At 33.2% G+C, this 56724-nt stretch carries 68 protein-coding genes, 1 tRNA gene and 1 pseudogene (1 of these 70 only partly in view); 37 read left to right on the top strand and 33 right to left on the bottom strand.

The genetic code is table 11. From position 1 onward, the window contains the following. The 20 genes and pseudogenes from ACE94K_RS05690 to ACE94K_RS05595 form a co-directional block, all read right to left on the bottom strand. Positions 1-4, bottom strand: partial view of a DUF4274 domain-containing protein gene (locus ACE94K_RS05690; RefSeq protein ID WP_378181189.1) — the beginning only. 554 nt of this gene lie to the left of the window's left edge; only the first 4 of its 558 coding nucleotides appear in the window; it begins with the start codon at positions 2-4; its stop codon lies off the left edge, out of view. Positions 5-121: 117 nt separating this feature from the next. Next, positions 122-409: a hypothetical protein gene (locus tag ACE94K_RS05685; protein WP_378181187.1), complete on the bottom strand. Its 288-nt coding sequence runs from the start codon at positions 407-409 to the stop codon at positions 122-124. 8 nt (positions 410-417) lie between these two features. Beyond that, a complete protein-coding gene (locus ACE94K_RS05680) occupies positions 418-828 on the bottom strand; it encodes a hypothetical protein (protein WP_378181184.1) in 411 nt (136 codons plus the stop codon). A 59-nt stretch (positions 829-887) separates the two neighbouring features. Further along, the gene (locus ACE94K_RS05675) at positions 888-1532 is read right to left on the bottom strand and encodes a hypothetical protein (protein WP_378181181.1); all 645 of its coding nucleotides are present in this window, start codon (positions 1530-1532) and stop codon (positions 888-890) included. A 1-nt stretch (position 1533) separates the two neighbouring features. Continuing rightward, positions 1534-1965, bottom strand: a complete 432-nt coding sequence (locus ACE94K_RS05670; protein ID WP_378181178.1) for a hypothetical protein — start codon at positions 1963-1965, stop codon at positions 1534-1536. A 1-nt stretch (position 1966) separates the two neighbouring features. Beyond that, a complete protein-coding gene (locus tag ACE94K_RS05665) occupies positions 1967-2455 on the bottom strand; it encodes a hypothetical protein (RefSeq protein ID WP_378181175.1) in 489 nt (162 codons plus the stop codon). A gap of 98 nt (positions 2456-2553) precedes the next feature. Next, entirely contained in the window at positions 2554-3339 is a 786-nt protein-coding gene (locus ACE94K_RS05660; RefSeq protein WP_378181172.1) for a hypothetical protein, read from the bottom strand. A gap of 30 nt (positions 3340-3369) precedes the next feature. After that, a complete protein-coding gene (locus ACE94K_RS05655; protein WP_378181169.1) occupies positions 3370-3813 on the bottom strand; it encodes a hypothetical protein in 444 nt (147 codons plus the stop codon). Between the two features lie 15 nt (positions 3814-3828). Then, complete coding sequence (locus tag ACE94K_RS05650; RefSeq protein ID WP_378181166.1) at positions 3829-4239, bottom strand: hypothetical protein; 411 nt, start codon at positions 4237-4239, stop codon at positions 3829-3831. A gap of 587 nt (positions 4240-4826) precedes the next feature. After that, positions 4827-5636, bottom strand: coding sequence for an IS3 family transposase (locus tag ACE94K_RS05645; protein ID WP_378181164.1), 810 nt, complete (start codon positions 5634-5636; stop codon positions 4827-4829). 20 nt (positions 5637-5656) lie between these two features. Then, positions 5657-5923, bottom strand: coding sequence for a transposase (locus tag ACE94K_RS05640; protein ID WP_378172586.1), 267 nt, complete (start codon positions 5921-5923; stop codon positions 5657-5659). Positions 5924-5956: 33 nt separating this feature from the next. Beyond that, on the bottom strand, positions 5957-6301 hold the full coding sequence (locus tag ACE94K_RS05635) for a hypothetical protein (RefSeq protein ID WP_378181161.1): 345 nt from the start codon (positions 6299-6301) through the stop codon (positions 5957-5959). Positions 6302-6341: 40 nt separating this feature from the next. Next, positions 6342-6653, bottom strand: a pseudogene (locus ACE94K_RS05630) (hypothetical protein); the annotation flags it as partial. 24 nt (positions 6654-6677) lie between these two features. Then, complete coding sequence (locus tag ACE94K_RS05625; RefSeq protein ID WP_378181158.1) at positions 6678-6932, bottom strand: hypothetical protein; 255 nt, start codon at positions 6930-6932, stop codon at positions 6678-6680. An 81-nt stretch (positions 6933-7013) separates the two neighbouring features. After that, complete coding sequence (locus ACE94K_RS05620; protein ID WP_378181155.1) at positions 7014-7553, bottom strand: hypothetical protein; 540 nt, start codon at positions 7551-7553, stop codon at positions 7014-7016. Positions 7554-7618: 65 nt separating this feature from the next. After that, positions 7619-8071: a DUF6210 family protein gene (locus ACE94K_RS05615; protein WP_378181153.1), complete on the bottom strand. Its 453-nt coding sequence runs from the start codon at positions 8069-8071 to the stop codon at positions 7619-7621. After that, complete coding sequence (locus ACE94K_RS05610; RefSeq protein WP_378181149.1) at positions 8065-8508, bottom strand: hypothetical protein; 444 nt, start codon at positions 8506-8508, stop codon at positions 8065-8067. The genes ACE94K_RS05615 and ACE94K_RS05610 overlap by 7 nt, the downstream gene beginning before the upstream one ends. Positions 8509-8600: 92 nt before the next feature. Then, positions 8601-9113 (bottom strand): DUF4274 domain-containing protein, encoded by a 513-nt coding sequence (locus ACE94K_RS05605; protein WP_378181146.1) that lies wholly within the window; start codon positions 9111-9113, stop codon positions 8601-8603. A gap of 191 nt (positions 9114-9304) precedes the next feature. Next, entirely contained in the window at positions 9305-9718 is a 414-nt protein-coding gene (locus ACE94K_RS05600) for a hypothetical protein (protein WP_378181143.1), read from the bottom strand. Positions 9719-10040: 322 nt separating this feature from the next. Beyond that, positions 10041-10319, bottom strand: a complete 279-nt coding sequence (locus ACE94K_RS05595; protein ID WP_378181140.1) for a hypothetical protein — start codon at positions 10317-10319, stop codon at positions 10041-10043. Positions 10320-10888: 569 nt separating this feature from the next. Here ACE94K_RS05595 and ACE94K_RS05590 point away from each other — a divergent pair. The 6 genes from ACE94K_RS05590 to ACE94K_RS05565 all read left to right on the top strand — a co-directional run bounded on the left by ACE94K_RS05590 (position 10889) and on the right by ACE94K_RS05565 (position 15673). After that, on the top strand, positions 10889-11362 hold the full coding sequence (locus tag ACE94K_RS05590; protein WP_378181137.1) for a hypothetical protein: 474 nt from the start codon (positions 10889-10891) through the stop codon (positions 11360-11362). Between the two features lie 86 nt (positions 11363-11448). Then, positions 11449-12465, top strand: a complete 1017-nt coding sequence (locus ACE94K_RS05585) for a hypothetical protein (protein ID WP_378181135.1) — start codon at positions 11449-11451, stop codon at positions 12463-12465. 50 nt (positions 12466-12515) lie between these two features. Then, positions 12516-13445, top strand: a complete 930-nt coding sequence (locus ACE94K_RS05580) for a hypothetical protein (RefSeq protein ID WP_378181132.1) — start codon at positions 12516-12518, stop codon at positions 13443-13445. Between the two features lie 65 nt (positions 13446-13510). After that, complete coding sequence (locus tag ACE94K_RS05575) at positions 13511-14422, top strand: hypothetical protein (RefSeq protein WP_378181129.1); 912 nt, start codon at positions 13511-13513, stop codon at positions 14420-14422. Positions 14423-14451: 29 nt separating this feature from the next. Continuing rightward, complete coding sequence (locus ACE94K_RS05570) at positions 14452-15075, top strand: hypothetical protein (RefSeq protein WP_378181126.1); 624 nt, start codon at positions 14452-14454, stop codon at positions 15073-15075. A gap of 211 nt (positions 15076-15286) precedes the next feature. After that, positions 15287-15673, top strand: a complete 387-nt coding sequence (locus ACE94K_RS05565) for a hypothetical protein (RefSeq protein ID WP_378181123.1) — start codon at positions 15287-15289, stop codon at positions 15671-15673. A 30-nt stretch (positions 15674-15703) separates the two neighbouring features. On the opposite strand, the gene ACE94K_RS05560 is transcribed toward ACE94K_RS05565, so the two are convergent. From ACE94K_RS05560 to ACE94K_RS05550, 3 genes are read right to left on the bottom strand one after another with little or no spacing between them, the layout of a single operon-like run. Next, positions 15704-16363: a hypothetical protein gene (locus ACE94K_RS05560; RefSeq protein WP_378181120.1), complete on the bottom strand. Its 660-nt coding sequence runs from the start codon at positions 16361-16363 to the stop codon at positions 15704-15706. Positions 16364-16386: 23 nt separating this feature from the next. Beyond that, positions 16387-16974: a hypothetical protein gene (locus tag ACE94K_RS05555; protein ID WP_378181117.1), complete on the bottom strand. Its 588-nt coding sequence runs from the start codon at positions 16972-16974 to the stop codon at positions 16387-16389. 22 nt (positions 16975-16996) lie between these two features. Then, on the bottom strand, positions 16997-17506 hold the full coding sequence (locus ACE94K_RS05550; protein ID WP_378181114.1) for a DKNYY domain-containing protein: 510 nt from the start codon (positions 17504-17506) through the stop codon (positions 16997-16999). A gap of 346 nt (positions 17507-17852) precedes the next feature. On the opposite strand from ACE94K_RS05550, the gene ACE94K_RS05545 reads away from it, so the two are divergent. The 3 genes from ACE94K_RS05545 (at position 17853) to ACE94K_RS05535 (ending at position 19566) form a co-directional block, all read left to right on the top strand. Beyond that, complete coding sequence (locus tag ACE94K_RS05545; RefSeq protein WP_378181111.1) at positions 17853-18353, top strand: hypothetical protein; 501 nt, start codon at positions 17853-17855, stop codon at positions 18351-18353. Between the two features lie 483 nt (positions 18354-18836). Next, complete coding sequence (locus ACE94K_RS05540; protein WP_378181109.1) at positions 18837-19031, top strand: hypothetical protein; 195 nt, start codon at positions 18837-18839, stop codon at positions 19029-19031. Further along, the gene (locus ACE94K_RS05535; RefSeq protein WP_378181106.1) at positions 19000-19566 is read left to right on the top strand and encodes an SOS response-associated peptidase; all 567 of its coding nucleotides are present in this window, start codon (positions 19000-19002) and stop codon (positions 19564-19566) included. Before ACE94K_RS05540 ends, ACE94K_RS05535 begins: the two co-directional genes overlap by 32 nt. A 403-nt stretch (positions 19567-19969) precedes the next feature. On the opposite strand, the gene ACE94K_RS05530 is transcribed toward ACE94K_RS05535, so the two are convergent. Further along, complete coding sequence (locus tag ACE94K_RS05530; RefSeq protein ID WP_378181103.1) at positions 19970-20893, bottom strand: hypothetical protein; 924 nt, start codon at positions 20891-20893, stop codon at positions 19970-19972. Between the two features lie 642 nt (positions 20894-21535). Between ACE94K_RS05530 and ACE94K_RS05525 the strand changes: the two genes are divergently transcribed. Both ACE94K_RS05525 and ACE94K_RS05520 read left to right on the top strand, forming a co-directional pair. After that, positions 21536-21874: a helix-turn-helix domain-containing protein gene (locus ACE94K_RS05525; RefSeq protein ID WP_106791161.1), complete on the top strand. Its 339-nt coding sequence runs from the start codon at positions 21536-21538 to the stop codon at positions 21872-21874. Further along, on the top strand, positions 21849-22439 hold the full coding sequence (locus ACE94K_RS05520; RefSeq protein ID WP_378181100.1) for an ImmA/IrrE family metallo-endopeptidase: 591 nt from the start codon (positions 21849-21851) through the stop codon (positions 22437-22439). Before ACE94K_RS05525 ends, ACE94K_RS05520 begins: the two co-directional genes overlap by 26 nt. Before the next feature lie 33 nt (positions 22440-22472). Here the strand turns inward: ACE94K_RS05520 and ACE94K_RS05515 are convergent, their stop codons facing one another. Beyond that, positions 22473-22661 (bottom strand): helix-turn-helix domain-containing protein, encoded by a 189-nt coding sequence (locus tag ACE94K_RS05515; protein WP_378184232.1) that lies wholly within the window; start codon positions 22659-22661, stop codon positions 22473-22475. A gap of 154 nt (positions 22662-22815) precedes the next feature. After that, positions 22816-23034 (bottom strand): recombinase family protein, encoded by a 219-nt coding sequence (locus tag ACE94K_RS05510; RefSeq protein ID WP_378181097.1) that lies wholly within the window; start codon positions 23032-23034, stop codon positions 22816-22818. Between the two features lie 179 nt (positions 23035-23213). Between ACE94K_RS05510 and ACE94K_RS05505 the strand changes: the two genes are divergently transcribed. Both ACE94K_RS05505 and ACE94K_RS05500 read left to right on the top strand, forming a co-directional pair. Further along, positions 23214-25091, top strand: a complete 1878-nt coding sequence (locus ACE94K_RS05505) for a hypothetical protein (RefSeq protein ID WP_378181094.1) — start codon at positions 23214-23216, stop codon at positions 25089-25091. After that, a complete protein-coding gene (locus ACE94K_RS05500) occupies positions 25078-25359 on the top strand; it encodes a hypothetical protein (RefSeq protein ID WP_378181091.1) in 282 nt (93 codons plus the stop codon). Before ACE94K_RS05505 ends, ACE94K_RS05500 begins: the two co-directional genes overlap by 14 nt. A 420-nt stretch (positions 25360-25779) precedes the next feature. Here ACE94K_RS05500 and ACE94K_RS05495 read toward each other — a convergent pair. Further along, positions 25780-25861, bottom strand: a tRNA-Leu gene (locus ACE94K_RS05495). A 156-nt stretch (positions 25862-26017) separates the two neighbouring features. On the opposite strand from ACE94K_RS05495, the gene ACE94K_RS05490 reads away from it, so the two are divergent. The 7 genes from ACE94K_RS05490 (at position 26018) to ACE94K_RS05460 (ending at position 30196) form a co-directional block, all read left to right on the top strand. Further along, positions 26018-26959 (top strand): ribose-phosphate pyrophosphokinase, encoded by a 942-nt coding sequence (locus ACE94K_RS05490; RefSeq protein ID WP_378181088.1) that lies wholly within the window; start codon positions 26018-26020, stop codon positions 26957-26959. 26 nt (positions 26960-26985) lie between these two features. After that, positions 26986-27612 (top strand): 50S ribosomal protein L25/general stress protein Ctc, encoded by a 627-nt coding sequence (locus tag ACE94K_RS05485; RefSeq protein ID WP_378181085.1) that lies wholly within the window; start codon positions 26986-26988, stop codon positions 27610-27612. A gap of 279 nt (positions 27613-27891) precedes the next feature. Continuing rightward, the gene (locus tag ACE94K_RS05480; protein WP_378181082.1) at positions 27892-28320 is read left to right on the top strand and encodes a TM2 domain-containing protein; all 429 of its coding nucleotides are present in this window, start codon (positions 27892-27894) and stop codon (positions 28318-28320) included. An 88-nt stretch (positions 28321-28408) separates the two neighbouring features. Next, positions 28409-28732, top strand: a complete 324-nt coding sequence (locus ACE94K_RS05475; protein ID WP_378181079.1) for an ArsR/SmtB family transcription factor — start codon at positions 28409-28411, stop codon at positions 28730-28732. A 32-nt stretch (positions 28733-28764) separates the two neighbouring features. After that, the gene (locus tag ACE94K_RS05470) at positions 28765-29250 is read left to right on the top strand and encodes a DUF6428 family protein (RefSeq protein WP_378181076.1); all 486 of its coding nucleotides are present in this window, start codon (positions 28765-28767) and stop codon (positions 29248-29250) included. After that, a complete protein-coding gene (locus ACE94K_RS05465; protein WP_378181073.1) occupies positions 29251-29748 on the top strand; it encodes a GNAT family N-acetyltransferase in 498 nt (165 codons plus the stop codon). A 19-nt stretch (positions 29749-29767) separates the two neighbouring features. Next, entirely contained in the window at positions 29768-30196 is a 429-nt protein-coding gene (locus tag ACE94K_RS05460) for an arsenate reductase ArsC (RefSeq protein WP_378181069.1), read from the top strand. A gap of 45 nt (positions 30197-30241) precedes the next feature. Here ACE94K_RS05460 and ACE94K_RS05455 read toward each other — a convergent pair whose 3' ends face one another. The 3 genes from ACE94K_RS05455 to ACE94K_RS05445 are packed head-to-tail and all read right to left on the bottom strand — an operon-like array spanning position 30242 to position 33864. After that, complete coding sequence (locus tag ACE94K_RS05455; protein ID WP_378181066.1) at positions 30242-32050, bottom strand: GNAT family N-acyltransferase; 1809 nt, start codon at positions 32048-32050, stop codon at positions 30242-30244. 53 nt (positions 32051-32103) lie between these two features. Continuing rightward, entirely contained in the window at positions 32104-33357 is a 1254-nt protein-coding gene (locus ACE94K_RS05450) for an aspartate kinase (RefSeq protein WP_378181064.1), read from the bottom strand. A gap of 27 nt (positions 33358-33384) precedes the next feature. After that, complete coding sequence (locus ACE94K_RS05445; RefSeq protein WP_378181061.1) at positions 33385-33864, bottom strand: GNAT family N-acetyltransferase; 480 nt, start codon at positions 33862-33864, stop codon at positions 33385-33387. 176 nt (positions 33865-34040) lie between these two features. On the opposite strand from ACE94K_RS05445, the gene fbp reads away from it, so the two are divergent. The 5 genes from fbp (at position 34041) to ACE94K_RS05420 (ending at position 38558) form a co-directional block, all read left to right on the top strand. Next, positions 34041-35051 carry a class 1 fructose-bisphosphatase gene (gene fbp / locus ACE94K_RS05440; protein ID WP_378181058.1) on the top strand — a complete coding sequence of 337 codons (1011 nt, stop codon included), beginning with the start codon at positions 34041-34043 and terminating at the stop codon, positions 35049-35051. 293 nt (positions 35052-35344) lie between these two features. Next, the gene (locus tag ACE94K_RS05435) at positions 35345-35698 is read left to right on the top strand and encodes a fructose 1,6-bisphosphatase (protein WP_378181056.1); all 354 of its coding nucleotides are present in this window, start codon (positions 35345-35347) and stop codon (positions 35696-35698) included. Positions 35699-35715: 17 nt separating this feature from the next. After that, entirely contained in the window at positions 35716-36540 is an 825-nt protein-coding gene (locus tag ACE94K_RS05430; RefSeq protein ID WP_378181053.1) for a cell envelope biogenesis protein OmpA, read from the top strand. Continuing rightward, on the top strand, positions 36527-37018 hold the full coding sequence (locus tag ACE94K_RS05425; RefSeq protein ID WP_378181051.1) for a Rab family GTPase: 492 nt from the start codon (positions 36527-36529) through the stop codon (positions 37016-37018). Before ACE94K_RS05430 ends, ACE94K_RS05425 begins: the two co-directional genes overlap by 14 nt. Positions 37019-37022: 4 nt before the next feature. Continuing rightward, positions 37023-38558, top strand: coding sequence for a hybrid sensor histidine kinase/response regulator (locus tag ACE94K_RS05420; protein ID WP_378181048.1), 1536 nt, complete (start codon positions 37023-37025; stop codon positions 38556-38558). 39 nt (positions 38559-38597) lie between these two features. On the opposite strand, the gene ACE94K_RS05415 is transcribed toward ACE94K_RS05420, so the two are convergent. Continuing rightward, positions 38598-39029, bottom strand: coding sequence for a TerB family tellurite resistance protein (locus ACE94K_RS05415; RefSeq protein ID WP_378184230.1), 432 nt, complete (start codon positions 39027-39029; stop codon positions 38598-38600). Between the two features lie 220 nt (positions 39030-39249). On the opposite strand from ACE94K_RS05415, the gene ACE94K_RS05410 reads away from it, so the two are divergent. The 9 genes from ACE94K_RS05410 to ACE94K_RS05370 all read left to right on the top strand — a co-directional run bounded on the left by ACE94K_RS05410 (position 39250) and on the right by ACE94K_RS05370 (position 48187). Further along, the gene (locus ACE94K_RS05410; RefSeq protein ID WP_378181046.1) at positions 39250-40281 is read left to right on the top strand and encodes a ligase-associated DNA damage response exonuclease; all 1032 of its coding nucleotides are present in this window, start codon (positions 39250-39252) and stop codon (positions 40279-40281) included. Then, positions 40278-41894 (top strand): ATP-dependent DNA ligase, encoded by a 1617-nt coding sequence (locus ACE94K_RS05405; RefSeq protein WP_378181043.1) that lies wholly within the window; start codon positions 40278-40280, stop codon positions 41892-41894. Before ACE94K_RS05410 ends, ACE94K_RS05405 begins: the two co-directional genes overlap by 4 nt. Positions 41895-41973: 79 nt before the next feature. Then, on the top strand, positions 41974-42339 hold the full coding sequence (locus ACE94K_RS05400) for an endonuclease domain-containing protein (RefSeq protein WP_378181040.1): 366 nt from the start codon (positions 41974-41976) through the stop codon (positions 42337-42339). A 178-nt stretch (positions 42340-42517) separates the two neighbouring features. Continuing rightward, positions 42518-44980: a ligase-associated DNA damage response DEXH box helicase gene (locus ACE94K_RS05395; RefSeq protein WP_378181037.1), complete on the top strand. Its 2463-nt coding sequence runs from the start codon at positions 42518-42520 to the stop codon at positions 44978-44980. A 34-nt stretch (positions 44981-45014) separates the two neighbouring features. Beyond that, positions 45015-45248 carry a hypothetical protein gene (locus ACE94K_RS05390; protein WP_378181034.1) on the top strand — a complete coding sequence of 78 codons (234 nt, stop codon included), beginning with the start codon at positions 45015-45017 and terminating at the stop codon, positions 45246-45248. After that, on the top strand, positions 45233-45526 hold the full coding sequence (locus ACE94K_RS05385) for a type II toxin-antitoxin system RelE/ParE family toxin (RefSeq protein WP_378181031.1): 294 nt from the start codon (positions 45233-45235) through the stop codon (positions 45524-45526). Before ACE94K_RS05390 ends, ACE94K_RS05385 begins: the two co-directional genes overlap by 16 nt. A gap of 2 nt (positions 45527-45528) precedes the next feature. Beyond that, complete coding sequence (gene pdeM / locus ACE94K_RS05380) at positions 45529-46167, top strand: ligase-associated DNA damage response endonuclease PdeM (protein ID WP_378181028.1); 639 nt, start codon at positions 45529-45531, stop codon at positions 46165-46167. Positions 46168-46176: 9 nt separating this feature from the next. Then, on the top strand, positions 46177-47322 hold the full coding sequence (locus ACE94K_RS05375; protein WP_378181026.1) for an aminotransferase class V-fold PLP-dependent enzyme: 1146 nt from the start codon (positions 46177-46179) through the stop codon (positions 47320-47322). A gap of 70 nt (positions 47323-47392) precedes the next feature. After that, positions 47393-48187, top strand: coding sequence for a tryptophan-rich sensory protein (locus ACE94K_RS05370; RefSeq protein ID WP_378181023.1), 795 nt, complete (start codon positions 47393-47395; stop codon positions 48185-48187). Positions 48188-48193: 6 nt separating this feature from the next. On the opposite strand, the gene ACE94K_RS05365 is transcribed toward ACE94K_RS05370, so the two are convergent. Continuing rightward, a complete protein-coding gene (locus ACE94K_RS05365; protein ID WP_378181020.1) occupies positions 48194-49543 on the bottom strand; it encodes a dihydrolipoyl dehydrogenase family protein in 1350 nt (449 codons plus the stop codon). Positions 49544-49700: 157 nt separating this feature from the next. Between ACE94K_RS05365 and mfd the strand changes: the two genes are divergently transcribed. From mfd to ACE94K_RS05350, 3 genes are all read left to right on the top strand, one after another. Further along, positions 49701-53063 carry a transcription-repair coupling factor gene (gene mfd / locus ACE94K_RS05360; RefSeq protein ID WP_378181017.1) on the top strand — a complete coding sequence of 1121 codons (3363 nt, stop codon included), beginning with the start codon at positions 49701-49703 and terminating at the stop codon, positions 53061-53063. A 200-nt stretch (positions 53064-53263) separates the two neighbouring features. After that, entirely contained in the window at positions 53264-54106 is an 843-nt protein-coding gene (locus ACE94K_RS05355) for a helix-turn-helix domain-containing protein (protein WP_378181014.1), read from the top strand. A gap of 87 nt (positions 54107-54193) precedes the next feature. After that, on the top strand, positions 54194-55387 hold the full coding sequence (locus ACE94K_RS05350; protein WP_378181011.1) for a serine hydrolase domain-containing protein: 1194 nt from the start codon (positions 54194-54196) through the stop codon (positions 55385-55387). 374 nt (positions 55388-55761) lie between these two features. On the opposite strand, the gene ACE94K_RS05345 is transcribed toward ACE94K_RS05350, so the two are convergent. After that, a complete protein-coding gene (locus ACE94K_RS05345) occupies positions 55762-56682 on the bottom strand; it encodes an SMP-30/gluconolactonase/LRE family protein (protein WP_378181008.1) in 921 nt (306 codons plus the stop codon). Positions 56683-56724 lie beyond the last annotated feature (42 nt).

Below are 56724 nucleotides of genomic sequence, written 5' to 3'. Positions count from 1 at the left end.
TCATCTTTTATAATCTTGCTTTTAGTATTTTAATTTCCTCCTGGTGTTCAAGCAAATGAATGGGCCATTTTAAAAGATTAAGAGGTCTTTACATGTTACAAAGTGTTCCTTTGAAAAAAATTTAGCCATAAGGAATCTTCTCTTTCTCGTCTAAAAAATGTTTGATTAAGATCATGGCTACTGCAGTGCCAAATAAATCGTCTTTCTTTTCTTTCACATAGACGAAGTGGTAGTCTGCTTCTGCAAAAATGCGTTTGATGAGTTCATCATTTTTGGCCTTTACAGCTTGATAAAACAAGCCATCGATTTCTATCCAAAGTAGCATTGGGTTATCAATAGTATCAAACAAGGAACAATACTCAAGAAGTTCGGGTAGGTGTTGTTTTGTATGTGTTTTCCAATTGTACATTTGGTTTTTTAATGACTTTTGTTGGTTTCTCTATCATCTTTAAAATTAACGCCTAGTTTGTTTTCTTTCACTAGTTCAGTGTACTTATCATCAAGTTCATCGATTTGGAAAAAATTATCCATTTTCAAACCAAAATTTTCAAAAATCCATCGTTCAATAGTCTCAAAATCTCCTTTTATGTGTTTGTTTTCTTCCTCGTCCAATTCGTTGACAGTTTTAAATTCCCATACATTATTAAATCCTACATTGCCTTCATCAAAACTTCTAACCAAACTCACTGTAATAAGGTCATTACTCTTTTCAAGTTTTAGCCAATCAAATGTTCTTTGTTCAAAATAAAACCCAACTTTTACAAAACTGGCTAGTTTTTTCCCTAATTTTAGGTGCAATGCTATTTTGTTTTGAGGTACATATTCCATTTATCTTTTATTGATTTTAAAATTATTGAGCTTATGCTTTTGATTTCTATAATTCGTTTCTATTCCCATATTCTTTTTTGTAAGTTATCATTGTAATAGTGTGTTATTATACTCCACTCTTTGTTGTCTACCCATAATGCATCAGTAATCTCTTCAAGTCGTACAATGCACTGTTCATAATTATGGCAGTACTGTTCTCTTTCGGTTTTTGAGTATTGTAAAAGTTTTGGATGCTCTATTTTTCTACGTGGATTTTCAATAAAATTGAGGATATCTATATAGTCCTTATCGTTCAAATTAAAGATTGTCCCTTCGGGAAAAGCATCAACAGTACGATTAAAAGCTTCGACAGCGGTGCCCCATCCCAAATCTTCAAAGGCATCGGGAATAAAAGGGATAAGTTGTGGTGTATTGCCAAAAACCCCTACTGCCCAACCTCCACTTTGCGCACAACCTATGGCTTGATAGGCGACGTAAAGATGAAATGCAGCATCATTCATATGCGCTCTCACTTCCGTAAGTGATTGGTTTCTATACTTTTTCCACACCAAGTCAGACATGATAAACAAGGCTTTTTGATATGACGATGAAAAGTGATTGTTTAGCTCTGTTTGGAAGTCGTTGTTACCTTCAACATGCTTCAGAATCGTTTCCAGGCTCGGATTTTCGGGTAATGCATTATTTTTTGGACTGTTTTGTTTCATTTTAAGTTATTCCTTTAGGCAATTCAATAATTTCAAGATACCTCAATGCATCCTTTATTTCATAGGGTTTTTGAGTTGTTTCCGGTTGCCAGCCGTTTTCCAAAAAATAGTTAATTAATGTTGCGATTACACCGGGGCGATTGAGGTTGATCATTACGGGCATTGTTTCCGGTGCTTCATCCTTTTTTAGCAGCCAAACCACGCCATCATCAGGATATCCGACACACCATTTTTCTTTTTCTACATCTTTCTTGAAACTCGCATTGTCTTCTTCTCTGAAAAATAGTCGTAAAGGCGATTTTTTACATCCTTCTAGATAAATCGTTACTTTTTCGACACATGTTGAGTGCTCAAAAGTGGCTAAGTGATGATGTTCCCTTTTCCATAGATAAGTGTTGTTATTCACTTTTATTTTTCGCAGACTATGTTTCATTTCATTTTATTTCTAACCACTTTATTTCATATTCCTGTTCATATAATCTTTTAGATTTAGTCATGGTATCTTTAAAATTTGAAATACCAACTTCTCCTTTATAAATGTTGAGTTCTGGTGTCTTGCTTTGCTTTACCCGTTCTTGTATTTTTGATAGTAAAGCAGATTTATTTTGGTCTTCTTCAGTCACGCAATTTGTATAATCCAACTCAAAAAGATGAGTAGCATGATAACTATACAGATTGCAGGTTTCATTCACAATGATTTCATAATTAGCAGTGTAAATTCCTAATGGAGCTCCTGCAATACGAAGCGCGTCAGATTTTTGATTCACATTTACAATTACCTTAACTACCATTTTGGCGCATTCGCTATCAGAGCGTCCTTCGCATATTGATGGATAATTGCTCCTGACGTTTTCTTCCAGAATACTATCGACTTCTTCAAAGTTGTAGATGTTATTCATATTTTTGTTTGTGGTGTTATTCATTTATTGACTTTTCATCGAAAAGCTAGTGGTACTTAGTATTGCTAGAAATAAGTATTTACAGATTTCATATTTTAGATTCATACGATTTATTTTTTAGGTTACTGCACAAACAAACAACCATACTCTCCCATAGAAGTTTCCTTACCGGAAGCGAGTTCGTAGATAAAGGCTTCGCCTAACTCATAGTAAGCACTTTCTATTTTTAATAACTCTGGGCAAATAGTATCCAGTTTTACTTCTTTCTCTGAACTGTGCCAAATTTTTAATGATTTTTGGTCAGGTGAGACTTGGTAACCTTCTCCGGCAGAACCAAAGTGTCTTACAATTTGATTCCTGATGTTAATTGTGGCTGCATCAATATCGCCATCACTAGGAAAGGTTACTATGGCATAATCTTGCAAAAGCTGATCCATTTCAGATGGTTCTTCATATTCAGGATCCATGTCCTTATGTTTTTTGGTAAACACAGTGTCTTTTAAGTGAAGTACAAGTGTGCTATCCAGCTTTTTTGGTTTTAGAAAAACGAAATAATCGGTTGACATTAAATCATTGTAGTTTTTTTCTAAAACCCCATAATCAAAGGATGTTTTTGTATGAAATGAATATCTGACACTATCCTTTTTTGATTCGTAGTAAACATATTCCGGATGGTCATCGCTCCTAAAATACTTTGTTTTATATAACCTTACACCGTCAATACTATTGGATGAAGTTGCTGAGCTGATTGGCTCTTCTCTAGTAGTATTTTGAGCATTTGTTGTTTGCGGTTTGATCTGTTCTGGATTTTCCTCCGGTATTTGTTCATTAGAGGTAGCCTTTGGGTTGTTATTGCAAGCCACCAAAAAGAATAGGAAAAATAATATTAGCGATGCTTTGTTATTCATATTTTTTATAGTACTTGTGACAAAAATCATTTAATCTAATATTTCAAAAACAATAGGCGCATTAGGGATCTGTCTTAAAATCAACTGTTTGTCAGTTTTCTTTAGTGTTACCACCCGTTTGCTCACCCAAAACCTGCTTGTATTCATTTTACTGTTTTTGGATTTTACATTTTCCACTGTTAAGTTGTTGGAGTAATACTTTTTTACCCATCGTCTCATTTTTGAATATAATTGCTCTGCGCTTTTAGCCGCCTCGTATTGCAAACCAAAACCATGGGTAGCGATAGAGATCCTTCCTGACAATAACTGGTTGTCTACTTTTTTACTTCTTAAAAATTGAATGGGGCAATCGCAGACATAAAAGAACCATTGCCATTCACTTTCTTTATCAATTCTATCTACAAAATTGGTAAATAATGAGACAAATTCTTCTTCGTCTGCTTGGATCATAAAAAATTGTAATTCGCTTCTCATTGATTTTTGCGTGCATCAAAGATTTTCTTCTAATAATTTCTGAACTGCTTTTGCACGATCAGGACTTTGATTGAGATTTGTAGTGGGTTTGTGATCTAAAACTAAGGTTTTATTTTCAAAAGAACACCACTTACTTGCCAACGATATTCCATTTTCATTTTTTATAATGACCTTGTCTAAACTTTCTGCAATAGCATCTTTCCCCATTTCATCTGTTGTGATTTGTTCTAAAGCTATTTTTAAGGGTTCAAAATACACCTGTGGCCAGCATTCCTCATATAAATGACTGCTTCCGTCGATGGCTAACGATTTCCAATCAACTTCAATTTCTAGGGTCTTGTTCGCCGCCGTATTAATTTCCTCCTGTAATTTTGGAAATGTTTTTTCTTCAAATTCTTTTACAATTCTTCTTTCTGCTAATCCCATTTTTTTAATGATTACTACTGTTAAACAAAGATTTCTACTCGTTATATCTCTTCATCCTTTATTAGTCCCAATTCAACTATTTTTAAGGCAAAACCCTGCATGATTAAATAAAGCTAGATACACTAACCTTGTCATGTTAAGCTTCCTCGGAAGGTGAACAAGAGCTCGCAAATTGTAAGACAAAAACATTTCGACAGGCTCAGTGTGACACCAGAGTTTAGAATTAAAATACATTAATTTATGCACTGGATAAAACTTTATTGGATGTCTCATACTGACAACACAAAATTTTTAACTTAACTACATACTAATAAGACTTCATAAAAATTCAGATGATTTTAAAAACGAATTTTGGTGAAATTATAAAATTGATAACAATTTAGACGACAATTTATGTCGGTAGAGGTTCCAATTTATAAGTTGGGGCTTATCATTTGCATGCTTTTATGATTTTTGAGAATACACACTGTTGAAAAAACTTAATACTATAGATTTGATACATTTTAAAAATTCATCTCATAAGAAGTGTAAACTTATAAATCTTTAGACAGTTTATAATTTAAAAAATTTTATTATCCATCCCATTGTTAGCTTAAGCTAACAATGGGATGTTTTGGTTTTCCATATTCCTTGGGGCTTTTTCCACCTAAGGATTCATGTGGATGATTATCATTGTAATCTTGGATCATTTTATCTGCTATCACTTGAAATTGCGTTAAACTATCGAATATGTAAGCATCTAATACATCTTCTCTAAATGTCCTATTAAATCTCTCTATATAGCCATTTTGCATTGGTTTTCCTGGTTCTGAATATACACGTATGATGTTTTTCTTCTTACACCAAGTTTTATATTGGTTAGAAGTGAATTCAGGTCCATTATCTGTTCGGATATATTTTGGCTTTCCATAATATTCTATTAATTCTTCTAAATATCTTATTACTTGCTCAGAGGGAAAGCTTATACTTCCTTGACTAAGTAAACATTCTCGATTATGATCATCTATCACATTCAAAATTCTAAAAGCTCTTCTATCCGATAAACTGTCACTCATAAAATCCATACTCCAGATTTCATTAACTGTTTTAGGCTGATATAACGGCTTTCTCTGTTCTATTGGTAACTTCTTGCGCTTTTTGGATCTTCGAACTAATCCTTGCTTGCGATATACCCTTAACATCCTACCTCTTGACCATTTACAGCCTTCTCGTCTACTTCTTTTAAAGTAATAATCAAAACCTCTATTGGGCTTCTTTTCTACTAATTCATTCAATTTCTCTATAATCTCAGTATCATTCAATTTACTTTGATAATAATACGAAGAACGACTATATCCTACGATACTTGATATTCGCTTCAAGCCCACACTATAGTTAGTCCTGAGAAATTCTATCACTTTCTTTTTAACGGAAGGCTCTACCACTTTTTTGACAGTACATCTTTTGCCATTTGTAAATCTAAGGATACGTCTGCATACATCCTTTTTAACCTCAAATTCTCGGCCTCTAACTCTTTTAAACGCTTCAAATGACTTACTTCCATCCCGCCATACTTCTTGCGCCAATTGTAAAATGTACCCTTGTTAATACTTAACTCTCTACTGATCTCCTCTACAGAACGACCAGCTTCATTCTCTTTTAATGCCTTGATGATTTGGCTCTCAGTAAATTTTGATTTCTTCATTACAGTTTAAATTTAGTGAATTTTTAAACTGTCTTAATTTTTAATAAGGGTACACCTAATATCCTTCCATAAAATCACGTCACCTTGTTTTTCCAAACGAAACGATATAACGCCACAATAATCAGAACCACAGTGACATCTGTAAAGCACGATTCGGTCGGTTCCAAACTGGTTTGTGGGGTTACTATTTCCTAAAAACCGGGAAACCGCATTTGTATTGATTTGTTTTCTATTGTAGTCGGGAAATTTGGTAGTGTCAACTTCAAATGTATCCAAATCAACATCACAATAGGCCATATCGAATCGATCGATTCCAAGCTTTTTGCTTAGCTGTTGCTGATTCACAAAAATGTCAAAAGCTGTTTTATGCGCATTCATTTTAATCGCTTTTATTTCAAAGGACTGATTATCTTTCACATTACATTTTATCTATTAATTTGTGTAATTTGTCTTGCAAGGGTACTCTTTCTATCCATTTTCTTGCTGAAATACCGTGATTATTTACCTGATCCAAGTTTGCTTTGCGATGCAAAAGTTCTTTTATAATCTCAAACCGTAATTGATTGACTTCTTTTTGTTCTTCTCGCCAAGTTAGTCCATACTCCCGAATTGCTATATATATTGGGCTATTTCCATTTTTTTCATCAATAATATTTACATCTGGGTTTCCTCTTTTTATTAAAATTAAACTCACTTCCGAAAGATCGTGATAAGCAATGGCAATATGTAGAGCATTATATCCCTTATTGTTTTTTTAATTGACATCCGCTTTTAGGTCCATTAAATAGTTAATGATACCTATCTGTTCTTTGGAGCCACAAAACAGAGGAGAACAGTTAACTGCGTTCATAAGAATGGAGTTAAGGTTTGAAGCATCTAAATATTCATTTATCTCAATTTTATCGCTTTCAATTAATTGGACTACTTTCTGTTTATCAGGTTCATAAAGCGCGCTTTGAAGTTGGCTCCAGAAGTTTTTCTCCGACATATGAGATGTAAGTGTATTCATTGACACAGAGTTTTTAGTTTGCTATAAAATTCGTTTTAAGCAGTGCATCATAGGCAATCTTAAAGATAGTACGAATTCAAGTTAACCTCTATTTTTCTTATCTATTTTGGACAGCCAATTTGCTACACCGGTATAATTAGTGATCATCAAATATCCAATCAAAATACTAAGTATTGCAGTGAAAAACTGAAAATAATCTGCTTTTCCGTAAACAAAAGTTTCGATTCCTGCACCGACTTCTTTTTTAGAAATCAGATTCTTGAAAAGAAAGAAGCAATGATTTAGAAACAAGGGAAAATTATCAATGATAAGTAGGCCTGCAATTACAATAATGGCTGTCTTAAGGATAGTGATTTCCTTTATGTTTCCAAAATCAATTCGATTTTCATCGAATCCCTTATCTAATTTAAGTATATTGACAATTTTTTCAGCGCCAAAAATCAACACGATTAACAGGGCAACTGTTATTACTACTACCCCTAATGCCAAAATTATAGACCCGAATTCAGATGAATTTATAGCATATCCAATATACGTTGGCAATAAACTAAAAATAGCTATGGTTGCAGAATACAGTGCAAATAATTTAATAATAATCTTAAAGAAATCTTTGATTGTCATTGTTTGTTAAGAATTTAGAGTTGTTTTATCATTTCTATATCGAGTGATCCATTGCGGTAACCATTTTAATCACTATTGGACCAAGTTAATACTCCTTTTAGAGGAAATGCTTCAAATCCTTTAATCAGGTCTAATTTTTTGGTTTGTTTTATCTTTATCCAAATCCACGCTTCGTGAGATTCCTGTAAATGATTTACATCAATCTCTACACATTCAATGAGCTTTGATTTCGATAAAATAATGTTTATGCGATAAACATCCTCCATGTCAATACCCTGTACAGCACCAGTCCCTCGATATTTTGATCCTTTGAAGTATTTGCTCAATTCGATTTCAGGACTAAAGAATTCTAATGTATCCTCGGCATAATCGTTACGCAATGGAACGTATACCCCTTCAATTTTTGGATGTAAACATGCTGTCCCACCAGTTTGATTAGAAATCATTACTCCGGTTGGAAATTCTATGATGATGCCCAATCCTACTGAATCATGTATGGTTATTTCAGGTTTTAGCAAGCTGTTTTTCTTTTATGTACTAGTTGGGTTAATTTATCCAATGTCTCTCTATCTATCTTTTCCCAGTCATAGTCGTTAAACTCAAATGTGTTAAACTTTTTTAAAGTTTGATACATAGGTAAGACTATCGACTCAAAACATCCAGATATTTTATGCACTTCTTTTTGTTTTACACTAGAATCATCGCTTGCTGAAATAGATAAATCTATGGCTTCGCCATTAGGAACAAATTCAAAAAGATAATACCCAGGTTCCAGAAAACAGTACATCTTTGATTCAAGTCCTTTCAGAACGAAAATTAAACATTCGCATAATAAATTCGTCGGGATTTTAGGCACATCAGAAGCATCAAAATTCAACTTAAATCCCTCATGTTTCAATGCCACCGGGAGCCATCCGTGTTCCGGATTGCCAAAATCTAAGGTTATTTTTTTCATTCTTTTTTACGTTGCTAATCAATCTTCATATGTAAGTTTCAAATAGTTATTTCAAAATGAATCCCGTATATAATTCAGACTTAATGTTAACATCATTTAAAATTGCTATCGAAAAGTTCGTCCAACAAAATATCCAACTCTGGCGGGCATTCTTCTCTAGAATATAGAGGCTCTGCTACCTTTTTTCCTTCAACTTTTTCGAACATTATTTCAGGAATTCTGGTTGATTGTTCGATTTCGCTATGCTGTTTTACCCAAAACTCCGGATCAAGCTGAAAACTGCCAGATTTATAAAAGCCATTTACATAATTGCTTTCTATTTTTTCAACAAAGTTCAATAACTTTCTGTTGTATGGGTTAGTCGACATTGCATTTTTGTCCTTAAATGTCTTAATATTCCCGGGATTACACTTCCAATAGATCATCAGCATGGTAGCCTTATCTGTGAAAGGATTATCCACCCGCCAATCTTTTAGACAACTGGTACAATCCCAACTATCCATCACCATTTGGTGTAGGGTTTCTTGCGATTGCTTGGTGGCAAATTCTATGATGAGTTTATTTTCTAAAGCATCATACTCTTCATTTCTTAATTTTGGACTCATGACTACTGAGATCTATCTTTTCATAATTTTAATTGTCTAAAATAACCTAATTAAATAAGAACATTCTATTGAAAAAGTTTAAACACGTGCCAATTTATAAGTTGGGGCTTTTTTTAAGTTTCTGCTATCCCACCTAATGCTTTTACCCTATTGTTTTCGATTAGTACTTCAAGTCCGTGTTCTGTGTCAAGCTAGTAGCCTATTGAGATTTTTATTGTTCTGTTTTTAAGTACTCTGAAGTTTATAATGCTTTTGATGGTTTCGAAATGTTTTTCCTTTGAATCCAAATGCAATGGTATTTGGCCTGATTTCTCCTCATTTTCATAATAATGCGCATACACCTTCAAATACCGTTCAAATGTTCTTTCTTTGATTTCTTTAATAATATCTCCAAGATGACTCAAGAAATGTAGATAGGTCTTTTCAAAGTCGGTTAGTTCGTTATCCGTTGGAAATGCTTCGATTTCCTTACCATCTTCATCAAACTCATTCCCTAGGAATACAGTAATTTCCTTATTATCAAAATGTGCGGATTTAAACAAGATTTCTCCTGAAAAACCTGCCCAGTCCTTTTCAATTTTACCCCAATAGTTGTGCTTTTTCATAGTTGTTAGTCATTTTTTGTTCTGAAAACTCCTTTTAATTCAAAACCACCAGTAATTGTTACTGATTTCTCCTCTAAGGTCCTTAAAAAGTGGTGCAAATCGGTTAAAATCATGTTTTGAATCAGGCTCACAGTTCGCGATATAGCAACCTGCGGATTTGTGGATATCGGTTACTAGGCTTACTAAAGAACCATTCCTAATAAAGTTTTTGTATAGGAACGTCTTTCTATCAAAATCTTCAAACTTGTTGATCATTTAAATTACTTACAAGACTTTTTTAAGATACATTTTCAATATATTTCACCTATTATTATCTGTAGTTTTATTCAATTTCTTGTTTTCCCTTTTCGCTACTTATTCCATATCTCCAATGCCCAAAACCAGGACTCACAGAAAGTCCGGTTTGAAAGAGTGGCTCTAAATCATCAGGAAAAATGATTCCAAAATCATGGTTAATCTTTTCTATTTCGATATCGGTTAAACCCCTGTCAAAAGAAATGTCCTTTTCTTTTAGCAATTTAATTATCCTATTGGCTTGTTTTTGGTTCATTTCAATTGAAGGAAAACTTGTTACAGCTACTAAATATATTCTTATCCGCATTAAAAATTATAAATAAGAAAAATCTTCGTTACTAATATCTTGTTTTTAATAGTTAATTAATTAAAATCTAAAACATTCCTAAAATAACTAAATTGTAAGCAAACCAACATACAAATAAAGCCACTTCAAGTACCAATTTATAAGTTGGAACGTTTTTAAAAATATAAGTGCTAGTTTTACATTGAAGCCCAATAATTGTTTAGAATGAAATTAAAAAAATACCAAATCCCCATTATTACCTTTTTAATAATTTGGCTTCTAAGTGTGTGGGGATTTCACCCTTTAGAAGCATTACTAAACAATAACAGTGTTGGCGATGGACTCGGTGGCTTTGCTCTACTACTTATATACATAACTGTAGTCATTTTTTTCGGACTGTTATTGAGTATTTTTTTTGACGCCTGCGGTTTTATCCAAAAAATCAGTAACCATTCGTGTAATAGGTATACTTTTAGGTTTTATATCGATGGCATCCAATTCTTTACAACTTACATGGAACATATCGTTGGTTACTTTTACAGAAGAATTTATTAAAGGTAGTATATGTTGAAAACCGTAACTTAGGAAATATGCAAAACAACATCTTTAGCCAAAAACTATTCTGGCAGTGGCTCTACAAAAAAAAGACGCTCAGCGATGCATTGCTTGACCGTATTAAAAGCACGTTTAAATATCATGAAAAAGATGATGTGTCAGAACTAGATGGAAAAACAGATCTGTTGGCATTTAGATCGTTATACTTGGACTTCCAAATAGCCCCTGGTTATAGCTTTACAAGTCAGTTTCATTCATCAATATACGACCCATATTTATTTTCAGAACATTTAGAGCAGGTTACGCTACTGCATAAAAAATCCAAAAGGCTACACTCCTTTTTTAATGACATTGGCTGGTTTTTTCCATTTATCAGCTACACACTCTATACCATAGCGTATAGACATCTTGGTTACGAATATTTTAAGGCTATTAAATATCCAAAAAATGATATTTGGTGGAAAAAGTTTATGAAGCTGAACTTGGAAAACAATTTTATGGAAGGTTAGGATTTCATAAACTTTCAAGACGATTTAATCTTTATAAAACACATTAGATCAGATTTTTTTGTAAAAATGAATTAAGTAACAACACTATGAAAACACCTTTCTGGATACACGAAATGCCACTCAAAACCATTTTTGAAGAGCTCAAAAAAGAAAAACCAGAGGCTACGTTCTGGGATATTTTCAGCGATTATAATTCGATGCCCATTGAACAAGGTGATAATTCTAAAAAGTGGCTTGCACAGCAAAAGGAACTCATTGAGATAATCCTCAAAACCCATTTCGCTGATAAGAAAATAAACAGAGATGAAATAGCAGGATTCACAGATATCTTAAATGAATTCTGTTACCCAGAAGAGGAGCACGATTTTGATGGGATGGATGCAAAATACTTGCCGCTGGCCAAAAAAATCTATGAGACTCATTTAGCTCCCCTAAGACTGACTGAGGCTACGTTTCAGGATTTTATATATCAATTTGAAACCGCGCTAGAAGAATATAATCACTCACACCTGATGGCTTCCGGTAAAGTTGAATTTATTAAAGGCCTAGCATCCTTACCCCATTATTCTGAAGAAAAAAAGCAGGAAATCATTAAAAATTACCTAAAAATGACAGAAAGTTTTGAAGAAGAGCCTTATCAAGATGAATTTGACGAAGATTACATCGACAAAAATTATTATGAAACCGAATCCCAAGATGTCATCTATCCACAAGTGCCATTGGCTTCATCCAATACTTTTTTCGGATTCGATGATGCTGGAAACCTTCCTTATGACGAGCAAGAACGTATTGCCTTAGAAAAGTTTGATAGTTATCAAGCACAGATTACCGAACTGTTGCAGCAATCGCCCAATCCAGACCTTCAACCTAAATCTACGGCAAACTTTGATGACACAATGTGGGATGCTTATTACGCTTTAGCAGAAGCGAATCTACAAGTGTATAAATTTTATGAATCGTTTGCCGTATGGAATGATACTAGCAGAATATTATACCTATCTATGTCTAAAGAGGACAAAGAAACACCCTTTGAAATCAAGTTAGGTGGAATGCCTTTAGCAGATTATAAGGCACTTATTAAGGCATACAATGCTTTGTTCTAATATTAGAAATGGCATTTTAAATACAAAAACTCCTTTAATTAGTTAAAACAATGAATTTTGAAATAGAAACCGCCAGACCTTATTCCTTTGATGAAAATTATTTCCAGAATTTTTATGAGGATGACAGAATCATCAGGTTTCATAGGAAAGATTTTTTCTTTATACTTGATAAAACAGGCGTAGAACGGGTTATGTTACCCCCTGAAATAAGAGAAACATTTATCAAACAAAAGCTCTCTTATGCTAGTTTCTGCCCTTTTAAAAATGGAAACACCTACGGTATCATTACAAATAATAAGGTGTATGAGCTTTCTGTCGATTTTTCAAAAGTTGAAAGATGTTATACCATTCAAAACGAGTTTAAACGAGAAACTTATACCGATGGTAGTACAAGAGCACTGTTCCCTTCTGTTCCTGGTTATTCTTCAATATCAAATAGAATTCCATTCGCATTTATCAACTATGGTATGATGCAGGAAATAACATTTTATTCTATTTTAAATTTAAACCCCACTGATCTTACTGCGAGGTGGGAGTTACAAACCGAGGCGATGTTACCATATAAATTAATGCGTGGTATAAAAGGAGAAATGGTATTTTATTTGAGCTTGTTTCAAGATAAGTGCTATATCGTAAGCCCAGGTACAGATATTCAATACTACACTTACCCAAACTATTCTTTAATAGCAGTAGATAGTACTGCCTCTTCATTTGAATACCAGTTTAAGCCCGAACAAAAATCATTTATGAAAATGCTTAATGAAACACAAGCGGTAATCACACCATATGACTTTCAAAAAACAAAGCAAAAAACCAATAATGAAAGTATTTACGATTTTACTGAAAATGAGTATATAGAGTTTAATATTTCAAAAGAATACAACAACTGTAGGATAATTGGCAAAACAAAAAACAAATTATGGCTATTCGTTTTTACCAAAAACGGGCAGAAAATAATTAATATGGATATCGTAAAATGAACAACAAAGAGTTCCAACAACATATCCTGAAAAACTATAAAACTATTATAACTAACAATAGAACTATGAATTTTGAAATAGTAGCTGACTGGGACCACACCTTTAATGAAAGTTATTTCGAAAGTTTTTACGAAGATGACAGAATTATTAGGTTTGACAGAGACGGTTTTTTTTATATACTCGACAAAACAGGCGTAGAACAGGTTATGTTACCTCCTGAAATACGGCAACAGTCAGTTCATTTTCCTTATAGTTCTTTTAAAAATGGAAACACCTATGGGATCGTTACGAATAGTAAAGTGTATGAACTTTCTTCCGATTTTTCAAAAGTTGAAAGATGCTATAGCATTCAAAACGAGTTTAAACGAGAAACTTATACCGATGGTAGTACAAGAGCACTATTCCCTTCTGTTCCTGGTTATTCTTCAATATCAAATAGAATTCCATTTGCATTTATCAACTATGGTATGATGCAGGAAATAACATTTTATTCCATTTTAAATTTAAACCCCATTGATCTTACTGCAAGGTGGGAGCTTCAAACCGAAGCGATGTTACCTTATAAATTAATGCGTGGTATAAAAGGAGAAATGGTATTTTATTTGAGCTTGTTTCAAGATAAGTGCTATATCGTAAGCCCAGGTAGGGATATTCAATACTACACCTATCCAAAATATTCGTTAATAGGAGTAGATACTGATACAGCTGCATTTGAATATTTGTTTAAACCCGAACCGAAATCATTTATGAAAATGCTTAATGAAAGACAAGTGGTAATCACCCCTTATGCCTTTCAAAAAGGAAAGCGAAAAACCAATAATGAATGTATTTACGATTTTATCAAAAATGAGTATATAGAATTTAATCTTCCAAAAGAATATAACAACTGTAGGATAATTGGTAAAACAGAAAACAAAATATGGTTATTCACTTTTGCTAAAAATGGCGAGAAAATAATTAACATGGATATCGCATAATTAATCACAAAATGTACTAAATCACACTTTTGAAAAAGACTATGTTCTGGAAAAGAAACACAAAAACCATAAAAGACACTACAAAACAATCTATAGAGCATCGACTGTTCTTTATCGAGCGTTTAATGGGTATAGATTGGCTTCAAAAATTTAGAACTTTTAATCTTAACGACTTTGAGGTTGATCTAAGTGATCAAAAGGAAACAGCGCAGGTAGTTTTTGATAAAATCAAAGAAAGTATTGGTCTCAAGGAGGCTCTCATAGCACTTGACTTTTTTTGGGAAAACCCTGTAAAACCAAAAGACCCGTTTGCGATTCTTAAAACAGCTGATTTATTTAAAAATGAGACTTTAACAATAGGAAAATATAGAGAGGATAAAGTATCGTACATCATTTCTATAAAGATGTTAGTTTTACGTAATCACAACCTACTCATATTTACGATAGCTCACGAATTGGCACATTATATTCTTCAGGGACAAAAACAACTCTTCTTCAATGACGAAAAACTAACTGACCTATTAGTCCTAGCAATGGGTTTTGAATCATTTTGGTGCGAGCTTCACACTCACAAAAAAGAGAATAAGGTAACTAGTATAGGTTATTTATCTAAAGGAGAGGGCATGTATGCACTGGCTTGCTTGCAACATTAAAAAAATGAAACGAAGTGGGAATTACATACAACAAACAAGGAACTCAATAAAATTTTTAAGATTTGCGTAGCAGATATTCAGGAGAATCAGGGTAAAATACAAAACTGAACAATCATCACAATACCTCCTTGCATCCTTCGCATTCTTTCTAACCAAAGTACTGGATAACGAAATCATTCATCACAGCTTTGGGGATGCATTTCTGAAGAATTTGTCACTAGACAATGCTCAGGTAAAAAAAGGAAGAGCGCTCAATTTAAAGAAAAGAAGAACTAGTATTGTTAACAGTATCCTGAAAGACATCCAATTATTTGAAATTAAAAACAATAGGGAACTACAACCGGTACAGCAGGCCGTCGAACATATAATACTCTATTTTGATAAATCCTTAAAAGGTCTTTTCTGTAAAAACATTACAAATTTATGGAAAGAAAACATTGAGCTTAGAAACCAGGATTTAAATGAATTACGCAACGCTTTTGATAAAAACACCTATTTACAACCTGAATTAATGTATGCCAAGCGTAAAGAGCTTATCACATTAGTGCAACCATTACTGAAAGCTCAATTTAATATTGATACTATATCTAGTGATTAATTAAAACATCTACAACTATGTCAGCCAGCTTTATTTATTAGCTACATACACCTTGTGTTTATATTTTGGCGTAATGATTGCAATTTCTTTTTCACGTCGTTTTTGAAGGCTGATTTTCAGTCCTTTTTCAAATATCGTTTCGTTTTCCTTTTTGTAAATTTTTGTCGCTTCGGCTCCACAATCCTCGTATTCTTTGGTCACAACCATTTTTCCTGTAGAGAGGTTAAAATCTACCTTTTCCCAATATTCGCATAACTTACCTGACAAACTTTTATAGCCTATGAGAAAAAATTCTCCTTCCTGAAATCGATATTTATCTGTTTGTCCCCATTTCCAACTACTACCTCCATAATGCACTATGGATAAAACACCCTTTTTAATTTCCATACCTACAAGAGGGTCACCCATTTGGCCTCCTTCATCTATACCATAAAGCGCCTGCTTTGATGTTTTCCAAACCATCCATTGATTGTTTTTTTCCTTGTAGATGATTAATTCTCTGGTACTGTTACTCTTTTTGCGATCTGTTGCTAGGTCGTAAGCTACTACAAGTTCTGAGATGCCGTCGTTATCCAAATCCCCAGAAGCATTCATTGTTATTATGTAATTTTCTCGCATCGGAATATTTTGCGCAATCAACGTGCAAAAAAAAGTTATTATAAATAATACGCTAAATAGAGTTTTTTTCATTTTTCAAAATAAATTTTTACAAACTAACTATTTACCAAAAATAACCCCATTTTTTCCTTTTGCATTTCTCCAAAAATAAACTCAAGGTCTTCAATGAGTTCTGGAGTGTTTGGGAATTTTTCTTTTAATCTCTGAACATATAATGGTTTGTAGGTTTCAACTTCTGATAAACCTATGCTATACACATGAGGAAAATCCCGTGACACAGGATGAGTAAACCAAGGTCTTGATCTTGGTTCAAAGTCCTCCAAATATTCTGTAAGCATTGGCCAACCATCTGCATTTCTATTGATGGTTTTACCAAAATGTCGGTGCATATCACGCTCTAAATAAGAATACACAGCACCAATAGCACTTAAAGCAAATTTTTCTTTTGTTTTGTCCAATTGCAAGTGAAGGTAATTGGTGTGCATATCGCCTATAATGATGTTAGCCATTAGTTGTTTGGTCGATAGCTCGCCACTGGACAGGTCAAAATAGTCCTCTAGATAAAAATCATATTCTTCATCTGGATCATACCTGATACTGTCTAAATAAGTTATGTCTTTTGAACCTACCACTTTTCGTACTTGCCGTGAGTTTGTCAGTATAGCTTCGATTGAATATCCCATATTTTTTTAGGTTTTTATTCGTTTAATTTTTTTTTATTCCTCGTTCATAGCGGTATTTATTGTCAAAAGTATAACCTCTTTCATCAACAACTTCAAACCTAAAATTGTCTATATCTTTGGTTTTAATAGTTTTAGTACGAAAAGGCGCACCAACAAAATAGGCAAAGCGATCGCCTTCAGCATAAAAATCAATATCACAATTTAAATAATAGGCTCTGTTTGGCGCTAAACACACATCCAAAAATTGAAATGTTTTGGGATTTGCTCCTTCTAGAATTTGATCTTTAAAATACGCATGATCCTTATCCTTAGCCAAGGTCGATACTAGCGGATGCACAATTTCAAAGGAAGAAACATCTGCATGCAGTTTGTTTAAATACCCAAAATAAACAGCATTACCAATTTTGCAATAACTTTCTTTGATAGGTTCAATATCCCCTATTTTGTATGGCAATTGATCATTATAAAAATGGTTGTTTTCGCCAGATATGGAATAACCTTTTTCAATATCATTGACTTTAATTTTATACACATCCTTATGTCTTAGCGCTAGTGTCATTATAGTTTAAATAACACTAATATGCATATCGTCTTTTTGTTCATAATACCGTCTTTTTAAAATCTTCAAGACCCTTTATCTCTTTTACATGGTTCCGTAACTCTCATTAAATACAAAAATGACAAAAAATAATCATGCAGAAGCCCCAAATTATAAGTTGGAACCATTTTCTTGTAAAAGTTTTTTAGTTTTCAGAACATAATTTACCGAAAAGAGGGATCAGTAAGATTACGAAACAACAAATAATTTATATGGAATGAGTACAAAATAAAAGATTTGGCTAGTTTTATATCAGTATATCAAACACATCATTTACCGTATGCAGAAATCAGAGAAAACGCTTTATAACCTGGGTTATCTAAATGGTTGGTTAACAAACTTGGCAAGGATCAATGATAAAACAAACCATGCCTATCATTTCAGTTTGACCATGCACGAAAGCAAAAACGGGTTCATAAAAGAAAAGTTATATCCCATTTTTGATCCAATCTGCAAATCATTTGAGCTAAAAAAAATAGAAACTCCTAGAGAATATTTAATCTCCTTATTGACAGAAACATGGTTCTTTGAGTTTCAAGAAAAAGAATACAATACTGTATTTTTAATAGATAAGCAGAATAATTTTTCTCTATCAAATTCTTTCTGGAAACAAGAGTGGATTAAAGAATTTGTGGACTTATTGTTACTTACAGTTTCAAGCGATATAGTGTATCAGGTTAAAATTGGAGAAACCAAAATCTTTTATGCTTGCTCGAGTCTAGATATCATTTTTGCCAATAGTCAGGAACTGTATCATCTACACTTATCGGTAAGTGATTAATAGAAAAAAAACCTTTTTATGTGTCATAAATAGCAAGTATTATGAAAAAAGAAATATAAACAATTAGTAATTTATATGGGATTTGAATACAAAATAAAAGCAAATTTAACCGATAAAAAAGGATTGAAATTCAAGATTGGCTTGAAGCACTTGATACTTTTGATAAAAAATATGAATTTCAAAACAAGCCCTTTTGGGATTTCAGATGTAAAGAAAATAAGGGTAAAATGCCAAATTGCAGTATTTCTTTTGAAGGTGATGGATTGTACATTTGCCAACATACGGGTTATGTGTGGTTTGGACTTGAAACGCTAAAAAAATACCTGATCAAGAAGGCATTATGTATCAAATCATAGATTATCAAGAGTAAATACAGCTTAAACTTATTATCATTTATAATTAAATAAATGATACACTATTTACGGCCTTTCTAAAAACTATTATCCTCGCTAAAAAAAGAAATAGAAATAACTTTTAATTCTCATGCTTAATACAAACAAGATAATACTTGAAATAGAATCTTTCAAACCTGTTGATGGAAACTGGTTACCATTGGATAGCCTGTTAAATGATCTTTGGGAAACCGGAAATCCCCAACTTGGTATCAACGCACTTTTTAAAATTTTTGAACGCTTTCCCTTTGACGATGGGATTGGTACCCTTTTGGGTAAAAGATAATGCACAGCGAAACAGTATTAGTAAAAGTACATTGAATGCAAGAGGTGAAACCATTTTCGAAAAAGCCTCTTTTCGTGATGCTGCAAAGAGAAAGAGATGCTTGATTTATGTAGACGGATTTTATGAGCATCACCATTATAAGAGTAAAACATATCCTTTTTATATCCATCGAAAAGATGGGGAGCCGATTATTTTCGCTGGACTTTGGAGTGAATGGTTAGACAAAGAAACCGGAGAGCTACAAAATACTTTTTCCATTGTAACAACTGAAGGGAACGAACTCTTAACCAAAATTCATAATAATCCCAAATTAAAAGGTCCAAGAATGCCGGTAATCTTACCTGATGAATTCGCGGATAAGTGGTTACATCCCGATGAAGGTGAGCTGGATCAACAAATACTGCAGGAACTAATACAACCCTATCCAGAAGAAGAACTTATTGTCTATACAGTGGGACGATTAAGAGGTAAAGATTATGCTGGTAATGTGGAAGAAATTTCGAATAAAGTTATTTACGACGATTTGGAGTTTTAAATTTAATGTAAAATAAAAAAACCAAATAAGCACTAGAATCTATATACTTCACTGAATTTGCGCTTTTTCTAGAGATCACATTCAAAATAAGATCATTTAATATAATTACTTTTATATTACTCCGTAAAGATTAGCAAAGAAAATGTACAATTGTACTAATATTTCCGAAACTATGTTCTGAGAAGTTATGTTAAATCAGAATAATCATTGAGCGGTTTTATTAAATGTACGTTTTATTATGCTAATTTTAGTAACGTAGTCTCTTTTTGAGTATCGTTCCATTTTTGGTTCTTTAAAATAGTCTTACAAAATAGCATTTTATAGGACTAAAATAGTAAGGAAGGAAATCAAATAAAAAAGCAGGCCGGAGCCTGCTTTAAAAAACTATATATGATTAAGATAATTAACCTGTCTGAGAATGATTTGAGTCATAAACAATTTCCATTATTTCTATATCAGAAAGAGGTCTCAATCTACCTTTCAAATGGTCTGTTTTATAATCTACCAATAACTTCCCGTAATGGTGAACCGACCAATTAGCAAGTGATTCTTTAGAAACCGGATACTTAGCTTGCACATCTCTGATTAGAATCTTTCCATCTTTGCCTGTTGAACTTACATCTTTCAGCATATTTCTATCATGACTAACAAATTGTCTAATTGCAAATCTATAAAAACAACTAACGTTTTTACCTGCTGCACCTTCCAATCTAACTATAGCCTTAGGAGTAAATAAAATTGGTTTCCCATTATAAATTGGGAGTTCAACTTTCTTTGTTATCCATTTTACGTTTTCATAATCAAATATGTCCTTTTGTACACATTTTTCCATAGGGATATTATGAAGTCGACATTGTTCCTGCGTGTAATCAATCAGAACAGACTTAACTATTTTTGTAGTCATATCTGAAATCCTATCTGAACTAATGTCATCAAAGAAAAGTTCTATATCTGCAAAATGACTTAATACTCCAGTCCTAACTGCCAAATTATTATAAATTGTATCGAATATTTTCTTTATCAATTTATTTCCAACTGAGTTACCATATGGTCTATCTAACGAATAACCCAATCTGGTTTCATTTGGTTCCCCTAAACCAGATAATAAATAATTAGATTTTTCATATGATTTGAGCTTTACACTCTTAATCACTTCGCCCCAAAATACTTCTAAATGCTTTTGCATTTTTTTCGTTAAAGGAGTTTGTAGATACTCTATCAATCTCGGATCGAAAAATAATAAATTATCCTGATCCAGTTTTACGTCAACAAATTGTAATTCGGGCTGTTGAATACCCAACCTATAAAATGAACTAATGTTTGTCATTTTTTTAAATTTTTAAAATTATTATCTTCTTTCTTAGAGTGCTTAAATTCATTACTAAGCCCTCAATTTTAAAAGCTTTATAGCTTCTAAATCTCCACATATTCGATTTTCCCTACGACAATAATTTTCAAAATTTAACGTTATTAACATTGTTATTAGCAATTTTAATATATATTTGCATCCGGATATCTCCAAATATCCTTAAAAAAAACACCTAAATAAAACTTTTAAAAACTATTGATAGAGGATGTCAGCCTATAACAATAGATGAAATTAATAGTTTTATTTTAACAGTTCACAATTTTATTTTACTACAAAAACTAAGCCATTATGTCTTATTATGACATACTGGCATTTTTTGTTATTTCTACGCCATGTCTTCACTTAAATTTATGCCAAACAAGTTAAATGTCAGTTAACTTTAAGTTTTGGCATACATTTTTTTAGATAAACAATTTAAAAATTACCCTATTGCATTTTGTCATCTAAACTTAACTTAGTTCCATTCTGCAAAATTAAAAACTTAAAATCCTACATATGATACGTTCGTTTTAACAAAGAAACAATAAATCCTTTGTATTACCAAAGAAACATTTGTACATTTGACGAAACGTTATCAACAATCTATTAACACCTCACCAAATGAGTACATCCTTAGATACAAAGAAATTTTCGGAAATGATCAAATCTAAAAGAGGAGGAATAGGTTTACGAGCACTAGCCTCTGAAATTGGTATAAGTGCTTCAACCTTATCTAGAGTAGAGCAAGGAAATTTACCTGATATAGATACATATCTTAAATTATGTACATGGCTCGAAGTTCCTTCAGATTTTTTTACAATAACAAATTCTGATGAAGAAAATACAAAGGTAGAAGTTATTGCTCACCTTAGAGCTGATAAAACTTTATCGCCCGAAACTTCTGAAGCATTAATTCAAATGATTAATCTCGCATATGACGCTGCCCAAAAAAGGAACTAAATATAGAAGAGGCTTTAAAAAATGGTCAGACGATAAAGCTATTGAATTAAGGAAAGAATTAGGGTTAGTAGGTTCTTCTCCTCTATGCGCTTTTGACCTATCTAAATATCTTAATATTCCCATATTTGAACCAAAAGAAGTTAACGGTATGTCAGAACAACATCTTGATAAACTATTAAATTCTGGCAGCAAACATTGGTCAGCTGCCACTATTCCAATAAATAATAAAGAATATATTATTATTCACAATCCTAGACATTCTTCGTCAAGACAACAAAGTAATTTAATGCATGAGTTAGCTCATATTATTTGTGAACATAAAATTCCTGATGATAAGAAAATCAATGGATTATCTGGATTTTTAAGAAATCATGATGAAAATCAGGAAAATGAAGCAGAATGGCTTGGAGCCTGCTTACAGCTTCCCAGACCAGCTTTAATTTGGGCTTTAAAGAAGAATATGTCTTTAGAACAAATCTCAATACATTTTAATGCCAGTAAAGAGATGGTAAGATATAGAATCAATATTACTGGAGTAAAAAAACAACTCAGTTATTTACGCTAAACTATTTTTTATTTTGTCGTCCTGGATAGAACATCAAATATCTTTCTCTACTCTATAGAAAGTAGCTTTACTTAGTCCAGCTTTTATACACGCTTGATCTATTGGGATGTTTTGGTTGTCATATAGATGCTTAGCATATTGATATTTTTCTACGGTTTCTTTTTTTGGACCTTTCGGTCTTCCTAAAAGTTTCTTTCGCTTTCTCGCATTGTTTAAACCTATTTTAGTTCTTTCACTAATAAGATTTCGTTCAAATTCTGCAACTGCTGCAAAGATTTGTAAAAGAAACTTTCCATTTGCAGAAGTTGTATCGAACTCTGGTTCACTAAGACTTTTAAAATGAACCCCTTTTCATTCAAGATATCTATAAGATCAATCATGTTTTTAATGATCTAAAGATTCTATCATTTTTATAAGTGTAAACTATATCTCCTTTTCTGAGATATTCTATCATCTCATTTAATCCAGACCGATCTTCTCTAACTCCACTAGCGATGTCAGTATAAATTTTTTCACACCCAGCTTCTTCAAGTAAATCTATTTGTGATTCTTTTCTTTGATCAGGTGTTGATACTCTCGCATATCCAACAATCATAATTGTCTCGTAAAACGACCGTTTTACTAAACTTCATTAAGATTTGTTATTTTTTCACAGTTTTAGTTACAAATAATGAAACTTTATTGTAACTTTACAAGTAGTTATCCCAATAGAATTAGCTTTTCAACATTACAACTGAAACACATTGTCATAAACTTAATTTTAAAATTTATGACATGAGATTATTATCTTCAATTACTTTCTCTCTAATTATTATTCTTTTTTTTTCCTCCTGCCTCAAAACTAAAAACGAATCAGAAAAATATTATAGTAATATTTTAGACGATAATAAAGATTTAGAACCTTATCCCGAGAAAATTATTGCATATGACAAACTTTCTTTTGGCAATGGATATAATTCAAGTACTTCACAGGAATTCTACGGAACAATTGAATATGAAAACACCGATAATTCAACGGAAATTTTATCTAAAGCCTATGGTAATACTGGTTTTGTTGAAATAAAATCAGTAGATAACAAATACCAATTAAAGAATACTTTAGACATCTCAACTAAAGTAGATTTAAACCTTAAGATTAAGGGATTTTCCTCTGAAAATACTTTCAAATCTCGCGTTTACAAAGAGTCAACTTTCAGCAGTTTTGATCAAACAGTGGTTATAAAAGCAAAATATGTAAATGAACCTAGAATAATTATTAATCCAAAAATCAGGAAAGAATTAATTCAGTTAGCTAAAGAGTCGCCTATAGATTTCATGAAAAGAAATGGTGATATGTTTGTTAGCAAAATTTATACTGGTGGTGAAGTATACGCCTACCTTAAATTGCACTCAAGAGATAGGCATGAAAAAGAAAGAAATGAAAAATTTATCAAAAGTATTAATTCTTATGTAGGAAATAAATTATCTATTGAAAGTAAGACTATTAGTACAAAAGATGAAAAAAATACTAGCAATTTTAAACAAGCATATGTTTTTACTGCAGGAGGAGGAAAAACCCCAAATGAATTAAACATGGATAAATTTTTAGATTTTGCTTCTAATTTCAAAGAACAAGTAAATCCAAAAGCTAAACCAGTTATTTTATATGTAGAGCTTTCTCCTTATGAAAGTCTACCTGACTTTCCTAAAATTGATTTTTCCCCTATTCGGGTCAAACAAAAAGAATTTTTAGAGAACTCTGCTTTATTATATACTAGTATTGAAGAATCAATACAAAACTCTAAATATGTTATTGAAAATCCTAAATACTTCGAAAGAACAGATTTTAATCAATCAAATGACACCATAACTTTTTACAAAGAAAAGTTGAAAGAATTAAAAAATCTAGTTGAGTTATGCAAAGGAAATTTTGAAAATTGCACAATGTCTGCTTTAGATTCCTATGCAATAATTGAAAAATATTCACCTATCATTGATTACCCATACAATATAAGTAGTCAAAAACAACTTTCGGTTGACACTAATAATCAACAACTAATAATTGATAATACTTTACAAAATGGTCATAAATATTATTTGACCATAAAAGGAAGTATTAAAAGTAGACCGCATTTTAATGATTCAAATGCTATATGCAAAGATCCTGTATTTGATTATGAATATAAATGGGTAGGAACCAAAAAAAAGGTAAAAAAACGTTTTTTAAGGAAAACAAAAAGATGGTATTACCCGATTTATCAAGGTTATAGCAAACCATATTTCTTAATTCAAATTATTAACCCAAATACGAATGAAATATTGAGAAAAATAAATTGGACAGGAGATCCTATTGCATTAGAAGATAATGTAAAGGTTACAGCTACACTTGTTAATCCTAACATTGGAATTTTTTACCAAAAAAATAATCAATTAATACATCAATATTCTGAGAGTTATCCGATGTATAGAGGCTTACAGAATTGTTATTCATTAAGGGCTGTAATTTCTGATAATAGTGTTCCAGCAATGCAAACGTTTAGCAACGCATTAGTTGCTCCTTTGTCTAGTAATATAATACCCCCTACTTCAGATTTCAGTATTAACAAGGTAAACCAGGAAAATCCAAAGTTTATAAAAAAAGACGATAATTTTTACGGATATGAGTATGAATAAATTAATTAACATGACCGCTGGTCCATTTGGAGTTTGGGGCGCAGAAAAAGAAATTTACAATGTTTTTGGTGAAAATGTTGGTTGTAAAGTATCAATATTTGAAAATAACACAAATGGAAATATTAGAATTCAAGTAAGACACAATACTGATGTTTCTTCAAAAGATTGGTATGACTACATAGAAAATGAATATATTAAAGCACAAGTCATTCACTGTAGACTTAGTTCCAATAGTACTGGCGGAAGCGTAGTTATCAAAGTCGTCTGAAAAATAAACAACATACCACAACTTTTCGTTTCATCAATTTTAAATCTAGAATTGATGAAAATACAAAAGTGTCAATATATATCTGTAAATCTCACCAATATATCTTTGGATAAGTAAACAATGATATCATACAACGAAACATATATCTAATCCAACGAAACCAATAAGGTTTTTTATGTCTCCTTTTTTGCATTAACTAATGGAATTTAGTATTTCCTTTTGTAATTGACAAAAACCTCTCCAGAACCAACGTTTAACCGATAGTATGATGAGGAGTTCGAAACGGCATTCATTAAATTAATTAAGTAATTGTTTAACCTATGTTTAACCCCAGCACTATACTTAAACTTAAAACATTGATTTAAGACATCACTAAAAACAAAAGCAACTCTTTGATTAACAAAGAGTTGCTTGCTTCTGTACTCAAGGTGGGAATCGAACCCACACTCCCGAAAGAACTGGATTTTGAATCCAGCGCGTCTACCAATTCCGCCACTTGAGCATTTTCAATCGAATTGGACGGCAAAATTAAAAAAATATTTCATCACATCCACCAAATAAGTAATAAAATAAGAGTCAGAGTAGAAATAAATTTTTAAATTTGCACCTTGTTTTCGAAAAATAAGTTTTAACTCATTACAAAACAACAGATTACCTTATGCCTAATTCAATTACAGAAGCAAAATTTTTTGCATGTACACAGAGTACAGAACTAGCAGAAAAAATCGTACAAGCGTATGGAGCTAAATTGGGTAATGTAATTACATCAACGTATAGTGATGGTGAGTTTCAACCTTCTTTTGAAGAATCTGTAAGAGGATCAAGAGTTTTTATTATTGGGTCTACACACCCAAGCTCAGATCATTTAATGGAAATGTTGTTGATGTTAGATGCCGCTAAAAGAGCGTCGGCAAGACATATTACGGCAGTATTACCTTATTATGGATGGGCACGTCAGGACAGAAAGGATAAACCAAGAGTTCCTATTGCAGCAAAATTAATTGCTAAAATGTTAGAAACTGCGGGAGCTACCAGGATTATTACTATGGACTTGCATGCAGATCAGATCCAAGGCTTTTTCGAAAAACCTGTAGACCATTTATTTGCATCTACTATATTTTTACCTTATTTACAATCATTGAATCTAGAGGATCTTACTGTAGCTTCTCCAGACATGGGAGGTTCTAAAAGAGCCTATGCATATTCTAAAGCTTTACAAAGCGATGTGGTTATATGTTACAAACAACGTGCTAAAGCCAATGTGATTTCTCATATGGAATTGATTGGAGATGTAACAGGAAAAAATGTTGTTTTGGTAGATGATATGGTTGATACAGCGGGTACGCTTACTAAAGCTGCCGATCTGATGATGGAACGTGGTGCAAAAAGTGTGAGAGCAATTTGTACGCATCCAATTCTATCAGGCAATGCTTACGAAAAACTAGAAAACTCAAAACTAGAAGAATTAATCGTAACAGATTCTATTCCTCTTAAACAACAAAGCGATAAGATTAGAGTGATAACATGTGCAAATTTATTCGCAGATGTGATGCATAGGGTTCATCATAATGAATCTATAAGCTCTAAATTCATCATGTAAATTAATAACTATTAATATATTTTAAAATGAAGTCATTAACAATCAATGCATCTCAAAGAGAAAGCGTAGGCAAGAAAGCAACAAAAGCCTTACGTAATGCTGGACAGGTACCTTGTGTTATTTACGGTGGAGACACTATTGTACACTTTGCAGCGCCAGAAATTGCTTTTAAAAATTTAGTGTACACTCCAGACGTTCATACCGTGGTAATAGCGTTGGATAATGGTACAAAGATAAATGCTATCCTACAGGATATTCAATTTCACCCTGTAACGGATAAAATTTTACATATTGATTTTGTTGAAATTTTCGACGACAAGCCAATAACTATCGAATTACCTTTCAGAACAACCGGTAACTCTCGTGGTGTTCGTAATGGTGGTGTTTTACGTTTTAACTTAAGACGTATTAAAGTAAAAGGTCTTGCTTCTAAATTACCAGATGTAATCGAAGGAGATATCACCAATCTTAAAATCGGAAACAAATTATACGTTACCGATGTAGCTAGTGAAGATTTCACTATACTTCATCCGGATAATACCGTTATCTGTATGGTTAAAACATCTCGTACTGCAGTGGCAGATGATGATGATGAAGAAGAAGAAACTGAAGGAGAAGCGTCAGCAGCAGAAGCACCAGCGGCAGAGGCATAATCATTCATTCTTTACAGAACAAAACAATCAAAAAGCATTCTGATTCTATTTTCAGGATGCTTTTTTAATACCCCATATATCTATACATTTGAGCTAATTTGTATAAAAACTTACTATGTCTATTTATATTAAATAGAAGACCAAAATCACATACATCCTAAAGCCATAATTGCAGACCCTTAGATTTAAATGCATAGTCTATTGTCATCAATATTGTAATACCATCTCATAAATAAATTTTGTAATTTAATACACACTAATCAAAATACCACCATAGTTATGAGTAATGAAAATGACAATTTAGGGGATGATATAAAAAAAGGAGCCGAAGAAGTTTTTGATAGCGCTAAAGAAGCTGCGAAAAAAGCAAAACATAAGGCTGGCGAATTTGCGGAAGAAGCAAAAGAAACAGCAGAAGAATTTATGGATGAGATGAAAGAAACTTTTGAAAGTAATGAAAACAAAAAGATTCTTGCAGGAGTTTTAGCACTTGTTGTCGGTGGTTTTGGTATTCATAAATTCGTTCTTGGTTATCATAAAGAAGGTATCATCATGCTGGTATGCACATTAATATTAGGAGCCGTGACCTGCGGATTTGCCGGATGGGTTGTTTGGGTAATAAGTATAATAGAAGGCATCATTTATCTTACCAAATCGGATGAGGAATTCTACCAGGTATATCAGATAAACAAAAAGTCTTGGTTCTAAAAAAATACAGCAAGAAAGTTAGAAAATTGTAAACTATCTTTTTTATTTAATTTTAATATCGTAATATTGCGATATTAAAATATACATAATGGGTATTACGAAAACACAAATTTTTGATCAAAGACAGAATGAGCTTGCACAATTATTTAAAATATTAGGGCATCCAGCACGGATAGCAATTCTTCAATATATAAGCTTACAAGATGCCTGTATTTGTAATGATCTTGTTGAAGAAATTGGCTTGGCACAAGCTACTATATCCCAACACCTTAAAGAACTAAAAAGTATTGGACTACTCAAGGGAGAGATCGAAGGGAAAAGCATGTGCTATTGCATTGACATCGATCAATGGAATGAATTACAACAAAATCTAAATTCTTTCTTTAATAACACCAAACAAAATTGTTGTTAGCATTTAAAATCATTAATTAAACATCTACATCTATGAATACATCAGAATTTATATCACTTTTAGAAAAACATCAGGATAAATCACTCTTATTTGAGTATGCTCCGGGCTTGTTCGTTGGTGCCAATTATCACATCACAGAAGTAAAGCATATTACCGTAGATTCTGTGGATTGCGGAGCAGGGACAGATTCCTGGAAAGAAACAATTGTTCAATTATGGGAAAGTCCAGACGAATTAGGTAAACGCGATTATTTAACGGTCTATAAAGCTTTAGCCATTCTGCATAAAGTTGGAAAAATGAAACCTTATGAGATGGAAGCTCCGATAAAAATTGAATACGGTAATCCCATGTTTCACACAGCCCATTTAAATATCACGGGGTTTAAAATACAAGAAAAACAATTGATCATGACGCTTACAGTTCGACCTACAGATTGTAAGGCAAAAGAAACCTGCGGAGTACCAGAAAGTTCATCAGTAACAACCACCTCTTGTGCACCGGGAAGCGGATGTTGCTAAATGAAATCTCAAATTAAGATACAGTTCTTTGATCGGTCGGATTGGCCAAATATCTCTAAAATCTATAAAGAGGGTATTGATACTGGTATTGCCACTTTCGAGACCAAAGTACCGACGTGGGAACAATGGAACAAGAAACATATAAAGTCTTGTAGATTAAAAGCTGTCCTGAATGATACAATTATCGGCTGGGCAGCATTATCACCTACTTCTAACAGAGATGTTTATAGAGGTGTTGCAGAAATTAGCATTTACATAACATCAAAACATCGCAATTTAGGTTTGGGAAAACTACTTTTGACAAAACTTATCGAAGAAAGCGAAAAAGAGGGTTTTTGGACATTACAAGCATCTGTTTTTAGCACCAATAGCGCTAGCATCAAATTACATACCTCTGTAGGATTTAGAATTATAGGATTTCGCGAAAAAATAGGAAAATTGAACAACTATTGGTATGATAATACCATCTTAGAAAAAAGAAGCAAAATAATAATATAACCACAAAACATCCATATAAATGAATATTTTAGTACTATGCACGGGAAACTCCTGCAGAAGCCAGATGGCAGAAGGCTATTTGAAACATTTTGTCAATGATAAAGCTACAATTTACAGTGCAGGAGTAGAAACTCACGGAGTAAACCCGAAGGCAATAGCTATTATGAAAGAAGATCATATTGATATATCAAATCATACCTCAAATAATCTTAATGAATATTTGAACATCGAGTTTGATTATATACTTACCGTTTGTGATAATGCAAAAGAACAATGCCCTTTCTTTCCCGGAAAAGCAGTGCGTTTACATTGCGACTTTTTTGATCCGTCCAAGGTAGAGGGCTCTAAAGAAGAAATACACATGGCTTTCACCAAAACAAGAAATCAAATTAAAGAATATTGTAAAAATTTTGTAGAGAACACGGTACTAAAAAAATCACATAAGTAAAATCAATAGGCCTTCAGGAAAAAACCTGAAGGTTCTTTTTTAGTATCACTTATCTCCATTCTTAAAATATTTCTGTTCTAATTCTGCCTGAAATTCCTCCATTACGGGCTTCACAGTGCTTTCTGGTAAATCGGCGATTCTGATATACATTAACCCATCCACAGCATTGTTGAACAATGGATCTACGTTAAATGCGACAACTTTAGCATTTTGCTTAATATACTTTTTAATTAAGACCGGAATTCGAAGGCTTCCCGGCTCAATCTCATCTATAATTTTGTCAAATTTATTAAGGTCACTTCTGCTTTCATCAAATACGAAATCTTTGTCAGCATCTTTTAGTTTGACCTTAAACTCTTTTTTTGGCCTTACATATTGCGCTACATAAGGATCATAGTAATGAGATTTCATAAACTCTATCATCAGTGACTTAGAGAAATTACTGAATTTATTACTAATACTAACTCCTCCTATAAGATATTTATGATCAGGAAAACGAAGTGTACAATGTACAATACCTTTCCAAAGTAAAAACAATGGCATCGGGCGCTGCTGATACTCTTTAATGATAAAAGCTCTCCCCATTTCTATGGATTGGCTCATCATTTTATGTAGTTCCGGCTCAAACCTAAAAAGGTCCTGTAAATAAAAACCATTTATGCCAAATTTAGAATAAATCTCTGTTCCCATACCCATACGATACGCACCGGCAATCTTTTTTGCTCCAATATCCCATAAGAACATATGATGATAATAATCATCAAAAGGATCTAAATCTATCGATTGGTTGGTTCCCTCTCCAATTTCACGAAAAGTTATTTCCCGAAGCCTTCCTATTTCGTGAACAACGTTTGGAATAAAATCTTTTCTTGCCAGAAAAACTTCATAGTTTTTACTTGCCAGTAGACGCATATCATTTTCACGACAATATTCTAATTCTGATTCAATAGAATTAATACTGCCGCCAGATGCAATTTCCTTAGGAGATTTAGGTAGCTTAAGATTTTGTGGAATAGATTCCATCAATGTTTTTTTCTCGTATGGGTTAGCCAACATATAGGTTTTTTTACGTAAAAAATTCGTAAAATCCTCTAAGTTACTGTACTCTTCCTGATCCTTTACGGATACAGGGTTACCTATTCTAACCTTAATTACCCTATTTTCTTGTGAATAGAGTTCGCTCGGCAATTTTGCCGTTCGTAATGTATCGCTAATAGAGGCAAGTTTATAGAACAACCTACTGTTTCTTGCGTGAAAATAAATCGGGATTACAGGAACTTTTGCTTTTTTCACCAATCGCATAGCTCCTTGCTCCCATGGTTTATCCACGTAGTGCTTTCCTTCTTTAAAAGTAGACACTTCACCAGCCGGGAAAATACCCAATGGTTTTCCTTCTTTTAAATGAATGATCGCTTCTTTTATTCCTTTCAGGCTAGACTTAGCTTCCTTTCTATTCTCGAAAGGATTCACCGGCATAATATACTGTTTTAAGGGAGTAAAATTGTGCAACAAAAAATTTGCAATAATCTTATAATCAGAACGATGCTCAAGCATCAATTTAAGAAGAAGAACACCATCTAAACCCCCTAATGGATGATTGGAAAGGGTAATAAAAGCTCCTTCTTTTGGTAGTCTTTTTAGATCCTCTTTGGGTATCTCGAAAGTCACCCCATACATATCCAATACCTTCTTTACAAAGTCTTCACCATGCAGGTGACTGATGCTATCATATTGACGATTAATCTTTGATAACCTCGTGATTTTTAGAATCATCCAGCCAACAAAAGTGCCAATAAAGCCAAGTTTATCTAATTTAAGCCCTTTGGCTACTTCTTTTGAGGTGACTACCGCCATTAAATACGTTTTGTGCTAACTACAAATATAACAAAATCATTGAATAGCGTATCTTATTGTTTAGCAACTATTTGATACGTTTCTTTTGTGCTTTGTTTAAGTAAAATATCCTTGTTTTTTTCTAAAGACTGTATTGCTTGATCATCAAAATGCCTAATTGTAAATAAGGAAACATTTTTTTTGTATTCAACACTGAATTTAGATTTCAAATACGGCAGTAATCCTTCAAAGTTATTAAACTTATCGTCCAGACATACTGAAAAACTGATAGCAGAATTTTGTATCAAATCAACTTTTAAATGATATTTATGAAAAAAGCTAAAAATTTCACTGATATTATCTTCGACAATAAAGGAAAAATCCAAAGAAGAAAGCGATAATAATATTTCATCTTTCTTTACTATAAAGCACGGCACTTGAGGAATTAATCTTTGTCCTTTTGTTACAGAAGTGCCTTCATCCAAAGGATTAATAAAAGATTTAACATAAAGCGGAATCTCTTTTCTTTGTAATGGTTGTAACGTTTTTGGATGAATCACTGAAGCTCCATAAAAAGCTAATTCTATTGCTTCTTCATATGAAATTTGTGACAACAACTTCACATTTTCGAAAACCCTGGGATCACCATTAAGAACACCTGGAACATCTTTCCATATTGACACACTGTTTGCGTTTGTACAATAAGCAAAAATACCTGCAGTGTAATCACTACCTTCTCTTCCTAAAGTAGTAGTAAAATTGTTAGCATCAGATCCGATAAAACCTTGTGTAACTGTTAAACCCTTTTTGTCCACATACTTCATAACATTTTTCTGAGTGATTTCCCAATTTACAGATGCATCGCGGTAATCATTATCAGTCTTGATTACATCTCTGGCATCTAACCAATTGTTTTTAAATCCCTCATAATTCAAATATTCGCTAACAATGGTAGTAGCAATCAGTTCTCCATAACAAACAATTTGATCATATACATAATCGTACTGTGTAGACTTATTTCTATTTAAAGTAGTCTCTAAATCCGAGACAAGAGCATTGAATTTTGTAAATATAGGAAGTTGTTTGTTCTCAAAAAGTTCTTCGAGTATGTCATAGTGGTATTTTTTTATAAAACCTATAGACTCCTCTAGCTCTTGACTATTACTCAAATAATGATCGACAACCATTTCTAATGCATTAGTGGTCTTACCCATGGCAGAAACAATGATAATAATATCAGAATTACCTACTTTTTCTAAAATATTAATCACATTTTTTACTCCATTAGCATTCTTTACGGATGCTCCTCCAAACTTAAAAATCTTCATTTATCTTATGTTATTAAGAAACACAAATCAAATCTTTGAAACAAATGCATTAAGTCCTTCTTCATCCATCTGTACAACTTGCCAGCCTTCTAGAATTTTAGCACCACTTTTTAAATAAAAATTAACGGCAGGTTTGTTCCAATCCAGCACATTCCATTCCACTCTTTTTACTCCTTGTTCTTTTCCATACTTCATTACTCTTTTATATAGTGCCATTCCAATACCGGTTCCTCTCTTAGACTCTCTTACGATAAGGTCTTCGAGATGTACTGTTTTTCCTTTCCAGGTAGAAAACCTAAAATACACCAACGCCAGCCCTAAAATTTCAGTATCTTTATCGGCAACAAAACAATGAAATAACGGCTGTTCTCCAAAACCATCCCTTATTAGTTCTTCTACCGTAACTTCTACAGCATCGGGTTCGTTTTCAAAAATTGCCAATTCTTCTATTAGCGATAAGACTTGAGGCATATCGCTAACCTTTGCATCTCTAATTATATAATCCATTGGTCAAAAGTTTGTCAAAACTATAAAATATGTATCAGAAACCAGACAATTTTACAATGTTATGCTTCACTAATTTGTGTTTTTATAATTCTCTATGAAGATCAATAAATTACCCTTACGAAAACGTTGTAGTTATCTAAAAAATAATACTTTTGCACAAAATCAATAGAACCAAAATGGCTAGAACAAACCAAACATTAGGAGAATTTATTATAGAAAACCAAAAAGATTTTCCTTATGCCAGCGGAGAACTTTCACGATTGATTAACTCTATTCGCCTTGCAGCAAAAATGGTTAATCACCAAGTAAACAAAGCCGGATTAGTTGATATCACAGGCGCGATTGGTGAAACTAATGTACAAGGAGAAGATCAACAAAAACTGGATGTTCTTGCCAACGAAACTTTTATTAACACCTTAACTAACAGGGAGATTGTCTGTGGTATTGCTTCTGAAGAAAATGATGACTTCATTACTATTAAAGGTCAGAAAAGTGATCACCGTAATAATTATGTTGTTCTCATGGATCCCTTAGATGGTAGTTCTAATATTGATGTAAATGTTTCTGTAGGAACCATCTTTTCTATTTACCGAAGAGTAACTCCAACCGGAACTCCTTGTACTATCGATGATTTCTTGCAACCAGGTAACCTACAAGTGGCTGCAGGCTATATTATTTATGGAACCTCTACCATGCTGGTATACACAACAGGACATGGTGTAAATGGTTTTACGCTAAATCCTGCCCTAGGAACCTATTACTTATCGCATCCTAATATGAAATTTCCGGAGAACGGAAATATTTATTCTGTAAATGAGGGTAATTACATACATTTTCCTCAAGGAATTAAGAATTATATTAAGTACTGCCAAGAAGAAAAAGAAGATCGCCCTTATACATCCAGATATATCGGATCGTTAGTTAGTGACATTCATCGTAATATGATAAAAGGCGGAATCTATATGTACCCAAGCACTTCTAAATCTCCTAACGGAAAACTTCGTTTGTTATACGAATGTAACCCAATGGCTTTTATAGCAGAACAAGCCGGAGGATCTGCAAGTGACGGATTCAGAAGAATTTTAGAGATCAAACCTACAGAACTGCACGAGCGTACTCCATTTATCTGTGGAAGTAAAAATATGGTAGAAAAAGTAGAATCCTTTATGAAAACATCAGAATCATAAACGGTCACCAGACTCGACAATTCTGCATTTCCAAAAAATTATTGAAATATTGACAAAAGGTCAATCAATGGATTGAATACTCTTTTAATTTTCAGTATTCTTGTATCACGGAAATAGACAATCTCTAAAAGTTTCGCCCCTACCTTATTACTCCGAGCTTTTAGATTCTTAAACGTACCATATCGCAATAAAAGCAAGTAACATTTAACATAATTAGGACAGAAATGTTGTTTTTAATGTTTTTATGTTAAATTTACGTATAGCTCATAGAACAACAATATAAATTAACCAAAATGGCGAAAGAAAATAAGGCTGTTGAAGAACAGGTTGTAAATGACCCTACTTCAAAAATAGAAGCAATAAAAAACTTAATCTTTGGAGAAAATATTGCTGCTTATAATTCTGAATTCGAAGCGGTAAAAAAAGACATATCTTCTAAAAAAAAGGAGCTGGAGGATTTCATAGAAGATACTCGTAAAGAATTACATCAGGCAATTGACAATCTTAGCACTGATATCAATATCAGAATCACAGAATTAGAGGATAATTTGGCAGATAAAGTAGAAATGCTGGATGATAAAAAAGTAGACAGAAAAACATTAGGTGATCTTTTGATCGCAATGGGGGAAAAAATCAATAAGAAGTAATCCGTCTGTCCTAGATTATGGAAGAGCAGGATAAACTTAAGATTCTCAAAGAACTTCTTCTTACTGAAGAGAAGGAGTACGCGGATTCCATTGCTAAAAAAGTTGATGAGCTAAGTAAAATAGTGCATCAAAAACAAGAACTTTCTTATAAGGTTGATCCTATCATTGATGACAAATTAGAAGAATTTGTTCAGGAAATTCCTAAAACATTAGGTCCTACAATTACCGAAGCTTTAAAAGAAGAAATCAAAAACTCTCAAGATGCAGTCGTAGAAGCATTATTTCCAATCATTGGTAAAATGATCAAGAAATATATTGCTCACGAGATGAAATTATTAAGTGAGAATATCAACAAAAAAACTAGGCAAGCTTTCTCTTTTAAAAAATGGTTTAAAAGAACCAAAGCTAGAGCACAAGGAATCAGTGATGGTGATTTAGCCATCTCTGATTATGCAAAACCAAGATTGATCCAAATGTTCGTCATTGAAAAAGATTCTGGATTATTAATTGCAGATTATAGCCCCTTATCTGACAACACCATAGATAAAGATATGGTCGCAGGTATGCTAACCGCAATAAAAAGTTTTGTAGAAGATGCGTTTCAAGGTGGAAATCAAAATCTGGAAACGATCGAATACGAACTATATACTATACACGTACAAAATTTTTATTCTTATTACATCGCTGCTGTTATTTCTGGTGCTTACAATATGATGTTTAAAGAAGTGCTGGAAGATCAAATTATAGATTTTGCTCAACATCATATTTCCAAAAGAGATTTAGATAATAGCGAGCTTTTTACTAAAAAACTAAAAAAACATTTTGAAGATGAAATTGTCTAAGAAAGTAGTGCTTTTAGGACACTTTGGAGTCGGAAAAACGTCCTTGTTCAGACGTTTTATCGACAACGAATTTTCTGAAAATTATAAGGTTACACTTGGTGTACAAATAAAAAAGAAAGTAATTGAAATGCCAGGTGGGCGTGAACTTTCCATGATTATTTGGGATACAGAAGGTCATACTGATATTGAGGATACCAGAAAATCTTATTTACTGGGTTCTAGTGCTTTTATCTATGTATTTGACCTAACACGAATTGACACTTATAAGGATATAAAAGAAGATTTGGCCTATTTATCTAAAAACCACCCTAAAGTCAAGATTAAAATCATTGGTAATAAAATAGACTTGGTGAATGAAAAAGAAACGGCTAAGAAATTACAAGAACAAAATGTTGCATTTGATTGTTTGACAAGTGCAAAAACGAATAAAAATGTGCAGGATTTCTTCTTGGATCTTGCCAAGGAAATAACTGCATAGTGTTATGACGTATCAGGAAGAGAAACAACTATTTCATCAAAAAACACAATGCATTCTAATTAATTTTGAAGGATTGATAAAGGAAACTGATGCTAATTTATTTAAGTGGAAAGTACAAACCTCAATCTATGATGCGCATCCTTTTTTTGAAATCATAAAAGATTTTATTGAAGTTTTTGAAGAAGAAACCACTTATAATTTTCCTTGCATTCATCTTGAAGATGGAGATATTCAGAAAATCTGTGACGTAACTATAAGAATAAACTCAGAGGAAGTTGTTATTCTTCTGTTTGATTATACGACAAAATACTATGAGCTCAATAAAATTGCTCAACAAAAAAATGAATCCATTCTTAAGGCAAAAGAATTAGAACTCAAAAATAAATACCTACTTGAAAAAGAGAAGTTCAAAAACAGTTTTATTTCTAATATAAATCATGAAATCAGAACACCACTCACCGGAATTTTAGGATTTATAGAAGTATTAGAAAAGACAAACTTAAATTTTGAACAAGAAGAATTAGCACGAATTATAAAGCGGCAGAGCCTGCACCTTAATGCATTGATTGAGGATATGGTTGACATTTCTAAAATAGAATCCGGTAAAATAAAAATTGTCGAAGAGCGATTCCTATTTGTAAATCTTGTAGAGGGTTTTAAAGAAACATACGCTAAACTAGCTGATGAGAAAGGGATTCAATTTGAAACACATATTGACACTAATATACAAGAATATCTTATAGGAGATCGAACCCGTGTATTTCAGATATTAAACAATATTCTTAATAATGCTTTTAAGTTTACAGAAGAAGGAAAGATTAGTCTTTCTGTCACTAAAAATTACCAACGCACGAATAAGTTGAGTATCAGTTTTAAGATTGAAGATACAGGATTAGGAATTCAAGAAGAAAACATTGATACTATTTTTGACAGATTTACCAGATTTAATGAGGACAAACAAATATCTGGAACAGGCCTAGGATTGGCCATTGTAAAAGATTTAATCGACCTTCTGGGAGGTGAAATTAAAGTATCCAGCCAGCCTGAAAAAGGCTCAACTTTTGATATTAAGTTACCCTTTAAATTTGAAGTCACCAAATCTGCTCCCGAAAAGAAAAAGAAAAAATATAGCCTACCTGAATCGAAAAATAAATTTAGGATACTTGTGGTAGAAGACGAAGAGGCTACTCAGTTTTTAATCATGAAGATATTAATCAGCCACGGCAGCTTTTTTGTAGATGTTGCAATCAATGGAGAAGAGGCTATTAGTTATATAGAACGCAGAAACTATGACCTTATCTTGATGGATCTAAAGCTCTCCAAAATCGACGGGTATAAAGCTACTCATATGATAAGAAACAATTATGGAGATAAGGTAATCGCCGAAGTTCCTATCATTGGTTTCACTGCAAAATCCAGTGAAATAGAAAGAGACAAATGCCTACGCTCCGGAATGGACGACTTTATCGCGAAACCATTTGAGCAAGAAGATTTAATCTATAAAATCGTAAAACAAATCGCTAAAAAAACCGCTTCATAAAAGCGGTTTTTTAATATAACGATTGATTCAACCTTGTACTTATCTATTCATATGTTTAATCTCCTCAGCAAAAGTATCTCCATCTACATTTTGATCTACTAAAGAAAGTGCTTTATCCACCACGTACTTTGCATTATCAGCTCTAAAACCAAGTCCAACACATAGCTTCTCTAATAATACAACTTGATCATCCCCTTTTATATTATCGGCATAAACCATTCTAGCCAAATCAAAAAGTCTCTCTAATCTCTGATCATAGCTGGTAGGGGGATTGATAGGACGAGAAGCATAATCTTTTAATATTTCTTTGTAATCGTTGTCAGAAATATTAAGATTTCGAGCCAATCGATCTAAGAAAGCTCTTTCTTCATCCGTTATTACACCATCACTCATTGCCACTCTTACAATTGCAGCAAAATGATCTTGATTTCGCTTTTGAAAACCACTATCAAATAAATCAGATATAGACATCATGTACTTTTGTTTAATTTGCCGCAAATATAACTAAACTCTTCACCTTTTAAAATTTAAAATTGACGTTTTTACAATCAAAATGTATTCTATCATTTAATTGATTCTACGAATTCATTTTTATTAAAAAGTTATACAATTACTAATACTTTCAAAAAAGCACCATTAGAAGATTACTAATTAGTAAATTTCTGAGGATTTTCAATTTTGAATACCGATAATGGGTAAAATACCTTTACTTCAATTTACAAATAAAGGAATATACTGTGCAGCAGCAAAAGTATATCTAGATCCTTGGAAGCCTGTTGACAAAGCCATTATCACCCACGGTCACGCTGATCATAGTCGTTGGGGACATAAACTATATATAACCCATCACACTAATATCCCGATAATAAAGCATCGATTAGGAGATATAAAAGTTACTGGAAAAGAATACGGAGAAACTTTTACAATTAATAACGTTAAGTTTAGTTTTCACCCTGCAGGTCATATCATTGGAAGTTCCCAAATCAGAGTGGAACATCAAGGAGAAGTTTGGGTATTTACCGGAGATTACAAAATCGAAGATGACGGAATATCTACTCCTTATGAACCCGTAAAATGCCATACTTTTATTACAGAATGCACTTTTGGACTTCCTGCATTTAAGTGGACGCCTCAGAAAGAAGTTTTCAAGGACATCAATCAATGGTGGGCAGAAAATAAAGCCGAAGGGAAGACTTCTATCTTATTTGGGTATTCGTTGGGAAAAGCACAGCGTCTCCTCAAATATGTAAATCCCGAAATCGGAAAAATCTATACTCATGGAGCTATCGAGAATATGACCAATGTTATACGACCTATGATAGATTTTCCGGAAACTACCTTAATAACTAGAGAAACTAAAAAAGAAGAACTTCTAGGTAATATTGTGATTGCACCTCCTAGTGCTCACGGATCCTCTTGGATTCGAAAAATGGTTCCGTATGTTACCGCATCAGCAAGTGGCTGGATGACCTTTAGAGGCGCTCGACGACGAAGAGCAATTGATAAAGGTTTTGTTTTATCTGATCATTGTGATTGGGATGGTTTATTAACTGCAATTAAAGAGACTGGAGCCCAAAAAATTATCAGCACGCACGGCTATACTGATATCTTTTCAAAATATCTTAGAGAACTTGGATATGACGCAAGAACAGAAAAAACTCAATATGAAGGTGAACTTGCTGAGATAGAAACCCAAAAAGAAGAAAGTGAGGTGAATACTTGAAACTTTTTGCTGACTTAATAAAAACTCTGGATAGCACAAATAAAACTAATGTTAAGGTAAATGCTTTAGCATCCTATTTTGGCAAAGCTCCGGAAAAAGATAAAGTTTGGACGATAGCAATACTTTCACATCGAAGACCTCCAAGACCGGTAAACACCACTCTTTTAAGAACCTGGGCGTCTGAACTAGCTAATATTCCACTTTGGTTATTCGAAGAATCGTATCATATCGTTGGTGATCTGGCAGAAACCATTGCTTTAGTAGTACCAAACGCCAAAGGAAGTTCGGATAAAACACTTACCCAGTTTTTAGAAGAAATGATTCTGCTTAAAAAAAAGTCCGACGAAGAAAAGCGAACATATCTCCACGAGAATTGGGAAGTACTTAATTATTATGAGAGATTTGTCTTTACAAAATTAATTACAGGAGGATTTAGAATAGGTGTAAGCCAAAAATTAATGACACGCGCCTTATCCAAAGCCACACAAATTGATGAAGATATTTTAGCATACAAGTTAATGGGTAACTGGGACCCGAATTCCATTACTTTTGAAGATTTAATTCTTAGGGAAAACAAATCTGATTTTATTTCAAAACCGTATCCATTCTATCTTGCCTATGCTATAGAAAATGAAGTTTCAGATCTAGGAGATGTGAATGAGTGGTTTGCAGAACACAAATGGGACGGTATCAGATCACAAGTTATTGTTAGAGATAACGAGCTCTTTGTATGGAGTCGTGGTGAAGAACTGGTAACCGATAAATATCCTGAATTTGTAGAATTCTTAAAAGTGATCCCAAATGGAACTGTGCTGGACGGTGAAATTCTACCTTTCCCAAACGGAGAAATTGGAACGTTTAATGATTTACAAACTCGGATTGGAAGAAAAACAGTTTCAAAATCACTATTAGAAAAAACACCTGTCGTTCTAAAAGCTTACGATATATTAGAATGGCAAGGAAAAGACATCAGAAACCTTCCTTTCTCTGAACGAAGAGAGATACTAGAAAAACTATATAAAAGAAAAATTCATCCTGAGCCTGTGGAAGGGCAACTCAACAAAAAGATATTTCATCTTTCAGAAAAAATGGCCTTCAATTCCTGGGAAGAAGTAGCAGAAGAAAGAGAAAGATCCAGAGAACTCCATTCTGAAGGGTTAATGCTAAAAAGAAAAGATTCTCCGTATTTAGTGGGACGAAAAAAAGGAGACTGGTGGAAATGGAAAGTAGATCCGCTAACAATCGATGCTGTTTTGACTTATGCAATGAGAGGGCACGGCCGCAGATCGAACCTATTTACGGATTATACTTTTGGCCTTTGGAATGATGATAAAACCGAACTTGTCACCTTTGCAAAAGCCTACTCCGGTTTAACAGATACCGAATTCAGGCAGGTAGATCGCTTTATCAAATCAAATACTCTAGAACGTTTTGGTCCTGTAAGAAGCGTTACTCCCGAACTGGTTTTCGAAATTGCTTTTGAAGGAATAGCTCTATCAAAAAGACATAAAAGCGGCGTTGCAACTCGTTTCCCCAGAATTCTGAGATGGCGAAGAGATAAAAAAATAGAAGAAGCCAATACATTAGAGGATTTGAAACAATTGATAAAATGATATATTTTTAGGCTCCTTTCTCTTGCTAGGGAAAGGTGGTTCAGCTCTGCTGAATCGGAAAGGGTAGATTACACGAAATATGAAGAAAAAACTGCATAACAAACCCGAATTACTTCAAGTCAGAAAGGAACTTAGAAAAAACTTAACACCAGCTGAAGCATTTTTGTGGAAACACCTCCAACATAAAAAATTAAATGGAAGAAAGTTTAGAAGACAGCATAGTATCCAAAATTATATTGTAGATTTTTATTGTGCTGAAGAAAAATTAATAATAGAATTGGACGGGCAAGTTTATATGAATCCTATTTCTCAGGAAAAAGACTTCACCCGAGACAAAAATTTACAAAATCTTGGTTTTAAAGTGATTAGATTTGAGAACAAAATGGTCTTTGATCACCTTCCATCTGTATTAAAAGAAATTGAAGATAATTTCAAACAACAATAAAGAAAAACCCTTTCTATTATCGGAAAAAGGTGAATTAATATCAATAGTAATAAATATGGAGAAGGAAAGAATAGAAAGTGAATATTATACGATATATGATTTTGCGCAGATGACCCCTTCCGCCCCCGAATTTTCGGGGACACCTTCCCCTAGCAGGGGAAGAAACAAATAAGTTTATATGACTCAAAAAGAACTTTTTCATATCGCCGAATCGTGGTTCCAACAACAAAATTGGAAATCTTTTCCATTTCAAAAACAAAGCTGGAAGGCGTTCTTGCAAGGCAAACATGGTTTGCTTAACGCTCCTACCGGAAGTGGAAAAACCTATGCACTATGGGTACCTGTTGTTCTGAATTATATTAAAAACAATCCTGATTATCAAACTAAGCATAAAAAGGGGTTAAAAGCCATTTGGATAACTCCGTTAAGAGCACTTTCACAAGAAATTAAACAAGCGGCAGAACGGTTTGCAGACGATCTCAATACGCAACTTACTGTTGGAATCCGAACAGGAGATACTTCACAAAAAGAACGGGCTGCACAAAGACGTTCGATGCCGGATTTATTGATCACCACACCAGAAAGTTTGCAACTGCTTTTAGCTTCTAAAGGATATGATAAGACTTTTAAAGACTGCTCAGCTATTATTATTGACGAATGGCACGAGTTATTAGGAACTAAACGCGGTGTTCAGATTGAACTAGGATTATCCAGACTTAAAACCATTGCACCCGAGCTAAGGATTTGGGGAATTTCAGCAACCATAGGTAATTTAGATCAGGCTCGAGAAGTGTTATTAGGTCCAGATTCCAAAGCTTTACAAAATTCAGTATTGATTAAAGCCAATATCAATAAAAAGATCAAAGTAGAAAGTATCATTCCAGATAAAATGGAAACCTTTCCCTGGAGAGGTCATCTCGGCATTCATTTGCTCGATGAAGTGGTACCTATTATAAGAAAAAGTAAGACTACACTTCTTTTCACCAATACCAGGTCACAATGCGAAATCTGGTTTCAGAAAATACTGGAGCGTTATCCTGAATTTGCTGGTGAGATGGCGATGCATCACGGTAGCATCAATAAAGAAACTCGACTTTGGGTAGAGCAAGCTATTCGTAACGAGACTTTAAAAGCTGTTGTTTGTACGTCAAGTTTGGATTTGGGCGTTGATTTTGCGCCTGTAGAAACCATCATTCAGATTGGAGGCCCGAAAGGAGTAGCGAGATTTTTACAACGTGCCGGCCGCAGCGGTCATCAACCAGGTAAGACGAGTGTGATCTATTTTTTGCCCACTCACGCTATAGAATTGGTAGAAGCTTCAGCCTTACAACAAGCTGTAAAACAAAATACGGTAGAAGACAGAGTTCCTTATTTAAACAGCTATGATGTACTGATTCAATACCTCACCACATTGGCTGTTTCTGATGGATTTTATCCGAAAGATATTTTTCCTGAAATCAAAAACACCTTTTGCTATCAAGGAATCACCGAGGATCAATGGGATTGGGTTTTGAACTTCATTACTGTTGGTAGTCAAAGTCTTCAAAACTATGACGAGTATAAAAAAGTGCAAGTGCTAGACGATGGTCTATTTAAAGTAAACAATAGAGGCATTGCCATGCGACATCGACTACAGATCGGAACCATAGTAGGAGATGCTGTGCTAACAGTAAAATATCTAAAAGGAGGATACATTGGAAGTATTGAAGAATGGTTTATTTCAAAATTAAATCCTGGTGATGTCTTTACTTTTGCAGGAAGAAACCTGGAGCTAGTACGAATAAAGGAAATGAAAGTATTAGTGCGTAAATCATCTAAACGTACTTCTAAAGTACCCAGTTGGATGGGAGGAAGACTTACACTTACATCACAGATGTCAGAGCTTTTAAGACAGGAACTGTATCAGGTAGCAGCTAATAATGTTACTTCGAGAGAACTAAAAGCTTTATCGCATATTTTTGAAAGACAGAAGAAAGAAAGTATCATACCAAGTGCAGATCAATTTTTAATTGAAACCTTTAAAACCAGAGAAGGATATCACGCAATTTTTTATCCCTTTGAAGGACGTTTTGTACACGAAGCATTGGGAAGTTTATTAGGCTATCGAATTAGTTTACTATCTCCCATAACATTCTCCTTAGCTTTTAATGACTATGGATTCGAGCTCCTTTCTGATCAAGAAATTGATATGCAACAAGTAATCGATAATGATCTATTTACTACAGATCATATGCATAGTGATCTTCAAAAAAGTTTGAATGCTACTGAAATGGCAAGACGTAAATTCAGAGATATTGCAGTAATATCTGGTATGGTGTTTACTGGTTATCCTGACAAAATGCTAAAAAGTAAACACTTGCAATCGAGTTCTCAATTGTTATTTAATGTATTCAGAGATTTTGAACCTGAAAATCTGTTGTATCAGCAATCGTTTATCGAAACTTTTGAACATCAATTGGAAGAAGGACGTTTATATGAAGCTTTAAGACGTATAGAATCACAAAATATTGTCTGGAAAGCATGTGAAAAACCTACTCCCCTCTCCTTTCCTATTATCACAGATCGCTTACGCGAAAAAATGTCCAGCGAAAAGCTTGAAGATCGTATCAAAAAGATGGTGGCAGTGTTGACTAAAAAGTAAAATCTCTTTTATTATCTTTACAAAAAGCACCCAGATGAATATCTCAGAAATTCAAAACGATATTATTAAGAAAGTTCTTTCTATTGGAGACAAAGATTTTCTTGAGTCTTTTAAAGAAATGCTTTCGATTAAATTGGAATCAAACGAATATCAGTTGTCTGATTTTGAAAAAAATATGGTTTCAGAAAGTCAATCAGATTATGAAAATGGTAATGTAATAAATCACGAATCTGTCTTTAATAAGAATAAAAATTGGCTAAAAGAATAATTTGGACTTCAAAAGCCGATCTTATTTTTACAGAGATTTTGAAATTTTATTGTGATCGAAATAAATCAAAAACGTATAGTCGAAAGCTTAATCAAGAAATTAACGTCATAATCAAATTACTCCTCAAATATCCATTTTTAGGAATTAAAACAGATACAAAAGATATTAGAGTAATAATTAAAGGTCATTATAAAATATTCTATCAAGTTGAATCAACTGAGATTATCATTCATTTAGTCTGGGATGCAAGACAAAACCCTAAAAAGTTTACTTTATAAAATTGTCTAAGACCATAAATATTAACAATCAAACTTTTATCCTACACCCTTGCGGAGTTGTATTCTGGAAGGATAAAGATCTTCTTTTAATCGCAGATGTACATTTGGGGAAGGTTTCCCATTTTAGAAAACACGGCAGTGCGGTTCCTGCAAAAGCAATACTTAAAAACTTTGATCAGCTAGATCGTGTAATTCACCATTTTAATCCGGAAAGCATTTGTTTTCTAGGCGATTTATTCCATAGTTATATCAATACAGAATGGAATCTTTTTAAAAATTGGATCTCAAATCAAACTGCAAAAATCACACTCATTACAGGAAATCACGATATCATATCAGAACACAAGTATGAAGCATTGGGAATCAAAACCGGAACAGAAGTAACACTGGATAATTTTTTATTGACTCATCATCCCGATCAACGAGAAAATCTTTTCAATTTTTGCGGTCACATTCATCCAGGCGTTCGACTACAAGGACTTGGTAAGCAGAGCTTAAAGCTACCTTGCTTTTTTCAGAAAACAGATCAAATGATTGTTCCTGCTTTTGGTGAATTTACAGGAATATATATTCTGGAACCTGAAGAAAATGATAAAGTTTATGCTATGACAGATAAAGAAGTTATTTTAGTATCTCACTAAAATTGTCTTATGCAACTTCAAAAACATCTCTTTGACCTCTCTGAAGATATTACCTATCTAAATGGAGCCTATATGTCTCCACAATTAAAGTCAGTTACTGAAATTGGTATTGCATCTGTTAAACGAAAATCTCGCCCTAACGAAATAGTACCGCAAGACTTTTTTGATGATAAAGAGCTATTAAAACAACGTTTTGCAACCTTGATTGATGCTCCCGATTATAGAAATACTGCGATCATCCCTTCTGTTTCTTATGGAATTGCAAATGCTGCTAATAATACACCTATTAATAAAGGAGATGAGATAATCCTGGTAGATGAACAATTTCCTAGTAATGTGTATATCTGGAAAGAGGTTGCTAAACGAAAAAATGCAATCATCAAAATCATCTATCCGCCTAAGAACTTTGATAATAGAGCCGAATTGTGGAATGAATCCATATTAAATGCTATTACAGATAATACGGCAGTGATTGCGCTCCCTCAAGTACATTGGGCAGATGGAACCTTATTTGATATGAAAGCCATTCGTGAGAAAACAAATCATGTAAATGCTATGATGATCATTGATGGAACACAAAGTGTTGGTGCTTTTCCATTCTCTGTAAAAGAAATTAAACCTGATGCTATAATTTGTGGAGGCTATAAGTGGTTATTAGGCCCTTATTCTATAGGTATGGCATATTATAGCGATGCTTTTAATAATGGAACACCAATTGAACATAATTGGATGAATCGTTTAGGAAGTGAAGATTTTTCAGGACTTACAAATTATCAAGATCAGTATAAAGAAAAAGCTGCTCGTTATTCTGTAGGAGAGTCCAGCAATTTCATATTGACTCCTATGCTCACTAAAGGTATTGAACAATTAATTGAATGGAAACCTTCTGAAATTCAAAAATATTGTAAGAATATTTCTGAAAAAAGCATCGAGAAACTAAGAGAATTAGGATGCTATATCGAAGATGACAATTATAGAGCACATCATTTATTTGGAATTTATCTACCACCTGATCTTCAAACTGAAAATTTAAAACAAAAGTTGTTAGATGAAAATGTCTTCGTATCATATCGTGGTCAAGCTGTAAGAGTATCTTGTAATGTCTATAATTCTGAAGAAGATTTTGAAAAATTAATCAAGTGTTTTTCGAAATAGTTAACGATTATAGTATTTGAATCAATCAGAAATTGACCTTACTATTAACTTGTTAATTAATTAAAAACGTATGAAAAAAACATTATCTATCCTCAACCTTATATCTGTAATTTACGTGATAGGAATTAATTACATTTCTGAAGCGGTTCGGTTTAATGATACTACGGTAGGTGAACTAAGTCGAAAATATGACAATCTATTTACACCATCAGGCTATGCTTTTGCAATTTGGTTATTGATATTTACCGGTTTAATAGCTTATAGTATCTACCAAATTAAACACTCTTTCTTTAATTCAGATAAAGCTTCGTATATAGAAAAGACAGGTTACTGGTTTTTTCTAGCTAATTTATGCACAGGAAGTTGGGTAATCGCCTTTACGTATGAATATATAGGTTTATCTCTGCTAATTATGTTTGGTATTGTATTTTGTTTAAGTAAAGTAGTTATCAATACCAATATGGAACGATGGGATGCTCCTATTGGGATTATCGCGTTTCAATGGTGGCCAATATGCTTATATTTGGGATGGATATCGGTAGCAACTATTGCAAATGTTACTATTTATCTGACAAAAATAAACTGGCAAGGATTTGGCTTAAATGATGTAACCTGGACTGTGATTATGGTAGTAGTAGCTGTACTGCTTAATCTATTTATGATCTTAAAGAGAAATATGAGAGAATTCGCGATGGTTGGAGCTTGGGCATTATTTGCTATTTATGTCAGACATAATGGAGATTATGATTCCATTGCTTATACAGCTTTAGCAGGAGCTGTTGTTTTGATAATTGCATCAGGTATCCACGGTTTTATAAATCGTAAAAGCAATCCTGCTAAGAAACTTCAAGAAAGATTTAGCTAAATTTATTTAAAACATATATTGAATATCTCCGGACCAGCTGGGGTACGTAAAAATCATATCCTTGATTTCTGAAATAGTCGTTTTGTTATGGATAGCCATCGCAAAAAGATTAATTATTTCTCCGGCTTCCGGTCCCACTAAATGTGCTCCCAGAATTCTTTCGGTATCTTTATCGATAATAGTTTTGTAAGCATAAATTTTTTGATTGATACGTTTTGCATTATAAAAACTTGAAGCATCACGGTTCATTATTTTGATATTTTCATACTTTTTGTTTGCCTCTTTTTCAGATAGTCCAACCGAAGCAATATTCGGCAAGGTAAAGGCAACCGAAGGTGTTACTGGAAAATCAGCTTTCATCTCATTACCATGGTGTAAATTATGTGCTACTATTTTTCCGTGACGGGATGAAAAAGGTGTTAATGGCAATGCATGATTCGCTACATCACCACAAGCGTATACATTCTTGTTTTTTGGATTTTGTAAGTACCTGTTTACTTCAATCCCTTTGTCTGAAAAAGACACGTTTCCTTTTTCTAATGCTAAATTTTCTAAAGACGGAATTCTGCCGGTAGTATTAAATATGATTTCAGCTTTAGCTTCGTTTTCTTTACCATTGACGGTGTAATAAATTCGTTTATTTTTTCTTAAATCCTCAATTGCGTTTACTTCGGCATTGAAAATGAACTTAATTCCAATATCTTCTGAAGCTCTAATAATGCATTGAACCATATCTTTATCAAAAACTGACAATGGTCTTTCACCTGATTCTACGACAGTTACATCGACTCCAAATCTAGCTGCCATATGAGCAAATTCCATTCCTATGTAACCCGCTCCGATAAAAATCATAGATTCCGGTAGTTTATCTAATTTCAGAAAATCATCACTGACCAAAGCTAATGAACCTCCTTCTATGTCTAGCGATCTTGGAACTAAGCCTGTAGCAATTACTATCTTTTTTGCCTTTACAGTTTTTCCTTCTACAGAAAGAGTATTCGTATCAATAAACTTTGGTGATTGATGAAATAATGTAACTCCTAATTCCTTGAGGTTATCTTCGGTGCTGGCAGGTACAGCATCCGTGAATTCGCAAGTAAACTTCATCACTTCTTGCCAATCCAACTCAGGAAGTTTCACTATTCCTTTATTGGACAAATCTGTAGACTTCTTTACAACTTCAGTAAAACCTAGAATTACTTTCTTTGGATCGCATCCGCGATTAGCACAAGTACCTCCAAACTCTCTTTTATCTGCAATGGCTACTTTATAACCATTTCTCGCGCAATCCTCAGCAACGGTTTGCCCTGCTATGCCACTGCCAATTACAAATACGTCAAACTCTTTTATTCCCATGAAAGTAAAATCTGGTTAATTTTATGAATTAATTTCTAAAATACGATTCACAACACAAAATTATTAACGCTTTAGATACTATTTAGTCCTTAATCAAAATATGTAGATATGATAACTAAAAGAATGATAGTATATTTGCGCTAAAATTAAATGTTACGTGAGTAAAGTCCTTATCACGCAAATTTTTGCACAGTCTCTGCAATTGCAGAAACTGGGGAATGCTATTGCCCAGTCTGAAAGTAAAACGCACCTGCAAGGTCTTACAGGATCATCATTATCCTTTGTCATTGAGAACTCTTTTAAGCAATCAGAGAAACCCTTTCTTTGTGTTTTTAATGATAAAGAAGAAGCTGCGTACTACCTTAATGATCTGGAACAGCTTTTGGGTGACAAAAATGTATTGTTTTATCCTGGTAGTTATAGAAGACCTTATCAGATTGAGGAGACAGACAATGCTAATGTATTGCTGCGTGCAGAGGTATTGAACAGAATTAATTCTAGAAAAAAACCTGCTTTAATCATCACCTACCCTGATGCTTTATTCGAAAAAGTAGTGACTCGAAAGGAATTAGAGAAAAATACGTTAAAAATATCTGTAAGTGATACATTATCCTTGGATTTTGTCAATGAAGTTTTGTTTGAATATCAGTTTAAACGAGTAGATTTTGTCACCGAACCAGGTGAATTCTCAGTTCGTGGTGGTATCGTTGACGTTTTCTCTTTTAGTCATGATGAACCATATCGGATAGAATTTTTTGGTGACGAAGTAGATAGTATAAGGACGTTTGATGTAGAAACACAATTATCTACCGACCAAATTAAGAAGATTACGATCATTCCGAATGTAGAAAACAAGGCGCTTCAGGAAACACGAGAAAGCTTCTTAAAGTACATTGCCTCAAAAACAGTAATTTTTGCGAAGGATTTAGACCTTCTTTCATCCAGAATTGATAAAAACTTTGAAAAAGCAAAAGAAGCTTTTTCAAAACTTTCTACAGATATAAAACATAGTTCTCCAAAAGAACTTTTTGCAAATTCTGAGCTAATCAAAAAACAACTTTTAGATTTTACCTTAGTAGAAATTGGCAATCGACCATTAACTAAGGCTGATTATACCGTAAAATTTAACACCAAACCTCAACCTTCGTTTAATAAACAATTTGATTTACTGATTCAAAACTTAAACGAAAATCACGAGAATGGTTATAAAAATTATATTTTCTGTGTTAGCGAGCAACAAGCTAAACGTTTTCACGATATTTTTGATGATGCAGATCTAGATGTAAAACAATACGAAACTATTGTTTTTTCAGCATATCAAGGGTTTATTGATGATAATCAAAAAATTGCCTGCTACACTGATCATCAAATCTTTGAACGCTATCATAAGTTTAGTCTTAAAAATGGTTATGCTAAAAAGCAGGCCATTACGTTAAAAGAACTTACTAATCTGGAAGTAGGTGATTATGTAACCCATATCGATCACGGAATCGGAAAATTTGGTGGACTTCAGAAAATTGATGTTGAAGGTAAAAAGCAGGAAGCCATTAAGCTAATTTACGGAGAAAGAGATGTATTATATCTAAGTATTCATTCACTCCATAAGATTTCAAAATATAATGGCAAGGATGGTAAGGCTCCACAAATTTATAAATTAGGATCAAAAGCTTGGAAAACGCTAAAGCAAAAGACAAAAGCAAGAGTTAAGCATATTGCTTTTAACCTGATTCAGTTATATGCCAAACGTAAACTTCAAAAAGGGTTTCAATATGCTCCGGATAGTTATATGCAACACGAGCTAGAGGCTTCTTTTATTTACGAGGATACTCCTGATCAAAGCACAGCTACAGAGGCTGTAAAAGCTGATATGGAAAGTGAGCGTCCTATGGATCGATTGATTTGTGGTGATGTAGGTTTCGGTAAAACAGAGGTGGCAATCCGTGCTGCTTTTAAAGCAGTTGATAACGGAAAACAAGTTGCAGTATTAGTTCCAACAACGATATTGGCTTTTCAGCACGCAAAAACATTTAGAGAAAGATTGAAAGATTTTCCAGTAACCGTAGATTATCTAAATCGTTTCCGCACAGCAAAACAAAAAAGAGAAACACTCGAGGAACTCGCAAACGGCAAAGTTGATATTATCATTGGTACACACCAATTAGTAAATAAAAATGTAAAGTTTAAAGATCTTGGACTATTAATCATAGATGAAGAACAAAAATTTGGTGTAGCAGTTAAGGATAAATTAAAAACCATTAAAGAAAATGTGGATACGCTTACATTAACTGCCACTCCAATACCAAGAACGTTACAGTTTAGTCTAATGGCGGCCAGAGATTTATCGACCATAACAACTCCGCCACCAAATCGCTATCCTATAGAAACCAATGTGATTCGCTTTAGTGAAGAAACGATCAGAGATGCTGTGAGTTATGAAATCCAACGAGGTGGTCAGGTATTCTTTATACATAACCGTATTGAAAATATCAAAGAGGTTGCAGGAATGATACAGCGTGTTGTACCAGATGCCAAGATTGGGGTTGGTCACGGCCAAATGGAAGGTAAAAAACTAGAGAGTTTAATGCTTTCCTTTATGAATGGAGAATTTGATGTATTAGTTTCTACAACCATTGTAGAAAGTGGATTAGATGTACCAAACGCGAATACGATTTTTATAAATAATGCCAATAATTTTGGTGTATCCGATTTACATCAAATGCGTGGTAGAGTTGGTCGTAGTAACAAAAAGGCTTTTTGCTATTTTATTACTCCGCCTTATTCTGCTATGACTGATGACGCACGTAAACGTATTACTGCCTTAGAACAATTTTCAGAACTTGGTAGCGGATTTAATATTGCTATGAAAGATTTGGAGATTCGTGGAGCGGGAGATCTATTAGGAGGAGAACAGAGTGGTTTTATCAATGAAATTGGTTTTGATACCTATCAAAAAATCTTAAGTGAGGCGATCGAAGAATTAAAAGAAAATGAATTTAAGGAGTTGTATGAAGATGAATCAAAAGATAAGATATATCTAAAAGATACTCAGATTGATACCGACTTTGAATTACTATTCCCTGATGATTACATCAATAATATCTCTGAACGTCTTAATCTCTATACTGAGTTAAACGGAATCAAAACTGAAGAAGAATTACTGGCGTATGAAAAACGGTTAGTGGATCGTTTTGGAGAATTACCAGAACAGGCAGTTGATCTATTAAATTCTGTTAGAATTAAGTGGATTGCTACCAGTATTGGATTAGAAAAGATCATCATGAAACAAAACAAACTGATAGGTTATTTTATCAGTGATCAACAATCTGAATTTTATCAAAGCACGGTTTTTACAAAAGTGCTTCAATATGTACAAACACATTCTGGACAAGTAAAAATGAAAGAAAAACAAACTAGAAATGGATTAAGATTATTGTTAACTTTTGAAAAAATAACCTCAATTAATCGAGCATTAAAAGTATTACAACCTTTAGCACCTGCGACAGAAATCATTGAAAATTAATAGTAATTATCCGAATTTTAATCTTAATTCAAAAAGATAACAACCCTCGGAAATCCTTTGTTTTTGCTGGTTTGTCGGGTAAATGTCGGGTGAAATACTACCTGAAAAATTTGAGAAACTAACATTGACACCTAATATTGCTGAAGAAAATGAAACAAAGTTCTAGTCATCAAGAAACAAAAACTAAAAACTTAAAGATCATGGAACAGCCAGCATTAGGAATAAAAATTTCGGAATTAAGAAAATCCAAAGGATTAACTCAGGAAGAACTCGTAGAACAATGTAATATCAGTGTAAGAACTATACAGAGAATTGAAGCAGGAGAAGTCATGCCAAGAAGCTATACGATAAAAACAATTCTATCAGCTTTGGATTATGATCTTGAAAAAATACAAACTGAAGATTCTAAAGTAACAAAAGAATTTAAAAAACTATTTCTACTAGAAATAGACGACGAAAAGGAAGCAAGTTTTTTAACAAAACAGCTTAATATTGCCTGGATTAGTGGCATTGTTTACTTCATCTTAGGTTTTGGAGAATTTGCGGTAGATTATTTTAGACATCAGGAAGGTGAAATGATCATTAATGAAATAGCCTATATTCTATTGAAAATCGTTTTATTGATTTCCATAGTTCTTTTTACTCGAGGTTTTGTGCTTACGGGAAAAATCTTCAAGAACTACCTCCTAAGAATAACTGCCTTTATGTTCATTTTTATAGCAGTTGTATTCTATGGATTCGATATCATTTCCTTATATATTGGTGAGATTAATTATCCAATTGTTATTGGGGCTGAAGCAATGACTTATGGCATTATCGGAATCTTATTCGGAATATCAATTTATAGGCTTCAGGGTTCATTAGGTACAATTGCAAAAGTCACTGCGATTTTTGAAATTATTACCTATGCGTTCATGACCACCATACTATTGTCTTTTGTTGGTTTGGTATTTCTTACACCAACCATTTTGTTAGAAATCATTCTACTTTTTAAAGTATGTGAGATGATTAAGGCTAAAGAAAAAACACTAGCTGTCGAATAATCCGACTGACAGGTATTCATCTCAAATATCATTGAATTCGAATTCAATGAAAAGAGCTCCGTTGTCTAATTTCAAACCAACAGTATCATGAAAAAATGCATCATCATTGCTTCTGTAAGCTTACCAATATTAGTTATATGCTTCTTTCTTTTTGAACCAATCGTTGCCTACACATCAGGATGGAACTCTTTTTCAAACATTCAAAATTTAGACCCAATCGCATATCATAAAGATAAGGTGTCAAAAAAAGCTGATAGCATTTTAAACGAAATGTTCACTCATCTTAAAGCTCCAGGATTATCAGTAGCTGTTGGAAAAAATGGAAAAGTAATTTGGTCTAATGCTATCGGATACCAAGATGTTAAAAAAGATAAAGAAATAAGTCTAGACACAAAATTTAGGATAGGAAGTACATCCAAAGCAGTAACCTCATTAGGACTCGGTGTACTTCTACAAAATGGTAAATTAAATCCGAATTCTAAAGTCAAAGAATTTGTTCCATACACAACCGAAACGCTATCTGAAATTACAGTAAAACAATTAGCATCACATACTTCTGGTATACGAAACTATAGCACTTGTTTTTGCTTTCCTATTTGGGAGCACCTGAACAATGACGAATATACAACGGTGCAAGAAAGTGTGGGAATCTTTAACAATTCTCCATTACTATTTACTCCTGGAACTGACTTTAGCTACAGCTCATATAATTATACTTTATTGAGTGCCGTATTAGAAGGTGCATCTGGAAAAGACTTTCTCAATTTTATGAAAGATGAAGTTTTTACTCCTTTGGGTCTTGATAATATACAAGGGGAAACATCTTCGTTGTTGACAGAAAATATTTCTACGTTTTATGAAGTAGATGAAAACATGTACAAAGAAGTATTTAAGGTCAATAATAGCAATAAATGGGCCGGTGGTGGATTTGTTGCTACACCAACAGATCTTGTAAAACTTGGAAACGCATTTCTAAACTATCAAATTTTGGATAAAAAAACTATAGAATCACTTATACAACCGGTTACCTTGGATAACGGAGAGGTGAATGATCAAAACTATGCCATGGGATGGCGTAACAGTTTTACGGAGAAAATGTTCGACCAAAACCACAAAGTGCAAATCATTCATCACGCCGGAACAGCAGCAGGGTCGACTTCTGTCTTTATTTTATTTCCTGAATATAATATTTCTATATCCATACTGATGAATCGAAGTGGTTCTGTATCTGATTTATTTACTTATTCGTATGACCTGGCAAAAACATTTATTACCAAGTAATAAGATCTATTATCTAATGACCAATTCACTCCATAAAAAAGATCGAAAATCATAGGATTCCGATCTTTTTAGTAATTTGAATTAGCCTTAAAAATTATTGGTAAAGAACTAAAATGGTCCTCCAACCGGTCTGCAGAAACATCCAGCGCAAATTAATGGATAATTGCATTCACTATCAGCATGGCAAAAATCATTCAATTCACCACCTCCACCATTTATAGTTTGTTGTTGCTTCTTGTTTAAGTGTTGAACCCCACGCCGGATTAAAATTGATTTTAACATAATAAATTGGTTTTAAGATTAATTTGTATTGTGAGAGTAAGTTACAAAATAAAAAGTAGAAAAATTCCCCTATTTTTATCGATAACTTTAAATTAATGTTCAATACTACTTTCTATAATCCTTAGATTTCGGGTTCCTGCATCCGATACATATAAAACTTTTCCGTTTGGACTAGCTAAAATACCATTTGGGAAATTAAAAGTAGCTTCAGAAATATCTCCATCATCATTACCTAATACACTCCCTGCTAATACCTCGACTTCGTTTTCTTTGTTAGGATTGATTTTATAAATCTTATGCTCTCCAAGTTGAGTTGCAAACAAAAAACCTTTAGCGTATGTCAAAAACCCTAAAAAATTAGCATTTGGTGCTTCGGCAGGAAGTTCTGCAACAAAAGACAGATTCCCATCTTTATATTTATAAATTTTTCGATCGTTGAAATTTCCTATATAGATATTCCCTCTTCTATCAAAAGCAATTCCAGCAGGCCCATTTATTGGTGTACCTTCATGTAATTTAGTTATCGTATTATCTTCTGATAATACATTAATCGTATTCGTATTGTATTCTACAAACAACATATCGCTAGTCCCTGGGATTCGTTTTATACCAGCGGGAGATATTGCTGGAATGCTGTCTAATTGTATTCCTTCTTGCGAATACTTATAAATGGTGTTTCCAAAATGATCACAAACAAATACTTCTCCATCTTTATTTATTCCTATTCCATTGGGGGAGACTAAGCTATCTGCAAAAACTGTTACTTCTTTTGACGGTGTCATTTTGTAGACTGTGTTTCCATAAAAATCAGACCCATACAGATTTCCTTTGCGATCTATCGCTAATCCATCAGAAAATGAACCATCGGTCACGGTCTCTACGTTGGTTGTAATATTAGGCACCTCACCGGGTCTGCAAGAAACAAGGAATAAAGATAAAATGATAGCTGGTACTAGAAGTAAAGAGTACGTTCCTTTCTTAATGATAAAAAAATAATTAACTGTTCGTTTCATTTGATTTAATTTTAAAGTTATACTCAAAATTGAATCAAAAAC

Source organism: Aquimarina besae, assembly GCF_042434905.1.
Lineage (GTDB): Bacteria > Bacteroidota > Bacteroidia > Flavobacteriales > Flavobacteriaceae > Aquimarina.
This window is presented reverse-complemented; position numbering and strand designations above follow the sequence as displayed.

Excerpts from the sequence above, each read along its gene's own strand:
- ACE94K_RS05685 (WP_378181187.1), bottom strand. The coding sequence starts at position 409 with ATGTACAATTGGAAAACACATACAAAACAACACCTACCCGAACTTCTT.
- ACE94K_RS05680 (WP_378181184.1), bottom strand. The coding sequence starts at position 828 with ATGGAATATGTACCTCAAAACAAAATAGCATTGCACCTAAAATTAGGG.
- ACE94K_RS05675 (WP_378181181.1), bottom strand. The coding sequence starts at position 1,532 with ATGAAACAAAACAGTCCAAAAAATAATGCATTACCCGAAAATCCGAGC.
- ACE94K_RS05670 (WP_378181178.1), bottom strand. The coding sequence starts at position 1,965 with ATGAAACATAGTCTGCGAAAAATAAAAGTGAATAACAACACTTATCTA.
- ACE94K_RS05665 (WP_378181175.1), bottom strand. The coding sequence starts at position 2,455 with ATGAATAACACCACAAACAAAAATATGAATAACATCTACAACTTTGAA.
- ACE94K_RS05660 (WP_378181172.1), bottom strand. The coding sequence starts at position 3,339 with ATGAATAACAAAGCATCGCTAATATTATTTTTCCTATTCTTTTTGGTG.
- ACE94K_RS05655 (WP_378181169.1), bottom strand. The coding sequence starts at position 3,813 with ATGAGAAGCGAATTACAATTTTTTATGATCCAAGCAGACGAAGAAGAA.
- ACE94K_RS05650 (WP_378181166.1), bottom strand. The coding sequence starts at position 4,239 with ATGGGATTAGCAGAAAGAAGAATTGTAAAAGAATTTGAAGAAAAAACA.
- ACE94K_RS05640 (WP_378172586.1), bottom strand. The coding sequence starts at position 5,923 with ATGAAGAAATCAAAATTTACTGAGAGCCAAATCATCAAGGCATTAAAA.
- ACE94K_RS05635 (WP_378181161.1), bottom strand. The coding sequence starts at position 6,301 with ATGAATGCGCATAAAACAGCTTTTGACATTTTTGTGAATCAGCAACAG.
- ACE94K_RS05625 (WP_378181158.1), bottom strand. The coding sequence starts at position 6,932 with ATGAATACACTTACATCTCATATGTCGGAGAAAAACTTCTGGAGCCAA.
- ACE94K_RS05620 (WP_378181155.1), bottom strand. The coding sequence starts at position 7,553 with ATGACAATCAAAGATTTCTTTAAGATTATTATTAAATTATTTGCACTG.
- ACE94K_RS05610 (WP_378181149.1), bottom strand. The coding sequence starts at position 8,508 with ATGAAAAAAATAACCTTAGATTTTGGCAATCCGGAACACGGATGGCTC.
- ACE94K_RS05605 (WP_378181146.1), bottom strand. The coding sequence starts at position 9,113 with ATGAGTCCAAAATTAAGAAATGAAGAGTATGATGCTTTAGAAAATAAA.
- ACE94K_RS05600 (WP_378181143.1), bottom strand. The coding sequence starts at position 9,718 with ATGAAAAAGCACAACTATTGGGGTAAAATTGAAAAGGACTGGGCAGGT.
- ACE94K_RS05595 (WP_378181140.1), bottom strand. The coding sequence starts at position 10,319 with ATGCGGATAAGAATATATTTAGTAGCTGTAACAAGTTTTCCTTCAATT.
- ACE94K_RS05590 (WP_378181137.1), top strand. The coding sequence starts at position 10,889 with ATGCAAAACAACATCTTTAGCCAAAAACTATTCTGGCAGTGGCTCTAC.
- ACE94K_RS05585 (WP_378181135.1), top strand. The coding sequence starts at position 11,449 with ATGAAAACACCTTTCTGGATACACGAAATGCCACTCAAAACCATTTTT.
- ACE94K_RS05580 (WP_378181132.1), top strand. The coding sequence starts at position 12,516 with ATGAATTTTGAAATAGAAACCGCCAGACCTTATTCCTTTGATGAAAAT.
- ACE94K_RS05575 (WP_378181129.1), top strand. The coding sequence starts at position 13,511 with ATGAATTTTGAAATAGTAGCTGACTGGGACCACACCTTTAATGAAAGT.
- ACE94K_RS05560 (WP_378181120.1), bottom strand. The coding sequence starts at position 16,363 with ATGAAAAAAACTCTATTTAGCGTATTATTTATAATAACTTTTTTTTGC.
- ACE94K_RS05555 (WP_378181117.1), bottom strand. The coding sequence starts at position 16,974 with ATGGGATATTCAATCGAAGCTATACTGACAAACTCACGGCAAGTACGA.
- ACE94K_RS05545 (WP_378181111.1), top strand. The coding sequence starts at position 17,853 with ATGCAGAAATCAGAGAAAACGCTTTATAACCTGGGTTATCTAAATGGT.
- ACE94K_RS05540 (WP_378181109.1), top strand. The coding sequence starts at position 18,837 with ATGCTTAATACAAACAAGATAATACTTGAAATAGAATCTTTCAAACCT.
- ACE94K_RS05535 (WP_378181106.1), top strand. The coding sequence starts at position 19,000 with ATGGGATTGGTACCCTTTTGGGTAAAAGATAATGCACAGCGAAACAGT.
- ACE94K_RS05530 (WP_378181103.1), bottom strand. The coding sequence starts at position 20,893 with ATGACAAACATTAGTTCATTTTATAGGTTGGGTATTCAACAGCCCGAA.
- ACE94K_RS05525 (WP_106791161.1), top strand. The coding sequence starts at position 21,536 with ATGAGTACATCCTTAGATACAAAGAAATTTTCGGAAATGATCAAATCT.
- ACE94K_RS05520 (WP_378181100.1), top strand. The coding sequence starts at position 21,849 with ATGACGCTGCCCAAAAAAGGAACTAAATATAGAAGAGGCTTTAAAAAA.
- ACE94K_RS05510 (WP_378181097.1), bottom strand. The coding sequence starts at position 23,034 with ATGATTGTTGGATATGCGAGAGTATCAACACCTGATCAAAGAAAAGAA.
- ACE94K_RS05505 (WP_378181094.1), top strand. The coding sequence starts at position 23,214 with ATGAGATTATTATCTTCAATTACTTTCTCTCTAATTATTATTCTTTTT.
- ACE94K_RS05500 (WP_378181091.1), top strand. The coding sequence starts at position 25,078 with ATGAGTATGAATAAATTAATTAACATGACCGCTGGTCCATTTGGAGTT.
- ACE94K_RS05490 (WP_378181088.1), top strand. The coding sequence starts at position 26,018 with ATGCCTAATTCAATTACAGAAGCAAAATTTTTTGCATGTACACAGAGT.
- ACE94K_RS05485 (WP_378181085.1), top strand. The coding sequence starts at position 26,986 with ATGAAGTCATTAACAATCAATGCATCTCAAAGAGAAAGCGTAGGCAAG.
- ACE94K_RS05480 (WP_378181082.1), top strand. The coding sequence starts at position 27,892 with ATGAGTAATGAAAATGACAATTTAGGGGATGATATAAAAAAAGGAGCC.
- ACE94K_RS05475 (WP_378181079.1), top strand. The coding sequence starts at position 28,409 with ATGGGTATTACGAAAACACAAATTTTTGATCAAAGACAGAATGAGCTT.
- ACE94K_RS05470 (WP_378181076.1), top strand. The coding sequence starts at position 28,765 with ATGAATACATCAGAATTTATATCACTTTTAGAAAAACATCAGGATAAA.
- ACE94K_RS05465 (WP_378181073.1), top strand. The coding sequence starts at position 29,251 with ATGAAATCTCAAATTAAGATACAGTTCTTTGATCGGTCGGATTGGCCA.
- ACE94K_RS05460 (WP_378181069.1), top strand. The coding sequence starts at position 29,768 with ATGAATATTTTAGTACTATGCACGGGAAACTCCTGCAGAAGCCAGATG.
- ACE94K_RS05455 (WP_378181066.1), bottom strand. The coding sequence starts at position 32,050 with ATGGCGGTAGTCACCTCAAAAGAAGTAGCCAAAGGGCTTAAATTAGAT.
- ACE94K_RS05450 (WP_378181064.1), bottom strand. The coding sequence starts at position 33,357 with ATGAAGATTTTTAAGTTTGGAGGAGCATCCGTAAAGAATGCTAATGGA.
- ACE94K_RS05445 (WP_378181061.1), bottom strand. The coding sequence starts at position 33,864 with ATGGATTATATAATTAGAGATGCAAAGGTTAGCGATATGCCTCAAGTC.
- fbp (WP_378181058.1), top strand. The coding sequence starts at position 34,041 with ATGGCTAGAACAAACCAAACATTAGGAGAATTTATTATAGAAAACCAA.
- ACE94K_RS05435 (WP_378181056.1), top strand. The coding sequence starts at position 35,345 with ATGGCGAAAGAAAATAAGGCTGTTGAAGAACAGGTTGTAAATGACCCT.
- ACE94K_RS05430 (WP_378181053.1), top strand. The coding sequence starts at position 35,716 with ATGGAAGAGCAGGATAAACTTAAGATTCTCAAAGAACTTCTTCTTACT.
- ACE94K_RS05425 (WP_378181051.1), top strand. The coding sequence starts at position 36,527 with ATGAAATTGTCTAAGAAAGTAGTGCTTTTAGGACACTTTGGAGTCGGA.
- ACE94K_RS05420 (WP_378181048.1), top strand. The coding sequence starts at position 37,023 with ATGACGTATCAGGAAGAGAAACAACTATTTCATCAAAAAACACAATGC.
- ACE94K_RS05415 (WP_378184230.1), bottom strand. The coding sequence starts at position 39,029 with ATGTCTATATCTGATTTATTTGATAGTGGTTTTCAAAAGCGAAATCAA.
- ACE94K_RS05410 (WP_378181046.1), top strand. The coding sequence starts at position 39,250 with ATGGGTAAAATACCTTTACTTCAATTTACAAATAAAGGAATATACTGT.
- ACE94K_RS05400 (WP_378181040.1), top strand. The coding sequence starts at position 41,974 with ATGAAGAAAAAACTGCATAACAAACCCGAATTACTTCAAGTCAGAAAG.
- ACE94K_RS05395 (WP_378181037.1), top strand. The coding sequence starts at position 42,518 with ATGACTCAAAAAGAACTTTTTCATATCGCCGAATCGTGGTTCCAACAA.
- ACE94K_RS05390 (WP_378181034.1), top strand. The coding sequence starts at position 45,015 with ATGAATATCTCAGAAATTCAAAACGATATTATTAAGAAAGTTCTTTCT.
- ACE94K_RS05375 (WP_378181026.1), top strand. The coding sequence starts at position 46,177 with ATGCAACTTCAAAAACATCTCTTTGACCTCTCTGAAGATATTACCTAT.
- ACE94K_RS05370 (WP_378181023.1), top strand. The coding sequence starts at position 47,393 with ATGAAAAAAACATTATCTATCCTCAACCTTATATCTGTAATTTACGTG.
- ACE94K_RS05365 (WP_378181020.1), bottom strand. The coding sequence starts at position 49,543 with ATGGGAATAAAAGAGTTTGACGTATTTGTAATTGGCAGTGGCATAGCA.
- ACE94K_RS05355 (WP_378181014.1), top strand. The coding sequence starts at position 53,264 with ATGGAACAGCCAGCATTAGGAATAAAAATTTCGGAATTAAGAAAATCC.
- ACE94K_RS05350 (WP_378181011.1), top strand. The coding sequence starts at position 54,194 with ATGAAAAAATGCATCATCATTGCTTCTGTAAGCTTACCAATATTAGTT.
- ACE94K_RS05345 (WP_378181008.1), bottom strand. The coding sequence starts at position 56,682 with ATGAAACGAACAGTTAATTATTTTTTTATCATTAAGAAAGGAACGTAC.